61 protein-coding genes (2 of these 61 cut by a window edge) are annotated in these 55,945 nt (G+C 63.7%); 34 read left to right on the top strand and 27 right to left on the bottom strand.

The window, feature by feature from the left end:
- On the bottom strand, positions 1-97 hold the beginning of the coding sequence (locus BCV67_RS06805) for a DNA-deoxyinosine glycosylase (RefSeq protein ID WP_156455778.1). Its footprint begins 467 nt before the window's first position; the window shows 97 of its 564 coding nt (coding positions 1-97); its start codon is at positions 95-97; its stop codon lies off the left edge, out of view.
- 200 nt (positions 98-297) lie between these two features.
- Between BCV67_RS06805 and BCV67_RS06810 the strand changes: the two genes are divergently transcribed.
- Positions 298-936: an OmpW/AlkL family protein gene (locus BCV67_RS06810; protein ID WP_062167014.1), complete on the top strand. Its 639-nt coding sequence runs from the start codon at positions 298-300 to the stop codon at positions 934-936.
- A 317-nt stretch (positions 937-1,253) separates the two neighbouring features.
- Here the strand turns inward: BCV67_RS06810 and BCV67_RS06815 are convergent, their stop codons facing one another.
- The 6 genes from BCV67_RS06815 to BCV67_RS06840 form a co-directional block, all read right to left on the bottom strand.
- The gene (locus BCV67_RS06815; protein WP_062167015.1) at positions 1,254-2,018 is read right to left on the bottom strand and encodes a YiiX/YebB-like N1pC/P60 family cysteine hydrolase; all 765 of its coding nucleotides are present in this window, start codon (positions 2,016-2,018) and stop codon (positions 1,254-1,256) included.
- A gap of 64 nt (positions 2,019-2,082) precedes the next feature.
- A complete protein-coding gene (locus BCV67_RS06820) occupies positions 2,083-2,646 on the bottom strand; it encodes a DUF1453 family protein (protein WP_062167016.1) in 564 nt (187 codons plus the stop codon).
- A gap of 263 nt (positions 2,647-2,909) precedes the next feature.
- On the bottom strand, positions 2,910-3,704 hold the full coding sequence (locus BCV67_RS06825) for a MetQ/NlpA family ABC transporter substrate-binding protein (RefSeq protein ID WP_062167017.1): 795 nt from the start codon (positions 3,702-3,704) through the stop codon (positions 2,910-2,912).
- Between the two features lie 80 nt (positions 3,705-3,784).
- On the bottom strand, positions 3,785-4,477 hold the full coding sequence (locus BCV67_RS06830; RefSeq protein WP_057626852.1) for a methionine ABC transporter permease: 693 nt from the start codon (positions 4,475-4,477) through the stop codon (positions 3,785-3,787).
- Positions 4,474-5,481: a methionine ABC transporter ATP-binding protein gene (locus BCV67_RS06835; protein WP_062167018.1), complete on the bottom strand. Its 1,008-nt coding sequence runs from the start codon at positions 5,479-5,481 to the stop codon at positions 4,474-4,476. The genes BCV67_RS06830 and BCV67_RS06835 overlap by 4 nt, the downstream gene beginning before the upstream one ends.
- A gap of 592 nt (positions 5,482-6,073) precedes the next feature.
- Complete coding sequence (locus BCV67_RS06840; RefSeq protein ID WP_062167019.1) at positions 6,074-6,970, bottom strand: DMT family transporter; 897 nt, start codon at positions 6,968-6,970, stop codon at positions 6,074-6,076.
- Positions 6,971-7,062: 92 nt separating this feature from the next.
- Between BCV67_RS06840 and BCV67_RS06845 the strand changes: the two genes are divergently transcribed.
- The 6 genes from BCV67_RS06845 (at position 7,063) to BCV67_RS06870 (ending at position 11,874) form a co-directional block, all read left to right on the top strand.
- Positions 7,063-8,181: a serine hydrolase domain-containing protein gene (locus BCV67_RS06845; protein WP_062167020.1), complete on the top strand. Its 1,119-nt coding sequence runs from the start codon at positions 7,063-7,065 to the stop codon at positions 8,179-8,181.
- 70 nt (positions 8,182-8,251) lie between these two features.
- Positions 8,252-9,127: a DUF2145 domain-containing protein gene (locus BCV67_RS06850; protein ID WP_231732463.1), complete on the top strand. Its 876-nt coding sequence runs from the start codon at positions 8,252-8,254 to the stop codon at positions 9,125-9,127.
- The gene (locus BCV67_RS06855; RefSeq protein ID WP_062167022.1) at positions 9,124-9,651 is read left to right on the top strand and encodes a hypothetical protein; all 528 of its coding nucleotides are present in this window, start codon (positions 9,124-9,126) and stop codon (positions 9,649-9,651) included. Before BCV67_RS06850 ends, BCV67_RS06855 begins: the two co-directional genes overlap by 4 nt.
- A gap of 31 nt (positions 9,652-9,682) precedes the next feature.
- Positions 9,683-10,192, top strand: coding sequence for a hypothetical protein (locus BCV67_RS06860; RefSeq protein ID WP_062167024.1), 510 nt, complete (start codon positions 9,683-9,685; stop codon positions 10,190-10,192).
- Between the two features lie 593 nt (positions 10,193-10,785).
- Entirely contained in the window at positions 10,786-11,166 is a 381-nt protein-coding gene (locus BCV67_RS19485; protein ID WP_082746518.1) for a hypothetical protein, read from the top strand.
- Positions 11,167-11,307: 141 nt separating this feature from the next.
- On the top strand, positions 11,308-11,874 hold the full coding sequence (locus BCV67_RS06870) for a queuosine precursor transporter (protein WP_062167026.1): 567 nt from the start codon (positions 11,308-11,310) through the stop codon (positions 11,872-11,874).
- Positions 11,875-11,950: 76 nt separating this feature from the next.
- Here BCV67_RS06870 and glnE read toward each other — a convergent pair whose 3' ends face one another.
- Complete coding sequence (gene glnE, locus BCV67_RS06875) at positions 11,951-14,770, bottom strand: bifunctional [glutamate--ammonia ligase]-adenylyl-L-tyrosine phosphorylase/[glutamate--ammonia-ligase] adenylyltransferase (RefSeq protein WP_062167028.1); 2,820 nt, start codon at positions 14,768-14,770, stop codon at positions 11,951-11,953.
- Between the two features lie 281 nt (positions 14,771-15,051).
- Between glnE and BCV67_RS06880 the strand changes: the two genes are divergently transcribed.
- Positions 15,052-16,566, top strand: a complete 1,515-nt coding sequence (locus tag BCV67_RS06880) for an acetyl-CoA hydrolase/transferase family protein (RefSeq protein WP_062167030.1) — start codon at positions 15,052-15,054, stop codon at positions 16,564-16,566.
- A 383-nt stretch (positions 16,567-16,949) separates the two neighbouring features.
- On the opposite strand, the gene BCV67_RS06885 is transcribed toward BCV67_RS06880, so the two are convergent.
- From BCV67_RS06885 to gspE, 13 genes are all read right to left on the bottom strand, one after another.
- Entirely contained in the window at positions 16,950-17,288 is a 339-nt protein-coding gene (locus BCV67_RS06885; RefSeq protein ID WP_062167032.1) for a YegP family protein, read from the bottom strand.
- 129 nt (positions 17,289-17,417) lie between these two features.
- Positions 17,418-17,675: a GIY-YIG nuclease family protein gene (locus tag BCV67_RS06890; RefSeq protein WP_062167034.1), complete on the bottom strand. Its 258-nt coding sequence runs from the start codon at positions 17,673-17,675 to the stop codon at positions 17,418-17,420.
- Between the two features lie 21 nt (positions 17,676-17,696).
- Positions 17,697-18,140: a hypothetical protein gene (locus BCV67_RS06895; RefSeq protein WP_156455779.1), complete on the bottom strand. Its 444-nt coding sequence runs from the start codon at positions 18,138-18,140 to the stop codon at positions 17,697-17,699.
- A gap of 151 nt (positions 18,141-18,291) precedes the next feature.
- Positions 18,292-19,365 carry a 3-deoxy-7-phosphoheptulonate synthase gene (locus BCV67_RS06900; RefSeq protein ID WP_065868065.1) on the bottom strand — a complete coding sequence of 358 codons (1,074 nt, stop codon included), beginning with the start codon at positions 19,363-19,365 and terminating at the stop codon, positions 18,292-18,294.
- Between the two features lie 261 nt (positions 19,366-19,626).
- Entirely contained in the window at positions 19,627-20,142 is a 516-nt protein-coding gene (gene gspM, locus BCV67_RS06905; protein WP_062167040.1) for a type II secretion system protein GspM, read from the bottom strand.
- Positions 20,139-21,296 (bottom strand): type II secretion system protein GspL, encoded by a 1,158-nt coding sequence (gene gspL, locus BCV67_RS06910; RefSeq protein ID WP_062167043.1) that lies wholly within the window; start codon positions 21,294-21,296, stop codon positions 20,139-20,141. The genes gspM and gspL overlap by 4 nt, the downstream gene beginning before the upstream one ends.
- On the bottom strand, positions 21,293-22,237 hold the full coding sequence (gene gspK, locus BCV67_RS06915) for a type II secretion system minor pseudopilin GspK (RefSeq protein ID WP_062167045.1): 945 nt from the start codon (positions 22,235-22,237) through the stop codon (positions 21,293-21,295). The genes gspL and gspK overlap by 4 nt, the downstream gene beginning before the upstream one ends.
- Positions 22,234-22,848 carry a type II secretion system minor pseudopilin GspJ gene (gspJ, locus tag BCV67_RS06920; RefSeq protein ID WP_062167047.1) on the bottom strand — a complete coding sequence of 205 codons (615 nt, stop codon included), beginning with the start codon at positions 22,846-22,848 and terminating at the stop codon, positions 22,234-22,236. The genes gspK and gspJ overlap by 4 nt, the downstream gene beginning before the upstream one ends.
- Entirely contained in the window at positions 22,845-23,207 is a 363-nt protein-coding gene (gspI, locus tag BCV67_RS06925) for a type II secretion system minor pseudopilin GspI (RefSeq protein WP_062167049.1), read from the bottom strand. The genes gspJ and gspI overlap by 4 nt, the downstream gene beginning before the upstream one ends.
- The gene (gspH, locus tag BCV67_RS06930) at positions 23,204-23,710 is read right to left on the bottom strand and encodes a type II secretion system minor pseudopilin GspH (protein ID WP_062167051.1); all 507 of its coding nucleotides are present in this window, start codon (positions 23,708-23,710) and stop codon (positions 23,204-23,206) included. Before gspH ends, gspI begins: the two co-directional genes overlap by 4 nt.
- Before the next feature lie 2 nt (positions 23,711-23,712).
- Positions 23,713-24,141 carry a type II secretion system major pseudopilin GspG gene (gene gspG / locus BCV67_RS06935; RefSeq protein ID WP_062167053.1) on the bottom strand — a complete coding sequence of 143 codons (429 nt, stop codon included), beginning with the start codon at positions 24,139-24,141 and terminating at the stop codon, positions 23,713-23,715.
- Between the two features lie 7 nt (positions 24,142-24,148).
- Entirely contained in the window at positions 24,149-25,354 is a 1,206-nt protein-coding gene (gspF, locus tag BCV67_RS06940) for a type II secretion system inner membrane protein GspF (protein WP_062167055.1), read from the bottom strand.
- Between the two features lie 28 nt (positions 25,355-25,382).
- Entirely contained in the window at positions 25,383-26,891 is a 1,509-nt protein-coding gene (gene gspE / locus BCV67_RS06945; protein ID WP_062167057.1) for a type II secretion system ATPase GspE, read from the bottom strand.
- Positions 26,892-27,211: 320 nt separating this feature from the next.
- Here gspE and BCV67_RS06950 point away from each other — a divergent pair, with 320 nt between their 5' ends.
- The 5 genes from BCV67_RS06950 to trxC all read left to right on the top strand — a co-directional run bounded on the left by BCV67_RS06950 (position 27,212) and on the right by trxC (position 33,723).
- The gene (locus tag BCV67_RS06950) at positions 27,212-27,676 is read left to right on the top strand and encodes a type II secretion system protein N (protein ID WP_062167060.1); all 465 of its coding nucleotides are present in this window, start codon (positions 27,212-27,214) and stop codon (positions 27,674-27,676) included.
- On the top strand, positions 27,673-29,592 hold the full coding sequence (gspD, locus tag BCV67_RS06955; RefSeq protein WP_062167062.1) for a type II secretion system secretin GspD: 1,920 nt from the start codon (positions 27,673-27,675) through the stop codon (positions 29,590-29,592). The genes BCV67_RS06950 and gspD overlap by 4 nt, the downstream gene beginning before the upstream one ends.
- Positions 29,593-29,683: 91 nt before the next feature.
- Positions 29,684-32,590 (top strand): M66 family metalloprotease, encoded by a 2,907-nt coding sequence (locus BCV67_RS06960; protein ID WP_062167064.1) that lies wholly within the window; start codon positions 29,684-29,686, stop codon positions 32,588-32,590.
- A 46-nt stretch (positions 32,591-32,636) separates the two neighbouring features.
- Positions 32,637-33,191 (top strand): type II secretion system protein N, encoded by a 555-nt coding sequence (locus BCV67_RS06965; protein WP_062167066.1) that lies wholly within the window; start codon positions 32,637-32,639, stop codon positions 33,189-33,191.
- 85 nt (positions 33,192-33,276) lie between these two features.
- Positions 33,277-33,723 carry a thioredoxin TrxC gene (trxC, locus tag BCV67_RS06970; RefSeq protein WP_062171494.1) on the top strand — a complete coding sequence of 149 codons (447 nt, stop codon included), beginning with the start codon at positions 33,277-33,279 and terminating at the stop codon, positions 33,721-33,723.
- Between the two features lie 278 nt (positions 33,724-34,001).
- Here trxC and groL read toward each other — a convergent pair whose 3' ends face one another.
- Together groL and BCV67_RS06980 are read right to left on the bottom strand one after the other, a co-directional pair.
- Entirely contained in the window at positions 34,002-35,648 is a 1,647-nt protein-coding gene (gene groL / locus BCV67_RS06975) for a chaperonin GroEL (protein ID WP_062167068.1), read from the bottom strand.
- An 85-nt stretch (positions 35,649-35,733) separates the two neighbouring features.
- A complete protein-coding gene (locus tag BCV67_RS06980) occupies positions 35,734-36,021 on the bottom strand; it encodes a co-chaperone GroES (RefSeq protein ID WP_062167070.1) in 288 nt (95 codons plus the stop codon).
- Positions 36,022-36,510: 489 nt separating this feature from the next.
- Between BCV67_RS06980 and cutA the strand changes: the two genes are divergently transcribed.
- Genes cutA through BCV67_RS06995 form a run of 3 tightly spaced genes read left to right on the top strand, consistent with a single transcriptional unit; the run spans position 36,511 to position 39,788 of the window.
- A complete protein-coding gene (cutA, locus tag BCV67_RS06985; RefSeq protein ID WP_062167072.1) occupies positions 36,511-36,834 on the top strand; it encodes a divalent-cation tolerance protein CutA in 324 nt (107 codons plus the stop codon).
- A 3-nt stretch (positions 36,835-36,837) separates the two neighbouring features.
- Positions 36,838-39,198 (top strand): protein-disulfide reductase DsbD family protein, encoded by a 2,361-nt coding sequence (locus tag BCV67_RS06990; protein ID WP_062167074.1) that lies wholly within the window; start codon positions 36,838-36,840, stop codon positions 39,196-39,198.
- On the top strand, positions 39,198-39,788 hold the full coding sequence (locus BCV67_RS06995; RefSeq protein ID WP_062167076.1) for a TlpA family protein disulfide reductase: 591 nt from the start codon (positions 39,198-39,200) through the stop codon (positions 39,786-39,788). Before BCV67_RS06990 ends, BCV67_RS06995 begins: the two co-directional genes overlap by 1 nt.
- A gap of 389 nt (positions 39,789-40,177) precedes the next feature.
- Here the strand turns inward: BCV67_RS06995 and BCV67_RS19980 are convergent, their stop codons facing one another.
- The 3 genes from BCV67_RS19980 to BCV67_RS07005 form a co-directional block, all read right to left on the bottom strand.
- On the bottom strand, positions 40,178-40,480 hold the full coding sequence (locus BCV67_RS19980) for a hypothetical protein (RefSeq protein ID WP_156455780.1): 303 nt from the start codon (positions 40,478-40,480) through the stop codon (positions 40,178-40,180).
- 173 nt (positions 40,481-40,653) lie between these two features.
- Positions 40,654-40,845, bottom strand: coding sequence for a hypothetical protein (locus BCV67_RS19985; RefSeq protein ID WP_057626798.1), 192 nt, complete (start codon positions 40,843-40,845; stop codon positions 40,654-40,656).
- 2 nt (positions 40,846-40,847) lie between these two features.
- On the bottom strand, positions 40,848-42,359 hold the full coding sequence (locus tag BCV67_RS07005) for an FAD-dependent oxidoreductase (protein ID WP_062167078.1): 1,512 nt from the start codon (positions 42,357-42,359) through the stop codon (positions 40,848-40,850).
- A gap of 109 nt (positions 42,360-42,468) precedes the next feature.
- Here BCV67_RS07005 and BCV67_RS19990 point away from each other — a divergent pair, with 109 nt between their 5' ends.
- A complete protein-coding gene (locus tag BCV67_RS19990) occupies positions 42,469-43,392 on the top strand; it encodes a LysR family transcriptional regulator (RefSeq protein ID WP_057626796.1) in 924 nt (307 codons plus the stop codon).
- Between the two features lie 253 nt (positions 43,393-43,645).
- Positions 43,646-43,930: a hypothetical protein gene (locus BCV67_RS07015; protein ID WP_156455782.1), complete on the top strand. Its 285-nt coding sequence runs from the start codon at positions 43,646-43,648 to the stop codon at positions 43,928-43,930.
- A gap of 73 nt (positions 43,931-44,003) precedes the next feature.
- On the opposite strand, the gene BCV67_RS07020 is transcribed toward BCV67_RS07015, so the two are convergent.
- The gene (locus tag BCV67_RS07020) at positions 44,004-44,528 is read right to left on the bottom strand and encodes a hypothetical protein (RefSeq protein WP_065868067.1); all 525 of its coding nucleotides are present in this window, start codon (positions 44,526-44,528) and stop codon (positions 44,004-44,006) included.
- 582 nt (positions 44,529-45,110) lie between these two features.
- Between BCV67_RS07020 and BCV67_RS20325 the strand changes: the two genes are divergently transcribed.
- From BCV67_RS20325 to BCV67_RS07105, 16 genes are all read left to right on the top strand, one after another.
- On the top strand, positions 45,111-45,335 hold the full coding sequence (locus BCV67_RS20325) for a hypothetical protein (protein ID WP_156455783.1): 225 nt from the start codon (positions 45,111-45,113) through the stop codon (positions 45,333-45,335).
- Between the two features lie 854 nt (positions 45,336-46,189).
- Positions 46,190-46,534, top strand: coding sequence for a GFA family protein (locus BCV67_RS07035; protein WP_062167090.1), 345 nt, complete (start codon positions 46,190-46,192; stop codon positions 46,532-46,534).
- A gap of 299 nt (positions 46,535-46,833) precedes the next feature.
- Positions 46,834-48,006, top strand: coding sequence for a serine hydrolase domain-containing protein (locus BCV67_RS07040; RefSeq protein WP_231732464.1), 1,173 nt, complete (start codon positions 46,834-46,836; stop codon positions 48,004-48,006).
- A 125-nt stretch (positions 48,007-48,131) separates the two neighbouring features.
- Positions 48,132-48,494 carry a DUF1801 domain-containing protein gene (locus BCV67_RS07045; protein ID WP_062167094.1) on the top strand — a complete coding sequence of 121 codons (363 nt, stop codon included), beginning with the start codon at positions 48,132-48,134 and terminating at the stop codon, positions 48,492-48,494.
- A 57-nt stretch (positions 48,495-48,551) separates the two neighbouring features.
- A complete protein-coding gene (locus BCV67_RS07050; protein WP_065868068.1) occupies positions 48,552-48,737 on the top strand; it encodes a hypothetical protein in 186 nt (61 codons plus the stop codon).
- Positions 48,738-48,779: 42 nt separating this feature from the next.
- Positions 48,780-49,133, top strand: a complete 354-nt coding sequence (locus BCV67_RS07055) for a hypothetical protein (protein WP_062167096.1) — start codon at positions 48,780-48,782, stop codon at positions 49,131-49,133.
- A 113-nt stretch (positions 49,134-49,246) separates the two neighbouring features.
- Positions 49,247-49,630, top strand: a complete 384-nt coding sequence (locus tag BCV67_RS07060; protein WP_062167098.1) for a hypothetical protein — start codon at positions 49,247-49,249, stop codon at positions 49,628-49,630.
- 154 nt (positions 49,631-49,784) lie between these two features.
- Complete coding sequence (locus BCV67_RS07065) at positions 49,785-50,162, top strand: DUF4124 domain-containing protein (RefSeq protein WP_062167100.1); 378 nt, start codon at positions 49,785-49,787, stop codon at positions 50,160-50,162.
- A 102-nt stretch (positions 50,163-50,264) separates the two neighbouring features.
- Positions 50,265-50,774: a hypothetical protein gene (locus tag BCV67_RS07070; protein WP_156455784.1), complete on the top strand. Its 510-nt coding sequence runs from the start codon at positions 50,265-50,267 to the stop codon at positions 50,772-50,774.
- A 200-nt stretch (positions 50,775-50,974) separates the two neighbouring features.
- Positions 50,975-51,481, top strand: coding sequence for a GNAT family N-acetyltransferase (locus BCV67_RS07075; protein WP_062167104.1), 507 nt, complete (start codon positions 50,975-50,977; stop codon positions 51,479-51,481).
- Between the two features lie 303 nt (positions 51,482-51,784).
- Positions 51,785-52,093, top strand: coding sequence for a hypothetical protein (locus BCV67_RS07080; RefSeq protein WP_231732465.1), 309 nt, complete (start codon positions 51,785-51,787; stop codon positions 52,091-52,093).
- A 61-nt stretch (positions 52,094-52,154) separates the two neighbouring features.
- Positions 52,155-52,559: a lysozyme inhibitor LprI family protein gene (locus BCV67_RS07085; protein WP_062167107.1), complete on the top strand. Its 405-nt coding sequence runs from the start codon at positions 52,155-52,157 to the stop codon at positions 52,557-52,559.
- Between the two features lie 311 nt (positions 52,560-52,870).
- Positions 52,871-53,257, top strand: a complete 387-nt coding sequence (locus tag BCV67_RS07090) for a YbjQ family protein (protein ID WP_062167109.1) — start codon at positions 52,871-52,873, stop codon at positions 53,255-53,257.
- Positions 53,258-53,399: 142 nt separating this feature from the next.
- The gene (locus tag BCV67_RS07095; RefSeq protein WP_156455785.1) at positions 53,400-53,762 is read left to right on the top strand and encodes a hypothetical protein; all 363 of its coding nucleotides are present in this window, start codon (positions 53,400-53,402) and stop codon (positions 53,760-53,762) included.
- A 29-nt stretch (positions 53,763-53,791) separates the two neighbouring features.
- Positions 53,792-54,124, top strand: a complete 333-nt coding sequence (locus BCV67_RS07100) for a low molecular weight protein tyrosine phosphatase family protein (RefSeq protein ID WP_062167113.1) — start codon at positions 53,792-53,794, stop codon at positions 54,122-54,124.
- A gap of 399 nt (positions 54,125-54,523) precedes the next feature.
- Positions 54,524-55,945, top strand: partial view of a TonB-dependent siderophore receptor gene (locus tag BCV67_RS07105; RefSeq protein ID WP_082746520.1) — the 5' portion only. It continues 771 nt past the right edge of the window; 1,422 of the gene's 2,193 nt are visible here — the first part of the coding sequence; its start codon is at positions 54,524-54,526; its stop codon lies beyond the right edge, outside the window.

Raw genomic sequence — 55,945 nt, forward strand, 5'->3', positions numbered from 1 at the left:
CATGCAGCGACAAAGCGCCCGGCATCGAGCCCAGCACCAGCACACGGCACTGCGCAGTCACCTGCGCGGGCAGGCCCTGCAATACGTTGGCGCTCATCACGCCCAGCACAACATCGTGAACGGAAATTTCTGCAGGAACATCGTGTCCATGGGATCCCTCTGGTTTTCACTGAACGCAACAGCACTGAAAAATCACTGCGTTTAGAGCGATTCATATTGCCATCGTTACCGTGGCCTCGCCCCGTAACGAGGGCCTTGATAACAACGTAGTCCTGATCGCAATACGAGGAGTTAGTCATGCGTTCCATCAAAATTCTCAGCCTTGCCACGCTCGGCGCACTGGCGCTGTCTTCCACCGCATTCGCGCAGGATGGCAGTGGCGATACCGCATCGGGCAAGCATTTTGCCGTGGTTGGCGGCATCAGCCTGCTGCAGCCGAAGAACGACCCGATCAATGGCGTTGGCAAGGTCGATGGCGGCCCGGCACCGACGCTGAGCGCCAGCTACTACTTCAACGACAACTTTGCCGTTGAGCTGTGGGGCGCCGCCGACAAGTTCGACCACCGCGTGCGCACCGACGGTGGCGCCAAGGCCGGTACCGTCGAGCAGCAGCCGATCGCGCTGAGCGCGCAGTACCACTTCGGCCAGGCCGACAACACCTTCCGTCCGTTCGTCGGCCTGGGTTACTACGAGTCGAACTTCAGCAACGAGAAGATCGACGGCCTGAGCGATACCGGCAACCACGTTGGCGTTGAAACCGCCAAGGGCGCGATCGGCACCGTCGGCGTTGACATGAACATCAACTCCACCTGGTTTGCCCGTGCTGACGCGCGTTACATGCACGCCCGCCCGGACCTGCGCGTTGCTGGCCAGAACGCGGGTGAGCTGAAGCTGGATCCGTGGACCGTTGGTTTTGGTATCGGCGCACGCTTCTAAGCGGCGCTGATCCGGATACAACGTAGAAACGAAAACACGGGCCGCTTGCGGCCCGTGTTTTTTTTGCGTGTGCGGTAAAGCCCCCCTCTCCCCAACCCCTCTCCCGCAAGGGGAGAGGGGCTACAGCTGCAATTGCAGTTGCAGTTGCATATGGTTCTTGCTGTGCTTGAAGCCCCTCTCCCCTTGCGGGGTGAGAGGGGCAGATTGCGAACCATAGGTTCGCTGCCCCTCGAACGGCCTTGCGCCAGCGCAAGGATCGGGGCGCGGAGCGGGGGCTGGGGAGAGAGGTTGGGCAGAGCAGAAATCACTCAACCACCCTACGGACTACCGTCATCGCTCCACTGCAGCGCCAGATAATCAAAGTTCTGCTGCAGGCGCGGCTTTACCACGTCGAAGAACGGCGACACGTCGAAGTCGCGCGGGGTGTAAAGGCTGTAATTGCGGATATGCAGGATTTCCCGGCTCTGCTCGGCACCGCCGGCCTGCGCGGACACCGTTTCGATCTCCGGCAGGATCGGGTATCGGATCGACTCGAATGCCTGTGCCAGCAGGGTTGAACAGATCGCCTTGGTCGGCTCGCCACTGCCCAGCGCAATCAGCCGCCGCCGCAGGTGACCGGGCACCGGCGGCTGCCGGATCAGGTAGCGCGCCAGGTCGAAGACGTTCTTCAGGTCATAGCTGTAGCCCAGGCGGGCACGCAGGAAGCCGATCAGCTGATCCACCACCAGCGGCGTGAGTCCTTGTGGGCGGCAGATGCGGGTGTGCTGGTCGGTGAACTCACTCAACGGGATGCGGCGTACCCCCTGCTCCACATCCACATCGATCAGCATCGGCTGCGGCTTTCCACCCTCCAGCAGCGGCTCTTCGCCGATGTACAGCGCCGCATGCGACCAGGTGGACTGGGTCAGGTATTTGATGGCGGTGGAGAAACGACTGTTGCCTTCCACCAGCAGCACATCGCCGCGCCGCAGCGTGCGCAGCAGCAGTGCCGGCGCGCTGGTCGAGGGCCGCATCTGGTGGCGGCGCGGCTGGGCAAGAAAGTGCGCCAGCCTGCGCCCGAAAAACCGCAGCAAACCCATCAACGCTCTCCGCCTGTGCCCGCGTCAGACTAGCCGGGACCGGCCCCTTCCGCCATCGGTTGCAGACTCAGCGCGGGCTGCGGTCGAACCCACGGTAGCGCTGATGATGGCGCACCCTGCGCCGCAGCAGCCAGGCATACATGCCCGCGTACCCAAGCAGCAGCGCCGCCATCGCCAGCAGGCCCGCATGGCTGAGCCAGCCCGACTCCGGCCAGGGCACGCCGTTCACCGAGGCCTGCCATCCCTGCACCATGCCGGCAACTACCCGCACCACGATCATCGCGGTCAGCGCCAGCACCAGCCAGGTATTGGGTTTGTAATGCAGGGTTTCCGGGCCAGGCTCGAAGCGCGTCAGGAAATGGCCCAGTACGCCGACCAGCAGGCCCGCCAGCCAACCCAATGCGGCATAGGCCCAGGCGCCGGTCCACCAGAAGCCGGCTATGCCGACGAACACCGCGAACAGGCCGGTGGACACCAGCGTCGCCCAGAAGTTGAAGCTGATCAGCCAAGGCCGTGCCTGCCGCCGCGCACCGCCGCTGCGGACGCGTTGCCACAGCGATAGCGGCATCAACAGCAACATGATGGCAACGAATACCAGTATTGCCAGTGGCAGTGCGAACAGCAGCGGCATGGAGGGCTGATCCTTGAATGCAGGATCAAAGATTACGCCAGAACCCAGCCCGCAGTGCCGAGCCATGTTCGGCAAGGGGCTTTCCCGGCTATCCATCAGCTTTTGTGGGAGCGGCATAAGCCGCGAAGCTCATAGACCTTCAGGTTGCGGGCGTGCCGGCAATTCCAATAATGCCAGCTTCGCGGCTTATGCCGCTCCCATACGCGCGATGGATTCGTTCGGTGAGCCCCTCTGCCGAGCATGGCTCGGCACTACATTGGGGCTTAGAAGGCTGGCAGCACTGCACCCTTGTACTTCTGCTCGATGAAAGCCTTCACTTCGGGGCTGTTCAGGGCCTTGGCCAGCTTCTGCACGCGGGCGTCGTCCTTGTTGTCCGGGCGCGCCACCAGGAAGTTGACGTAGGGCGAATCGCTGCTTTCAATCGCCAGCGCGTCCTTGGTCGGGTTGAGGCCGGCATCCAACGCGTAATTGGTGTTGATCAGGGCCAGATCGACCTGGTCCAGCACGCGCGGCAGCATCGCCGAATCCAGCTCGCGGAACTTGAGCTGCTTCGGGTTCTCGGTGATGTCACGCTGGGTGGACAGCGCGTTGCTCGGATCCTTGAGCTTGATCACGCCAGCCTTGTCCAACAGGATCAGCGCGCGGCTGTTGTTGCTGGGGTCGTTCGGGATCACCACGTCGGCGCCGGCCGGCAGCTCGGCCAGCGACTTGAAGCGGCGCGAATAGGCACCGAACGGTTCGATATGCACGCCGGTGACGGTAACCAGATCGGTCTTGCGGTCCGCGTTGTAGGCCTTCAGGTAAGGCTCGGTCTGGAAGTAGTTGGCGTCCACCTGCTTCTGCACCAACTGGTCGTTGGGCTGCACGTAGTCATTGAACACGCGCACGTCGAGCGTGACGCCTTCCTTCTCCAGCAGCGGCTTGACCACCTGCAGAATCTCGGCGTGCGGCACGGCGGTGGCGGCAACCACGAGCTTGGATTCGTCGGCGGCAGGCTTGGCGCAGGCCGACAGGGCCAGCACGGCGGCAACCAGGGGAAAGGCAAGCAGCTTGTTCATCGGTAACAGATCCCGTGGGGAAGGATGGTGGTCATACGCTAACAGGCCCGCACGCTGCGTGCTGGCCTGCAGTCATTCCATTACTTGCGGCTGTAATGCGTGACCAGGCGATCGCCCAGCATCTGCAGCAGCTGCACCAGCACCAGCAGCAGCACCACCGTGACCAGCGCCACGTCGGTATGCGAACGCTGGTAGCCGTCGCGGAAGGCCAGGTCGCCCAGGCCGCCGGAACCGATCGCACCACCCATCGCGGTGAAGCCGATCAGCGCGATGGTGGTGACGGTGGCGCCGGCGATCAGGCCCGGCCGCGCTTCCGGCAACAGCACTTTGAAGACCAGCTGTCTGGTGGTCGCGCCCATCGCCTGGCTGGCTTCGATCACGCCGCGATCAACCTCACGCAGTGCGGTTTCAACCAGTCGTGCATAGAACGGCGCCGCGCCCACCACCAGTGGCAGGATCGCGCCGCGCACGCCCAGCGAGGTGCCCATCAGGCCCAGCGTCACCGGGATCAGCACGATCATCAGGATGATGAAGGGCACCGAGCGCAGCAGGTTCACCAGCAGCGCGGTGATGCCGTACACCACCGGCTTGCGATGCAGCTGCGGCGAACCGGTCAGGAACAGCAGCACACCCAGTGGCAAACCAATCGCCAAGGTCAGCGGCAACGAACCGGCCAGCATCAGCAGGGTATCGATGGTGGCTTGGCCGATATCGGCCCACTTGCCGGCATCGAGATGACGGAAGAAGCCTTCCGCAGCAGTTGCAATGATCATCGGCGCAGCTCCTCTACGTGCACACCGGCGGCGACGAAGGCCGCCTGCGCGGCGTTCTGGTCGCCGCCTACAAGGGCAACGGTCAGCTGGCCGTAGGGCGTGTCCTTGATCCGGTCGATACGGCCGGTAAGGATGTTGTAGTCCACCCCGGTGTCGCGGGCGATCTGCCCCAGCAACGGGTCGTAGGTACTGTCACCGAGGAAGGTCAGGCGCACGATGCGGCCGCCGACCGCAGCGTAATCGCGGAGCTGCTCGCCTTCGTCCACATGTTCGGATTCACTGACAAAGCGGCGCGTGGTCGGGTGCTGCGGATGCAGGAACACTTCGGTTACCGGCCCCATTTCGACCATATGGCCGGCATCGAGCACGGCGACACGGTCGCAGACGCGGCGGATCACATCCATTTCGTGGGTGATCAGCACGATGGTCAGGCCCAGGTCGCGGTTGATCTTGCCCAGCAGGGCCAGCACCGAGGCGGTGGTCTGCGGGTCCAGCGCACTGGTGGCTTCGTCGCACAGCAGGATCTGCGGGCGCGTGGCCAGTGCGCGGGCAATGCCGACACGCTGCTTCTGCCCACCGGACAGCTGCGAGGGGTATTTGGCCGCATGCGCTTCCAGCCCGACCATGCGCAGCAGCTCGGCCACGCGTGCATCGATCTCGGCCTTGGGCGTGCCCGCCAGTTCCAGCGGGAACGCCACATTGGCGGCCACGGTACGCGCCGACAACAGGTTGAAGTGCTGGAAGATCATGCCGATGCGCCGGCGCAGCGCGCGCAGGTCGTCGGCTGGCAGCGCGGTGGCGTCCTGGCCATCAATCAACACGCGGCCGCCGCTGGGCTCTTCGAGCCGGTTGATCAGGCGGATCAGGGTCGACTTGCCGGCACCGGAGTGGCCGATGATGCCGAACACTTCGCCGGCCTGGATCTTCAGGTCGAGCGGATGCAGCGCGGTGATCGCGCGGCCGTCGACGGCATAGGACTTCTGCAGGTGCTGGAACTCGATCACTGCCAGGGTAACCGGGGGGCATAAGGAGGGGGCGTGCAGCCTAGCAGCGCCGGGCCGCCGGCGCGCGTGCCGCAAACCGGAATCTTATTCCTTTTGGTTCTAAGTGGACTGGATCGGTGCCGTAAGGTGGCGCTGCCTGCGGTGCTGTTTGTAGGAGCGGCGTCAGCCGCGAAGCAGGTGCACCACCAGATCGCTGCTTGGCTGTTCATCTGGCATCGGCAGCTTTGGGGCTGATGTTGTTTGGGTTTGCCAGGAAAGCCCCTGCCGAGCATGGCTCGGCACTACCCCCTCCCTTCGGCGCAGCCAAGGGGGTGAAGAAGGCCCGTTTGCGCGCCACTGGCGCGCGGCCTGATGAACGACCGAAGGCTGTGCCTTCGGGCCGGACGGGTTGGGGAGAGGTTGGCTTTGAGGCATTTCCGGCAGTGTCAGCTTCGCGGCTGACGCCGCTCCCACAAGCGTTCTGCCCCCTCCCTTGCGCCAAAGGCGGAGGGGAGGGTTGGGGCGGGGTCGGCTCTAAGGCCTTTCCGACAGTGTCAGCTTCGCGGCTGACGCCGCTCCTACAACAACATCGGCCCCTGCCCCGGCCGCTGGCTCAGGGGTGATCGATCTGGTCCGGTCGCTGCGCCCGTTGCACCCGCTCGCGGTGCAGCAGGTACAGGCCGCTGGCGACGATGATGCTGGCGCCTATCCAGGTCCAGCGGTCAGGCAGCTTCTGCCACAGCAGCACGTCCCAGCCGATCACCCAGACCAGGCCGGTGTACTCCAGCGGCGCGATCATCGACGCTTGGCCCAGCTGGAAGGCACGGGTCAGCGCGATCTGGCCCAAGGCGCCGGCCAGGCCCATGCCGGCGATGAGCGCCGCGTGCTTCCATTGCAGCGGCTGCCATTGCGGCCAGGCCAGCAGCCCCGCCCCCACCGCCATGATCAGCAGGAACCAGACCACCATTGATTGCGGGGTATCCGTACGGGTGAGCAGGCTGACCGTTACCGCAGCAATCGCGTAGGCCGTTGCCGCCAGCAGCACCATCAGGCCCGGGAAGGAAATGAAACCGTCCACGCCTGGGCGCAGCACCACCAGCACGCCAACCAGGCCGATGCCGATCGCCACCCAGCGCCGCGGGCCCACGTATTCGCCGAGCAGGGGCACCGACAGCGCGGCCACCAACAAGGGCGCGACAAAGTAGATGGTATAGGCGGTGGACAGTGACAGCGTCCGCAACGCATACACAAAGCAGCCGATCATCACCATGCCGAGCACGCCGCGCAGCAGGTGCAGGCCCCAGCGCACCGGGATGATCGAACGCGGGCCGGCCGTGGCCAGCACCCACACCAGCACGAACGGCAGCGAGGCCGCGCCACGCAGCATGGTGACCTGCAAGGTTGGATAGCTGCTGGACAGCATCTTCATGCCAGCGTCCATGCAGGAGAAGAAAGCAACGGCGGCCAGCATCCAGACAATGGCACGCACAGGGGATTTGGTAGGCGACATGCGCCCATTATCCGCTGCCGGCGCCCGGCTTGCAGACTGTCACCACTAATGGTCGATGCTATGTTCTGGCCATCTCCAGCCAGGTCCGGAACATGCGCAAGTCACTGAACACCCCAGCTGCCACGCCCCGCCTGCTGCGTTTCGCCCCGCTGCTGCTCGCTGTAGTGCCCTGGATTGCCACTGCCGCGCAGGCGCCCAGCGCGGAAGCGCTGGCACAGCTGGATGGTTTTGCGCTGGGGCTGCAGGCCGCCGGGCAGTTCTCGGGCACGGTATTGATCGCCAGCGGCAATGATGTGGTGTTCGAGAAAGCCTATGGCGTGCGCGATGAGCAGCAGGAAACGCCGCTGCAGGTGACCGACCGCTTCAACCTGGCTTCGGCCGGCAAGATGTTCACCAGCGTGGCGATCCTGCAGCAGATCGCTGCCGGCCGCCTCAGCCTGGACAGCAAGGTCGGTGAGGTGCTCAAGGACTACCCCAACCGCCCGTTCGCCAATGAGGTGAGCGTGCGCCAGTTGCTGACACACAGCGCCGGTGCGGGTGATATCGACGAGCTGTTCGGCGCCGAGCACGATGCCGATCGCGCGCGGCTGCGCAGCCTGGAAGAGATGGTTGCACTGCATGCCGGGCGCGCACCGGAGTTCGCGCCCGGCAGCGCGCAGAAGTACGGCAACTTTGGCTATCTGGTATTGGGACGGATGCTGGAAGTGCTCTCCGGGCAGGACTTCGAGAGCTACATTCGCCAGCACGTACTGCAGCCGGCAGGCATGCAACAAACCGGTTTCGTGGATTGCGACGATCCCGCAGCCGATCTCGCCCGGGCCTATGTGGACGTGGATGGCAAGCGCGTGCGCAACTGCGCCACGCAACCCGGCCGCGGCCTGCCCGCCGGCGGCGAAGTGGGCAGCGCGCGCGACATGTTCCGCTTCGTGCAGACCTTGAACGCCGGCAAGCTGCTGCCGCCTGCACTGTTCGAGCAGGCCACCCGCACCCAGCGCGAGTTCATGGGCCTGGGCTTTTTCGCCACCGGCTACGGCAAGGACGTGCCGGCCCGCGACTTCCGCTGGGGTCATGGTGGCAGCACCGACGGTGTCTGCACCGACGTACGCCATTACCCCGCAACCGGCGAAACCGTGATTGTGCTGTCCAACAAGGATGCGCCGGCCTGTTTTGCGGTATCCGGCCTGCTGCATGCGCAATGGAAGCAGCCTTGAGCAAGCATGCCGGCAAAGGCCACCGACGGCTAACGAATATTTGCCAATCACCATGCAAGGATGCGCGCCGATGAAACCTCGCACGACACTATTGCTGGCAGCCTCACTGAGCCTTGCCACCCTCACCGCCCCGGTATTCGCGCAACAGGCCTGCAGCCCGCGTTACCCGCCGCCGACCACCATTGCCGCGATGTTCGACATGGCCGCGGTCACCGCCGATACCCTCGATGCCCTGCCCGGCGTGGATGTGGTCCTGGCCGCGCGCGGTGGCCAGGATCTGAGCAAGTACGGCCTGCGTCACAGCCACCTGGCCTTTCTGGTCCGTAACGACAGCGGCAGCTGGGACGTGGTGCACCTGCTGAACCGCTGCAAGAGCGACAACTCGGACCTGTACCGCGAAGGCCTGGTGAACCTGGTTGGCGAAAGCTCGATCACCACCGACCTGCGCGTGGGCATCCCCACGCCGGAAGTACGCACCGCATTGAAGACGCTGCTCAGCGGTGATGCGCGCAACGCGCGCGCCCTGCATGAGCCGCGCTACAGCATGCTGGCTTACCCGGGCAGCAGCGAGTACCAGAATTCCAACCAGTGGATTCTGGAAGTCACCGCAGCGGCAATGGCCAAGGCGGCAGGCGAACCGACTCTGGACAACCGCGATACCGCCCTGGCCTGGCTCAAGCAGAAAGGCTATACGCCCACGCGCATGCACATCGGCATCGGCAAGCGCCTGGGCGCGCGCTTCTTTGCCGACAACGTGGCAGTCACCGACCATCCGGCCAGTGAGCGCATTTCCGGCAACTACTCGGTGGTGACGGTGGAATCGGTCTTCGACTTCCTGCACCGCAGCGGCGCCCTGGAACGCGAACTCGCCGTTGCCCACCAGACCCCGGTGCCGGCCATGGCCGGCACGTCTTCCCCCTTACAACGACAGGAGTCCACCCCATGAAGCATCTGCTCAAGAGCAGCGCCCTCGCCTTTGCCCTCGCCGCCAGCCTCGGCCTGGCGCCCGGCCAGGCAGGTGCTGAAGGCTTCAACCTCAATGGCTCGCAGGCCTCGATGCTGGTGACCGGCTCCAGCGTGGTGATGGTTGTTTCCGGGCCGATCTTCCTGTCCGCCGCCGGTGTGCGTGGCGCGGCCGACATGTCCAAGGAATCCAGGGAACGTCGCGAGGAAAAGCGCCGCATCAGCGCCGGGCCATTGCCCGACCTGGAAGTGAAGTCGATTGAAACCGCCACCGACGGCGGCCGCCGCGTGACGCTGGAAGATCCGGCCAATGCCGAGAACCGCGCCACCCTGCAATGGCCCAAGCGCGAGGACGACCCGGCCGCGGGTTTCAACGTGGGTGCCAAGATCGCCTTCCAGCCCAGCCCGCAGGGCGCGGGCTGGATGCTGCGCAATCCCGAAGGTGCGGCGCTGGCCTTCGTGCCGACCATCGAGGCGGTGGATGAAAGCCGCACCCGCACACTTTGATCATTGTCCTGACGTCGCTGAGGAGCTCCCCATGAAACCCCTGTTTTCCCTGTTTGCATTCGCCGCCCTCAGTGGCCTGCTGGTGATTGCGCCGGCGCGTGCCGGTGACGGCCTGAACCGTTCGGAAGTCAGCACCCTGGTGACCTCTGCTGGCGCATCGATGCTGGTCTCGGCGCCGTTGCTGCTGGCGGCATCGGCGGCGGACAAGTCGTCCACGGCGTCATCGCAATCCGGCCAAGGCCAGGCCCGGCGTGTCAGTGCCGGCCCGTTGCCGGACATGAAGGTTGAAGCGGTCACCCAGGACGCCGATGGTGGCCGCAGCGTTGCGCTGGCAGACCCACTGGACGCGGCCAACACCGCCACGCTGCATTGGCCACAGCGCGAGGACAACCCGGCATCAAACTTCGTGCTGGGCCAGACCGTAGCATTCACCCCCAGCCCGCAGGGCGCTGGCTGGATGCTGCGGGCCGAGGATGGCGCGGTACTGACCTTCGTGCCGGCGATTGAAGCGGCACAGGTGAGCCATAGCGGGAAGCTCTGAACATCCGGCAATGCAGGCCGGGGCAATCCGCACATGCTTGATTGCTTGCTTCGCCCGCTTGCAGGAGAAGGTGCGTCAGATCGCAAACATGCCGGATTACTCCCTTCTCCCGCTTGCGGGAGAAGGTGCTTCAGATCGCAAACATGCCGGATTACTCCCTTCTCCCGCTTGCGGGAGAAGGTGCCCGAAGGGCGGATGAGGGGGCTTTGGCTTTGGCTTTTTGAAATTGAAACGCCAGCAAGGCCAACGGCACAAGCAAACGCGGCACTCACCACAACCCCTCTCCCGTGAACGGGAGAGGGGCTAGGTCCGCGAGATCGCAAGCAACCTGCAGTACACGCAATGCTTGTCACTTTCAGATTGTAGAAATGCTTGGAGCCTTCCTTCTCCCGCCTGCGGGAGAAGGTGCCCGAAGGGCGGATGAGGGGGCTTTGGCTTTGGCGTTTTGAAACTGAAACGCCAGCAAGGCCAACGGCACAAGCAAAAGCGGCCCTCACCCCAACCCCTCTCCCGTGAACGGGAGAGGGGCTAGGTCCACGAGATCGCAAGCTATCTGCAGTACACGCAATGCTTACCACTTTCAGACTATAGAAATGCTTGGAGCCTTCCTTCTCCCGCTTGCGGGAGAAGGTGCCCGAAGGGCGGATGAGGGGGCTTTGGCTTTGGCTTTGGCTTTGGTTTTGGTTTTGGCTTTGGCTTTGGCTTTGGTTTTGGCTTTGGTTTTGGTTTTGGCTTTGGTTTTGGCTTTGGTTTTGGCTTTGGCTTTGGTTTTGGCTTTGGCTTTGGTTTTGGCTTTGGCTTTGGCTTTGGCTTTGGCTTTGGTTTTGGCTTTGGTTTTGGCTTTGGTTTTGGCTTTGGCTCTGAGCTTTTACTTCTCAAAGCTCAAACGCAAGCGAAGCCGACGGCACAAGCAAAAGCCGCCCTCACCCCAACCCCCCTCTCCCGTGAACGGGAGAGGGGCTAGGTCCGCTTGATCGCAGGCAGCGTGCACTCCTGTGGCCGTTGACATCTCCCCAGACCCACACCCGTTACAATATGCGCCTACCTGCCCTCTTGGGCACGGCCTTCCCCTTCTTTATTGATGCGGTGCCTAACGGCGCTGCCTGTGCCCGTTCATGTCCTCACATCCGTCCATCCGCTTCGCCCCGCTGACCCCCACCTCGCTGCTGCTGGCCGTGCTGGCAATGGGTGCCGTGGTGCTGGGTTCGAATGTGCTGGTGCAATACCCGATCAATGACTGGCTTACCTGGGGGGCGTTCAGCTATCCGATCGCGTTCCTGGTCAGCAACCTGATCAATCGCCGCTTTGGCCCGCAGGCGGCACGCCGCGTGGCCTGGGCCGGCTTTGCGGTAGCGGTGGTGCTGTCGGTGTGGATCGCCACCCCGCGTATCGCGGTGGCTTCCTGTTCGGCCTTCATCGTCGCGCAGCTGCTGGACATCACCGTGTTCGATCGCCTGCGCGCCGGCAACTGGTGGCGTGCACCGATGGTCGCGACCACCTGCAGCGCCACGGTCGATACGGCCATCTTCTGGTCGATTGCTTTCGCCGGCTCGCAGCTGCCGTGGATCAGCTGGGCAGCTGGCGATCTGGCCGTGAAGCTGGCCATCGGCATCTGCCTGCTGGCGCCGTTCCGTGCGCTGCTGTGGAAGATGGCGCCTTTGAAGCCAGGAACCAGAGGCTAGAAACGAGGAACCATTGAGCAGCGACTGCGCTCTCTACGTTGCTGGTTCCTGATCTCCAGTTCCTGGCAGTCAACTTCTAGCCTTTCGACGCTGGAAAAGGCAGCCCCTGGGCAAGTGCCGCCGCTGTGATCGCCGCGCAGGCGGCCTCGATTTCCTGCGTGGGCACCACAATGCGTGGGCGCCTGTCGAGGGTGCAGCTCAGGCCCGCGTCCAGCAACGTCGCATGTGCGTCGTGCAGAGCCGCTGCGGTCTGCGCCGGCAGCCAACCTGCCTTGGCCAGCGCCGTAATCAGGAACGGGGTTTCCCTCGGTTCGCACAGCGCCGGGGCGTGCTGCGCCTGCGACAGCACGCCGGTCTGCAGCACGAACTCCAGGTCCACCAGGCCACCGGCACCCTGCTTCAGATCCAGCCGTGCCGCATCGCTGCGGTCCAGCTCGGCGCGCATGCGCCCGCGCATTTTCAGGACATCGCCAAACAAGGTCTCCGGGTCGCGCGCGCGGCTCAAGGTGGCGGTGCGTACCTGTTCGAAATCCGCCAGCAACGTTGCATCACCGGCAATGCCGCGCGCGCGCACCAGCGCCTGGTGCTCCCAGGTCCAGGCACGTTCGCGCTGGTACTCGGTATAGCTGGCCAGCGAAGACACCAAGGCACCCTTGCCCCCGTCAGGGCGCAGCCGCACATCGATGTCGTACAGGCGGCCAGCGGCGGTCACCGCGCCGAGCAGGGCCATCACCTTCTGCGCCAGGCGTGCGAACCAGCGGCCGCTGTCCAAGGGGCGCCGGCCATCACTGCCGTCCACGCCCGCCGGGCTGTCGTACAGGAACACCAGGTCCAGGTCCGAGCCGAACCCCAGTTCGACCCCGCCCAGGCTGCCATAGCCGATGATCGCGAACCGCCCGCCCGGCACTTCACCATGCGCCTGCAGCATGTCTGCATGCGCCATCTGCAACACCGTCACCACCACCGCATCGGCCAGCAGCGCCAGCTGATGGGTGCAGTCCACCGCCCGCTGGCGGCCATCGTGGAAGGCCAGCGCCATGCGGAAGCTCAGCGCAAGGCGCACTTCATTGAGCTCGCGCAGCGCCGCTTCCGGGTCGTCGATGGACAGTGCGCTGGCACAGGCGGCGCGCATCTCCTGGGCGTCGGGCATCGGCCCGGCGACGCGGGTGTCGAGCAACTCGTCCAGCAGCAGCGGGAACGCCACCAGCCGCTCCGACAACAACGCGCTGCGCGCCAGCACGTTGACCAGCCGGTTCAGTGCGCTGGGCTGCTCATCGAGCAGCGCCAGGTAACTGGTACGGCGCAGGATCGCCTGCAGCAGGCCGAGCACGCGGCGCAACGCGGCATCCGGCTGCGGCGAGCGGGTAGCGGCATGCAGCAGCGCCGGCAGTACCCGGTCCAGGCGCGCACGGGCGCTGTCGGAAAGGGATTTCACGCCCAGCGACTGGGCGAATTCGCGCAGCGATTGATCGGCGCCATTGGCATCGGTGAAACCGGCGTCAGCCAGCACCTCCGCACTGCCGCCACCGGGCAGCACCCGCCAATAGCTGGACAGCGCATCCGGCGCGGCCTGGCCACGCCGCGGTGCCAGCAGGGCGTCGAACTCGACGCCGACGCGCGCACGCTGCTGGTCCAACGCCGCCAGCAGCGCGTCCCAGCTGGCATGGCCCAGGCCCAGCGCGATCCGCGTGCGGTCCAGCGCGTCGTTGGGCAGGCAATGGGTCTGCGCGTCACGCAGCATCTGCAGGCGATTCTCTACCCGGCGCAGGAAACGGTAGGCCTGGATCAGGTCCTCACCATCGCTGGCCGCCATCTGCGCGCCTTCGACCAAGGCGCGCAATGCCGGCAGCAGCCTACGTTCGCGCAGCGCCGGTTCGCGACCGCCACGGATCAGCTGCAGCGCCTGGGCAAGGAATTCGATTTCGCGGATGCCGCCGGGGCCACGCTTGATGTCGTCCAGGCGGTCCTTGCGTGCAACCTCGGCGGTGATCGCCGCCTTCATCTCGCGCAGGCCATCGAGCGCGGTGAAATCCAGATATCGGCGGTAGACGAAGGGACGCAGCGTCTCCAGCCAGGCTTCGCCGGCGGCGATGTCGCCGGCTACCGCGCGCGCCTTGATCCAGGCATAGCGCTCCCAGTCGCGGCCTTCGCGCTGGAAATACTGGTCCATGCCGGCGAACGACAGCGCCACCCGACCGGCACTGCCGAAAGGGCGCAGGCGCAGGTCAACGCGATGGCAGAAACCTTCGGCCGTGGTTTCATCCAGCAAGCGCGCCAGGCGCTGGCCGAGCCGGGCGAAATATTCCTCGGCCGCCAGCGGGCGGGCGCCATCGGACTCGCCGTTCTGCGGGTAGGCGTAGACCAGATCGATGTCGGAAGAGAAATTCAGCTCGCCACCGCCCAGCTTGCCCAGCCCGAACACCACCAGCTGCTGCGCACTGCCATCGGCTGCACGCACTTCGCCATGGCGGCTGGCGAACTCCTGCGCCAAGGCCGACAGGCCCAGCGACAGGCACTCCTCGGCCAAGCGGGTGGCGCCGGCCAGGGTGGCATCCACGTCGTCCAGTTCCAGCAGGTCCCGCCAGATCAGCCGCGTCGAGGCGGCCGCGCGATAGCGACGCAACTGGGTCGGCCAGGCGCTGGGCTGCAGCGGGTCCAGTACCGGCAACGGCAGCGGCGCGGGATCGGCCTGCGCCAGCAACGGCAGCAGCTCCGGCTGCCGGCACAGGGTATCGATGGCGAAATCGCTGGCAATCGCCAGCTGCCGCAGGCCCGCATCAAACGCCGCCGAGGGCGGCCATAGCGCCGGGTCGGGCGCGGCCAGCTTGAGCCGGGCCAGGGCACGCTCGATTACAGGCTGAACAGATTCAGGTGTTGCGGGGGCAGATTGATTCATCCACCGATTCTGGCATCTGCGGGTCGGCGGTCGCCATCTCCGCCGATAAGGCAATAAAAAAGCCCGCTGACAGCGAACTGTCAGCGGGCCTTGCTCCCTCCCCCACGTCGGGATGCAGGGCGATCGTGCGGGCTGTGCGGACAACTTGCACGCTGCAGTGCAAAACAATACTGGGCAGTACAAGAGCAAGGGGCCCGCGAAAACCATCCCACCAAGGTAGAACCCCCCTGTACCCGCCGAACGGCGATAATCAGCAATCCCCCCAACAAACCGTAGTGGTCATGTCTGTCGAACGTATTTTGGACCCGCGCCTGCGCGACCGCGTCGTTTCCGCCGAACAAGCCGCCGCTTTCATCCAGCCGGGCGAAACCGTGGCGATGAGCGGTTTCACCGGCTCCGGCTACCCCAAGGCGGTGCCGCTGGCGCTGGCGCAGCGCATCGAAGAGGTGCACGCCGCCGGCCAGCCGTTCCAGATCAAGCTGATGACGGGCGCGTCGACCGCGCCGGAACTCGACGGCGCGCTGGCCAAGGTGGATGCCATCGCGATGCGCATGCCGTTCCAGACCGACCCGGATGCACGCAAGCGCATCAACGAAGGCAAGCTGGACTACATCGACATCCACCTTTCCCACGTTGCCCAGCACGTGTGGTTCGGCTTCTACGGTGATATCGACACGGCGGTGATCGAAGTCTCGGCCATCCGCGAAGACGGCTCGCTGGTGCCTTCCACCTCGGTCGGCAACAACAAGACCTGGCTGGACCTGGCCAAGAAAGTGATCATCGAGGTCAATGAGTGGCAGCCCGAAGGCATGGAGGGCATGCATGACATCTACTATGGCACCGCGCTGCCGCCGCACCGCAAGCCGATCCCGCTGATCCACGCCAATGACCGCATCGGCCAGACCACGCTCAACGTGGATCCGGACAAGATCGTGGCGGTGGTGCGCACCAATGGCCCGGACCGCAACAGCCCGTTCAAGCCCATCGACGAAGACAGCCGGCTGATTGCCGGCCATCTGATCGAGTTCCTCAAGCACGAAGTGGCCAAGGGCCGCCTGCCCGCCAACCTGCTGCCGCTGCAGTCGGGCGTGGGCAATATTCCCAATGCAGTGCTTGCCGGCCTGGCCGAAAGCGGCCTGCGCGGCTTGACCTCGTTCACCGAGGTAATCCAGGACGGCATGCTGGATCTGCTCAAGTCCGGCGTGCTCGACTACGCCTCGTGCACCGGTTTTGCGCTGAGCCCGGAGGCCAACGAAGAGTTCAAGCGCAACATCGCGTTCTACCGCGAGCGCATCATCATGCGCACGCAGGAGATCTCCAACCATCCGGAACTGGTGCGTCGCCTCGGCTGCATCGGCATGAACGGCATGATCGAGGTGGACCTGTACGGTAACGTCAATTCCACCCACGTGATGGGCAGCCGCATCATGAACGGCATCGGCGGCTCGGGTGACTTCACCCGCAATGGTTTCCTGTCCACCTTCCTGAGCCCATCGATGGCCAAGGGTGGTTCGATCTCTGCAATCGTGCCGATGGTCAGCCACGTCGACCACACCGAGCACGATGTTTCCATCATCGTCACCGAGCAGGGCCTGGCCGATCTGCGCGGGCTGCCGCCGCGTGCACGTGCGCGCCAGGTGATCGACAACTGTGCGCATCCGGACTACCGCGACCAGCTCAACGATTACTTCGACCGCGCCTGCCGCGACAGCTACGGCAAGCACACCCCGCACCTGCTGCCGGAAGCCTTGTCCTGGCACCAGCGCTATATCGATACCGGCACGATGAAGGCCTGATTGGTCGTTCTTGAATGCATGAAAAAGCCCGGCAATGCCGGGCTTTTTCTTTCTTCGGGGAGGTTTGGAAATCCGAAGGTATAGGTCTTCGACTCACCCTCTCCCCAACCCCTCTCCCGTAAAGGGAGAGGGGCTACGAGATCACGCGTACTGTGAAGTGCAGGCGCTGCGGTTTTTGCTTTGAAGTCCCTCTCCCGTAAAGGGAGAGGGGCCATGAGATCACGCGTACTGTGAAATGCCGGCGCTGCGGCTTTTGCTTTGAAGCCCCTCTCCCGTAAAGGGAGAGGGGCCATGAGATCACGCGTACCGTGAAGTGCAGGCGCTGCGGCTTTGGCTTTGAAGCCCCTCTCCCTTTACGGGAGAGGGGTTGGGGAGAGGGCGCTCTACCCCGCCGTTTTGTCCTTGATCATGGTGCTGGGGCCATTGCCCTTGACGCTGGTGATGCCGGCTTCCCGCGCGGCCTGCGAGGCATACATCTGGCTGCTGCCGATCACCTGGTGATTGGCCGCTTTCAGATTGAAATGGTAGCGCCCGTCGCTGGCGGTCTTGCGCTCGTAGTGCGCTTCATCAGGGCTGTTCTTCTGTACCGAGGCGATGCCGTTCTCGGCCGCTGCGCGGGTGGTGTAACGCTCGCTGGTCAGGATGACCTCGGCGTTGCCTGCCTTGAGCACGAAATAGAACTGGCCGTCGCTGCTCTTGTCCAACTCATACCAACCTGCCATTGCAATACCCCGCTTGAGGATGATGCCGGCACGCTGCCGCCCTGCTACCGCCGCCGCATGCGTGGCTGTTGCCCGGGTAACCGGACGTTGGAAGCCGCTAGCTGCCGCGGCTACAGGTGCGACTCTACCTCAATCTTCTGTCCGTTCCAGCCACGCCAATTTGCGCTCGCGCGGCAGCTGCTTGATCTGCCATTCCGCGCGGGACGCGGCCGAGCGGTCCGCGTAGGAACGGCTGGCCAGCACCCGCAGCGGCGGGTGCGCGCGGGTGTAGCGCGCACCCTTGCCGGCAGCATGGGCCAGGAAACGGGCGTCCACATCGGTGGTGATACCCGCGTAGTAACTGCCATCACGGCATTCCAGCAGATACAGAAACCACAGACCCTTCACCTGCTCCTGCTCCCTGCCGGCTTACAGACTGGCCGCGTCAGCAATCTTGCACAGGCCTTCGCCGACAGCCTTGTTGGAAGTCATCTGACCGCCCTTGATGCTGAAACGCACTTCCACACGGACGCTGCCGTCAGGCTGACGACGCACGGTGGTGCGCAGCGGCACGGTCGAACCGCCGCCACCGCGGACCGGATTCTCGGCAGCGATATAACCGGTGGTCTCGTTCGGGTAGACACCCACCATGCCTTCGGCCTCGATCGCGGCAACGGTCTTGGCAAACGCAACCGGGTAGCTGACGCCTTCATGGTCGGTCGATGCCAGGAACTGCTTGCCGGTAGTGAAACCACCCGCCACCGACAGGTTCTGCAGGCAGCCGCTGCCCGAGTCCACAACTTCCTTCTTGGCCAAGGCCAGGGTCGGCACCAGTGTCAGGGCCAGCGCCAGGGTGCACATACGTGTACGCATTACTTCCTTCTCCTTGGAGCGGTGTTCAGTAGGCTTCCTGCCCCGAGACGGTGCTCCCCCTGTCCCAACAGCAGGCGGGAGGCCTACCGCCTCCCGCCGCGTAAACTACTTGGACTGCACTCCGCGCGCCAGTGAAACCCTCACTTGAGGCTCAGGCCGCGGCTTCCAGCTGGGCCCGGCGACGGCTGCGAACCGCATCGGCCAGGCGCTCCAGCACCTGCACGGTGCTGTCCCAGTCGATGCAGCCGTCGGTGATGCTCTGGCCGTAGACCAGTGGCTGGCCTTCGACCAGGTCCTGGCGGCCGGCCACCAGGTGGCTCTCCACCATCACCCCGACAATGCGCTGCTCGCCGGCTTCCAGCTGGGCGGCGATGTCGTCGATCACCTTGGGCTGGTTTTCCGGCTTCTTGCTGCTGTTGGCATGGCTGGCGTCGATCATCAGCCGCGCCGGCAGCTGCGACTTGGCCAGCACCTCGCTGGCGGCCTGCACGCTGGCCGCGTCGAAATTCGGGGTCTTGCCGCCGCGCAGGATCACATGGCAGTCCGGGTTGCCCTGGGTGGCCACGATGGCGGTGCCGCCTTCCTTGGTCACCGACAGGAAATGGTGCGGATGCGAGGCCGCGCCAACCGCATCGGTGGCGATCTTCACATCGCCGGTGGTGCCGTTCTTGAAGCCGACCGGGCACGACAGCCCGGAGGCCAGCTCGCGGTGCACCTGGCTTTCGGTGGTGCGCGCGCCGATTGCGCCCCAGGCCACCAGGTCGGCGATGTACTGCGGCGAGATCACATCGAGGAATTCCACGCCGGCCGGCAGGCCAAGGCGGTTGATGTCACGCAACAGGCCACGAGCAACGCGCAGGCCCTTGTTGATGTTGAAGCTGCCGTCCAGGTCCGGATCGTTGATCAGGCCCTTCCAGCCCACCGTGGTGCGCGGCTTTTCGAAGTACACGCGCATCACGATTTCGAGTTCACCACTGAGCGCATCACGCAGCGGACGCAGGCGCTGCGCATATTCCATCGCCGCCACCGGATCGTGGATGGAACACGGGCCCACCACCACCGCAAGCCGGTCATCCTGGCCGTGCAGGATGCGGTGCAGCGAGGCGCGGGCATCGGCCACGGTCTGCGAGGCCTGCTCGTCACAGGGCAACAGCGACAGCAGCTGCGCCGGTGAGGTGAGTGGTTCAAGTTTGCGGATGCGAAGATCGTCGGTGTGGGGGGGCATGGGGGGTCTCCAGTTCAAAACAGTGAATGGTTCTGCCCCAGCGTGGCGGCATGAAAAAAGCCGCCAGGTTCGCTGGCGGCTTTTCGGGAATGCATCTGAAAGTTTCTTCAGGGTAAGCGCAGTCCTTCCTCCGCCAGCGGCTTGGGAAAGTAATACCAAAAATAAAAGCTGGCGCGGGCTGCGTTCATGGGAAGCATTGATAACACGGTTTTTTGTGCGATGCGACAGTTTCAGCGGCAACAGAGCGTGCCGTCGTCAGGTTCAGCTTGTAGGTGCGAGCAGCAGCACCTCGCCATTCCAGCTGGCATCCGGTTGCTGGGTGAGGCTCATCTCGGCCAGGCCCACACCCTTGCCCTGCAACGCCTGCAGCCATGCCAGCAAGGCAGCGGGCGGGCCTTCCACGGCCACCGCGATCCGCTGATCCGGACGTTGCTGCACCTGGCGCAGCGTCAGCCCCTGTTCGGCGGCCAACGCGGACAGCACGGCTGGCACCTGTGCGGCTTTCAACATCCCGCGCAGCTGCGCGCCGGCCACCAGGCGTGGTGCATTGGCGCGCAGATAGGCCTGCAGCTGTTGTTCGGCGGCGACATTTGCCCGGGCCTGCTGCAAGGCGGCGCGGCTTGGCTGCCACGCGCCGAACCACACCGCCAGCAGCACGGCGAAGGCCAGCAACGCCTGCAATGCGATGCGGTCACGGGGCGCAAGCGCCGCCCAGCGCGTGTCGATCAGATGACGCACGGCATTGCCCGCGCCGCTGCGTGAAGAGGTCATGTTCATTGTGTGGTGCTCAGGTTGAGTTGCATGCCGCCGTCATCCAGCAGCGAGGCTTTCAGTTGCAGCGGCTTGGCCCGCAGGCGCTGTTGCAGTGCTTCAAACGCGGCGGCGTCACCGCCCTGCAACTGCAATGACAACTCACCCGTGCCGGCCTGGAACTGCAAGCGCCGCACCTGCATGCCGGACTCGCCCGGCATCGCTTCGGCAACACTGGCCAGCAACGCATCCAGGCGCGCGCTGGATGCGCCCTGCTGCAGGCGCTGGTCGAACTGGGCCTTCAGATTGACGATGCGGTGTTCTTCCGGGAACAAGCCCTTGAAGATGGATTCATTGACTTGCCGGTAACCGGCCGCTTGTTGCTGCAGCAGCCAGATATGCGCGCCATCAAAGGCCAGCTGCGCCACCAGCACCGCCGCCAGCGCCCACGCTGCCGGCTTCCAGTGCCGCAGCTGCAGGCGCGATGCCGGTGCAAGGCTGCCCTGCGCAAGATTCAGCGCGTGTGGACTCTGCGCCACCATCCAGGCCGGCAGCGCGCCATCCAGCGGCTGCAGGCTGACATCGGCGGCAAGCGGCAATTGTGGCGTGACATCGCTGGCATGCACTACCCGGCAAGGTAGCGACAACCGTTCCAGTACCGCCGGCAGCTGCGCCGGCGTCAGCGCCAGGCGCAGCTCATCGGTTCCGGCCAACAGGCAACGCTGATTGTGCCAGCACAGCGTGGGGACATCGTTGGGTAGCAGGTCCGCATCCACATGGATCGCGCTGACCTGTGCGCCCTTGCCGCGCAGGCACTGCAACCAACCCTCCAGCAGGCTGCGGTTGATCGCAACCACGCGTTGGCGGCCATCGCTCAAGGTTTCACCCAGCGCCAGATGCAGGTCTTCCACATCCTCGGCCAACAAGGGCTCCACCGCATACGGCAATGCCTTGCGCTGCCAGTGCGCATTGCCTGCCGGCAGGTTCACCGCGCAGCTGGCCACATGTTCAACTGGCACGATCAAGGCAATGGCGCGGCCCTTGAGTCTTGCCAGGGCATCGACCAAGGGCAGCCGTGCGGTCTGCTGGCCATCGCTCCAGGTCACCTGCAGGTCGTCATCCAGGTGCGCGCTGCACCAGGCGGGCAGGAACAGGCATGGCAATGCCGACGGCGACTTCATCGATCTTTCTCCGGAAAAACAGGGGGGACCAGCTGGCGTGCGACCACCTGGGCGGTGCCTGCATCGCGATACAGCACGCTGAGCAGCCGCAGCCGCCGCTCACCGATGGCGACTTCGCTGCTGGCCTGGAACCAGTTGCTGCGCACCGCCAAACCATTCCTGGCGACTTGCCGGCGTTGCAGCAATGGCTGCGCGAGCAGGCCATCAACGCTGGCAAAGCCCGAACCCCCACGCGCTTCGGCTAGCCGCCGGCCATCGGCCAGTGCCAGCCCATCGGCAAGGCTGGCCAGCACCCAGGGGTCGGCGGTATTGAGATTGAGCGTGGCGTTGGCAGGCAATGCAGTGACATGCGGCAACAGCCGCTGATAGGCGGCCTCATCGAACCCTGCAAGCAGGCGCAGCTCGCTGACATCGGTGAGTGCGCGCCGCGCGGCGCAGTAGTTCGGTTCGCGGCGCTGGTAGCTGCGCTCGGCCTGCAGGCGGAGCGCATCCGGGGCCAGCGCCGGGGCGATCCACGCCACCGGTTGCCACGCCAGTTGCGGATCCAGCCGCAACAACACCAACAGCCGTTGCAGGCGGGCGAAGGCATCGGCATCCACCTGCCCGCCCTGGACCACGCTGTTGAGATTGAAACGCCCACTCAGGTCCTCGATGGACAGGCTCAGGCCGCCGCCGTCCAGCGGATACAGCGGCAACGGCTGCGCCCAGGTTTCGGCGAGATGATCACTGGCCGTGCCCTGGCGCAGATCGGCTGCCAGCAGTGCGATCGCCAGCTGTTCACCGCCGCGTGCGTACTGCCAGGCCTGCCGCGCATGCAGCTGGTTGGCGGTGCCGCGGATCGACAACTGCTGGCGGGTGACCAGTGCCGCGCAGACGGTGGCGGCCAGCGCCACCACCAGCAGCACGGTGATCAACGCAACCCCGTGTTGGAAGCGTTTCATGATGACCGCCCTGCCGGCAGCCCATCGGGCAGCAACAGCACGCGCCGCAGCACGCCAAAGCGGGTGTGTTCGATGCGCAGTTCCAGCGCGCGCGGCAGCGGCTGCGCGCCGTCGCCCTGCCACTGCGCACGCCACACGCCTTGCCGGTCGAGGTAACGCCACTGCACGGCGCTGACATCCTGCAGTGCCACCTGGTGCTGCGCGGCGGCGGCGTCGGCACGGTCCAGCACTGGCCAGTATTCGCGGGCCAGCACGGTGCCCTCGTGGCGCCAACGCACGCGTTGCAGCTGCGCGCGCGGTGCGGCCAGCGGATTGCTCCAGCCGGCACGTGTCCATTGCAGGCCCTGCCCGTCCGGATCGCTCCAGAACGCGGGTTCCTCGTTGCCATCGGCATCCAGTACCGGGCGTTCCAGCGCCTGTTCGACATCCCGCTCAAGGCTGCTCATGGCGCGTACCAGTTGGCGCAGCTGCAGCTCCTGCTGACGGGCCTGCGCATCCACGCGCACTGCGCTGAGCAGCAGGCGATGGCTGGCAATACCAACCAGGGCGAAGATCGCCACGGCGACCAGCAGTTCCAGCAAGGTGAAACCGGCAATGGCGCTGCGCTTCACCGGCTGACTCCAACGAAACCGCTCAGGCTGACCCCGCCATCCTCGCCGGCGGCATCGCTTACCCGTATCCGCACCAGTCGCAGTTGCGGCTCGGCGGTGGCCTGGATATCGCGTTCCACCTTCCAGCGACGTGCGCCCTGCTCGACGGTGTCCTCGCTGATGCCCGGGGCTGCGACGCCCTGCAACTGCAGCTCGGCCAGCGTGGTATCAGCCAACCACCCGGCCAACGCACGGTTCTCCAGCGCGCGCGCATTACGAACGTGTCGCTGCAGGGTGGCATGCACCATGGCGGCGACCACCGCCAGTATCGCCAGCGCCACCATCACTTCGAGCAGGGTGAACCCGCGCGTCTGCTTCATGGTGCTGACACCTGCTGCACCTGCAGCTCGCTCATGCCATCGCTGTCGATCCGGTAAACCAGGCCATGCCGGCTCGTATCCTTGATGCTGGCGCTGAACGGCGTCCACTGCGCCGAAGACGACAGCACGATCTGCGGCGCCGCGTCGGCATCCGGGCGTGCGCTCAGCGCGACCGGTGCGCCTTCCAGCAGCAGCGTCACCTCCAGGTTCTGCGGCAGCTGGCGTGGTGCCCAGCCTGGCTGCACAATCCAGCGTCCTGCGCGGTTATCGTAGGCGCGCATCTCATACCCGTGCATGCCGAGGCGGATGCCGTACTCACGGTTGTCCAGCACCGCTTCATCGGCAAGCAGGCGCACTACCGCCGCCATCCGCTCGGTCTCTTCGCGCAGCGCATAGCCATCGCCACGCGCGGTGGCGACCAGCTCCACCGCCGCTGCCAGCACGCCGACGATCACCACGACCACCAGCACTTCAACCAGGGTGAAGCCGCGCGCCCGCACCACCGTCAAAGGTCCCGGCTGTCCAGGTCCGCGTCCAGTCCCTGCCCGCCTTCGCGGCCATCGGCGCCATGGCTCCACAGGTCGTAGGCGCCCTTGCTGCCCGGCGCCAGGTACAGATACGGGTTGCCCCAAGGATCAACCGGCATGCGCGCCAGATAGCCTTCCGGGTTCCAGTTGTCGGCGCCGGTTGGCGGCCGCTGCACCAGCGCTTCCAGGCCCTGTTGAGTGTCCGGATAGCTGCGGTTGTCGAGCCGGTACATCTCCAATGCAGAAGCAATCGCCTTCAGGTCGCCACGCGCGACGGTGACCTTGGCCTGGTCCGGCCGGCCCATCACCTTGGGCACCACCAGCGCGGCGAGAATGCCGATGATCACCACCACCACCATGATCTCGATCAGGGTGAAGCCGCCCTGGCGTCTTGCAATTGCACTCATAACCGTTTCAACCCACTAGTTGGTTCAAGGACATGATCGGCAGCAGGATGGCCAGCACGATCAACAACACCACCACGCCCATCAGCACCAGCATGAAGGGCTCGAACAAGCCGACCAGCAGGGCGATGCGCGCGGCCAGATCGGTTTCCTGGTTGCGCGCGGCACGGGCCAGCATCGCGTCCAGCTCGCCGGATTTCTCGCCTGCCGCAACCATGTGCAGCAGCATCGGCGGCAGCGGCGTGTGCTGTTCCAGCGCACGGGTCAGGCTGCCGCCTTCGCGCACCACCAGCTCGGACTGCAGCAGGCCGGCCTTGATGCATTGGTTGCCCACTACCTGGGCGGCGATGCGCAGTGCTTCCACCAAGGGCACGCCGCTGCGCGCCAGAATGGCCAGGGTGGACGCGAAGCGGGCACTGTCCAGATCCCGCAGCAGCAGGCCGAACAGGGGCAGTTTCAGCAACGCGGTATCCCAGCGCAGGCGGTTGGCGGGTTGCTGCAGCGCGCGCCACAGCAGCACTGCGGAGATGACCAGCAGCGGCAGCAGCCACGGCCCCCACTGGGTGACCGCGTTGCTGGTAGCCACCAGCGCGCGGGTAAGCCAGGGCAGCGCCTGGCCGGAGTCGACGAAGACGTCGATCACATCCGGCACCACATAGCCGAGCAGAAAGCCGACGATCAGGCTCGCAACCACCAGCAAGATCAGCGGGTAGAGCAAGGCCAGCTGGATCCGCTGACGCGATTGCTGGCGTTGTTCGGTGTAGTCGGCCAGCTGCTCCAGCACTACGCCCAGATGGCCGCGCTCACCGGCAGCAACCATGCTGCGGTAGATCGTGGGAAACGCACGCGGATACGCGGCGAGCGCTGCAGCCAGCCCATGTCCTTCCAGAATCCTGCCGCGCACCGCCAGCAAAGTCGCGCGTATGCGCGGTTTGCTGGTCTGTGCGGCCACCGCGCGCAAAGCTTCTTCCACCGGCAAGGCAGCCTGCACCAGCGTGGCCAGCTGCCGGGTCAGCAGGGCCAGCTCGCTGCTGCCGATACGGCCACCGCCGGTGGCCGTGGTGCCGCCATCACGCGCAGCGGCCGCATCCACCTGCACCGGCGCAAGATTGCGCTCACGCAGCTGTTGCCGCGCCTGGCGGGCACTGTCTGCCTCCAGCACGCCTTTGTGCCTGCGGCCGTCAGCCGACAGTGCCAGGTATTCGAACGCCGCCATCAGCGCCCCCTCTGTTGCGGGTGCAGGCTCACAGGTCGCGCCCAACCCGCAGTACTTCTTCCAGCGTGGTCACGCCGTCGAGCACCTTGGCGCGGCCATCGTCCAGCATCGATGGCCCCTGCCGGCGCGCCTGCGCCAGCAGCTCGGCTTCGCCGGCACCGGCATGCACAAGCGCACGCAGCTCGGGGCCGAACTCGACCAGCTCGTAGATGCCGGTACGGCCGCGATAGCCCTGGCCGTTGCAGTGCTCACAGCCGACCGGGCGGAACAGCAGCGGCCGCTGCCAGGGCTCCATTTCCAACTGCGCACATTCGGCGGTGGAGGCCGGCGTCACCACCCGGCACTTGGGGCACAGCCGGCGTACCAGCCGCTGTGCCAGCACGCCAAGCAGCGAGGAGGACAGCAGGAACGACTCCACGCCCATGTCCAGCAGGCGGGTGACCGCACCCACCGCGCTGTTGGTATGCAGCGTGGACAGCAGCAGATGGCCAGTAAGCGAGGCCTGCACGGCGATGCGTGCGGTTTCGTTGTCACGGATCTCGCCGACCATCAATACATCCGGATCCTGCCGCAGGATGGCGCGCAGGCCACGCGCGAAGGTCATCTCGATGCGGCTGTTGACCTGGGTCTGGCCGACGCCATCGAGGTGGTACTCAATGGGATCTTCGACGGTGAGGATGTTGCGCTGGCGGTTGTTGATCGCACGCAGCCCCGCATACAACGTGGTGCTCTTGCCGGCACCGGTGGGGCCGGTGACCAGCACGATGCCGTGCGGGCGGCACAGCATGGCCTGCATTACACCGACATCGCGCACGCGCATGCCCAGGTGCTGCAACGACAATTTGCCGGACTGCTTGTCCAGCAGTCGCAGCACCACGCGCTCGCCATTGGCCGCCGGCAAGGTAGAGACACGGATGTCCACCTCGCGCCCGCCCACGCGCACCGAAATGCGGCCATCCTGCGGCAATCTTTTTTCGGCGATATCCAGCCGCGCCATCACCTTGATGCGCGATACCAGCAAGGCCGCCAGCTCGCGGCGTGGCTCCACCACGTCGCGCAGGATGCCATCCACGCGGAAGCGCACCACCAGCCTGCGTTCAAAGGTTTCGATATGGATATCGGATGCGCTTTCGGCCAATGCCTCGCCAAGCAGGGCGTTGATCAGGCGGATGATGGGGGCATCGTCCTGCTGGTCCAGCAGGTCTTCGACCTGTTCCAGGCCTTCCACCAGGCTGGCCAGATCCATGCTCTCGCCAAGCTCGTCGGCCATGCTCATGGCACTGCCGGAATCCTGCTGGTAGGCCTGCTGCAGCAGCTGCTCGAACATCTCGTCCGCCACCGTGTGCTGCACCAATGGCCGCCCGGCGATGCGTTGCGCTTCGGCCAACGCGCTCATCGTGGCATCGGCGCGGCACACCATCCGTGCATCGGCATCATCAAGCAGCACACCGTGCCGGCGTGCAAACGCGAACGGCAGGCGCGCCACAGGCACGCCGCCAGCAGCAGCCAGCGTTGCCGGGAGCTCCGTTTCAACCATCGATCACTGAAGGTGACATCGCTGCACGGAGCGATGTCACACTTTCCCCCTGAAGATTTGTGCCGGAAAAATGCCACGTTCTAGTCAGAAAGGCGTGATTGCACGGTCGCTTTCCAGATGTCTGTCACAAATTTGCAGCTGTTTGCATCGCGCTGTCTTACGTACGCCGCTAGAGTACCGGCTTCGCAAAATCTGACATTGCGAATACAGGGGAAAACCAGAAACCTTGGCGCTACGTTGCCTGAAAAGTGCAGCGAGCTTCCCCCTGTGCGCGCAGATTTTGCCAAGGCGGCTATGCCAGGGGAGATGCCGTAACACCGATGTTCCAGTTCGATACTTCCAACCTGCTGCCCAGAACCATCACGATCCTCGTCACGCTTTGCGGCGTTGCCGCCCTGTCATGGCAGGCGCGCCAGCTCTATCTGCAGATGAGCCAGCTGCCGGCCAGCGCCAGTGCGGCCCCCGTGCGCATGCCCAGCCTGTCGCCGCAGATGCTGCAACGGCTGTTCGGCAGCGCCCCCGTTGCCAGCGCCGCCGACCTGCAGGGCGCGCAGCTGCAGGGCTGCATCGTCGCGGCCGATCCACTGCAATCGCAGGCATTGATCCACATCGAAGGCCAGGGTGCGGTCAACGTGTACACCGGCGAGGAATTCCTGCCCGGCGTGGTGCTGCAGCAGGTTGCGCATGACCATGTGCTGTTCAGCCGCAATGGCGGCAGCGGCAGGCTCGATTTCCCCAGCGCGCCCAGCGGCACCGGCGAGTTGGCTGCAGGCGTCGCCGAATGATCACCTTCCCTGCGCGCATTGCGCTGCACCGCTTCGTGTTGCTGGCCACGCTGCTGCTTGCGCCATTGGCTATCAGGGCCGCGCCGGCCAGCGATGCCCCACAGCAATGGAGCATCAACATGAAGGACACGGACATCCGCGACTTCATTGGTGCGGTGGCCAACATCACCGGCGACACCTTGATCATCGACCCGCGTGTCACCGGTGAAGTCAGCGTCACCACCCAGGAGCCGATGAGTCTTCCGGAAGTGCGGCGCCTGTTCCTTTCGGTGATGACGATCCACGGCTTTGCGGTGATCGAGGAAGACACCCAGACCCGCGTGGTTCCCAATGACGAGGCGCACGTGTTTGCCGATGGCCGCGGCCGTGGCCCGGATGCGATCGAAACCCGCGTGCTCACGGTGCAGCACAACGTCGCCACCGAGCTGCTGCCGATGCTGCGCCCGCTGGTGCCGGCCAATGCGCACCTGGCCGCGGTGCCCACCTCCAATTCGCTGATCATCAGCGACCGGCGCGGCAACATCGCCCGCATCGAGGCACTGCTGCGGCAGCTGGATGCGCCCAAGCTGCATGGCCATGCCGACTACGAAGTGCGGTTCGCCAGCGTGGAGAACCTGCAGAAGCTGCTGCAGGCCAGCCTTGGCGCGACCAGCGCAGGCGCGGCCACCAAGGTACTGGCCGACACCCGCACCAACCGCCTGCTGATCTTCGGCCCGGAACAGGCCCGCCAGCGATTGCTGGAGCTGGCGCGCTCGCTGGACGTGGATGCACCACGTTCCACCACCACTCAGGTGATCCGCCTGCAGCACGGTGATGCCAAACAGATGGCGCAGACCCTGGGCGCGATCGGCGATTCGATCAAGCAGGAGGGCGATGACAAGCAGACCCAGACCGGCACCCTCATCCGCGCCGATGAAAGCCTCAATGCAGTCGTCATCCACGCCAAGCCCGAAATGCTGCAGGTACTGACCGACATCGTCCGGCAGCTGGACATCCCGCGCTCGCAGGTATTGGTGGAAGCGGCCATCGTCGAGATCTCCGGCGACATCGAAGACGCACTCGGCGTGCAGTGGGCGCTGGATGGCGGCTCGCGCAGCAATGGCGTGGGTGGGGTCAACTACAACAACACCGGGCTGTCGATCGGCACCCTGCTCAGCTCGCTGGCCGCCGGCACACCGCCGACATCGCTGCCGTCCGGCGCCATTCTCGGCATCGGCAACAGTAACTTCGGTGCGCTGGTGACGGCGCTGTCGACCAACTCCAAGAACAACCTGCTGTCCACGCCGACCCTGCTGACCCTGGACCACGAACCGGCGGAGATTCTGGTCGGCCAGAACGTGCCATTCCAGACCGGTTCGTATACCACCACCGGCGATGGCACCAGCAATCCGTTCACCACCATCCAGCGCCAGGACATCGGCGTGACCTTGAAGGTGACGCCACACATCAACCAGGGCGGCACGCTGCGGCTGGAGATCGAACAGGAGATCTCTTCGCTGGCGGCAACGCCCAGCGGCATCACCCTGTCAGATGTGATCACCAACAAGCGCTCGATCAAGAGCACCATCCTGGCCAACGATGGGCAGGTGATCGTGCTCGGCGGCCTGATCCAGGATGACGTCACCCATACCCGCGCCAGCGTGCCCTTGCTCGGCAGCATCCCCGGCCTGGGCAGGTTGTTCAGCTCCACCAGCGACACCCGGGTCAAACGCAACCTGATGGTGTTCCTGCGCCCGACCGTGATCCTGGGCCAGAGCGCGGCCAGCGACATGAGCGAACGCAAATATCTGGATCTTCGCGAAGCGCCCAGCGCGCGCGGCAAGTACGCCAATCCTTTACCTCCCTCGCCCGCACAGCTGTTCGATCGCAGCCAGGGAGCTTCTGAACGCGGCAGCGCGCGGACACCCGACCGCTGACACGTTCATCCATGGGCAGCACCGCAACCGGTTGGGGCCGGGGCGTGCTGTCCAGTTTCACCGCAATGGTTCAAAACAAGGGGAAAACTACTTGAACAACGCAATCAACCTGCGTGCGCTCGCGCTGGCATTGAGCATGGTAATGCTCGCATCCTGCGACAAAAGTGACGCACCAACCGACAAGAACAATGGCGGCAGCACCGGTGGCGATACGTCCACGCCGGTGGTGCCAGGCCCGCCCACCGGGGGCGGCGACAGCGACGGCAACGGCGACACCGGCTTCGGCGACGACATCGACGTCGGCGGCTCGGGCGGCGATGGTGATGGCACCGAAAACGGCGGCCAGGAAGGTGGCGGCGGAAGTGGCGAAGGTGGCAATGTCGACCCACCGGTGCCGCCGGTTCCGACAACGCCCGAACCCACCCCCACGCCGACCGATCCGTACCCGGAGCCGACCTCGGCGCGCTACGACGAAGTGGACCTCAAGGGCTTCTACGACATCGATGCCAGCGGCGCGGTGCGCGCGGTACGCAATGATCTGGTCGGCTCGCTGCCGGCGATGATCCAGTTCGGCCAGAGCCACACGGTCGACCCCAGCGGCAATGAAGCCAAGAACATGCCGCGCCTGACCACCGAGCGCGAAGCGCTGCTGCTGGTCACCCCGGATCCCTCGCTGAAGGATATCGACGCACTCAATGTGACGGTCTCGGTGGATGGCACGGTGATGGGCACCGCGACACTGCTGCATCCCAATTCCATGTACCGCTCGGACTACAACAACACCGACGGTCGCCCCGACTACAACTATTCCCGCCGCGCCTGGACCATGCGCCTGCCGTGGGATTGGGTGAAGCCGGGCATGAGCCTGGACATCACCGACGACAAGGCACGCAGTGGCAGCCTTGCCGCCGACAAGATTGATTTCGGTGCGCCGGCCGAATTGGTGGTGCACAACATCCGACTGGGCATGCTCACCGACCCGCCGGCCGAGAGCGATGCGTTCTGGCTGCTGAAAAACCCCGAACAGGGCGCCGCGGATTACTTCCAGACCATCCCGGCTGCACGCATGACCGTGGCCTATTACGAGCCGATGAAGCTGGGCAAGGTGATGGTCGCCAACGGCACCATCTACGACACCGCCAGTACCGGTGAAGGTGGCGTCTATGCCGGTGACATGCGCGAGAACACCGGCAAGTCCACGGTCAGCGTCGGCATCAACCTGGCCAACTTCGGCGCTACCGCGTCCGGCATGGCCGGGCAGTCACAGCCGCAGTGGTTCCAGAACGTGGTGGCGCACCACGCCGTCGGCATGTACAGCAACGGCAAGCAGAGCCATGGCCTGAGCGGCGGCAACGGCATGCTGACGCTGTACTCCACCAGCGGCAATGAATTCAGCCACGAGATCGGCCATCACTACGGGCTGGGCCACTATCCGGGCCAATCCGGCGACAACTACTTCCTGTCCGGCCACCACCACGACAGCGGCTGGGGCTATATCGCCTACCGCAAGCGCATGCGTGCCAACTTCCATTGGCGGCAGGCCAAGAACGGCGCCCTGAACGGCATGCCGATCTATGACGACACCTACAGCTTTGCCGCCGACGCCATGGCCGGCGGTGGTTTCTCCAGCGCACTGTCGCGCTACACCCACTACACCGGCTACAGCACCAAGATCGCGATCCAGCCGCGCCTGAACAAGCCGGTGCCCTCGCAGAGCTCGGTCACCGGCTACCTCGGCTGGAATGCCACTACCCGCAGAATGGAACCGGTGACCGGCAAGGTGCCGACCAACAAGGAGTTGTTCTTCAATTCGCCGGACGGCAATTACCTCAAGCCACGGCTGGTGGGGGCACCGGTGTTCACCGTTCTCGGCGGTTACGACCCCAGCACCGGCAAGGCCCTGCTGTACCCGGCGTTCCGTGGCAACTGGGGCAATGTGTTCGACCTGCCGACGCCGATCGACAACGCCAGCACCCGCCAATGCTGGTTGCAGGTGAGCTTTGCCGGTGGCAGCAGCAAGCGTATTGCAGTAGCCCCCACCGTGCTGCAGACCAACTCGGTCAACAAGCTGCATATCAACCTGGCCCAGGCCGACAACCCGCAGCAGGCCAGCCTGCAATGCCAGGAACCCGGGGCTGCCGCCAGTACGCTGGCAACGATGAGCTTCCCGCAGAACCTGGCACCGATGAAGGCGCCGGTGGTGGTCGGCAAGGAGGCCGGTTACAGCGCCCTACGTGCGGTGGAAATGCCGGAGCTGGACCAGTTGTTGGTCGCAGCCGGTGGCAAGCCGCTGGTCAACCTCGGTGGCCGCGGCAACCTGTTGTATGCCAGCTGGGGCAACAACCCCACCGGCCTGTCCGCCGAGGCCAAGCAGGTGCGTGATGCCTACATCGCCCAGGAGAACAAGGCCACCCGCCTCAACCGCTGGATGAACCGCTACCGCAGTGATCTGCAGGGCAGCAACAACACCGCCGCGGTGAATGCACTCAAGGCCTTGCTGGACACGTTGGGCCTGCGCCAGACGCCACTGCTGCCGGCCGCGCAGCCGATGCTGGTCACCAACAGCAAGCATTGCCTGAAGACCGAGCAGGTGGATGGCAAGCCTGCGGTCTACATCGCCGATGCCAGCACCTGCACCGGTGCCGACAACGAGCTGTGGATGGCCGACCTGCGCGGCGCCATCCACAGTGCGGCCAACCCTGCGCTGTGCCTGGCCGGCAACGGTGGCAACAACGGCGCGGTGACCTTGACCACCTGTGATCGCACCCTGGATGCGCAGATGTTCGACCTGAGCGCGCTGCCGAAGATCGGCCGCAACAACAGCTGCCTCGATCTGTCCGGCGGCTTCCTCACCAACGGCCGCGGCAAGCTGATCACCTACTCGTGCACCAACGGCGTCAACCAGCGCTGGAACGGGCTCAGCGCCAACGACAACGCGCTGCTGACGCTGCTCAGCCCCAACAACCTGGTTGTGCTGCGCGGCTTGAACATCCCGTAATCCGCAACTGCCCGGGGCCTCGTGCCCCGGGCTATCCATCCGCCAAATGAAGCCACCCATTCCTGCCCTGCCGCTGCTCACCTGGTTCGCCATCGTGGCGTGCTGCAGCCAAGGCAATACCGCCATCGCGCAACAGCCTGATGCCGCGGGGCAACGCCCGCCGCTGTACGCCGCCAGCGCCAGCCCGCCACTGCGCCTGCTGGCCACCTTCGTGCACCCACAGGCCGAGCGCTCGCTGGCGGTGGTGCAACCGACCGGCTCGGCATCGCAAACACTGCATATCGGCCAGGACATAGCCACTGGACTGCGCGTACACGCCATCGCCCGCGACCATATCGTGCTCGCCCGTGGCACCCAGTTGTCGACTCTGCGCCTGCTCGGCCAGGGCGCGGCCCGCAGGCAACCAGCGCGCGTACCCACCGCAACCGCCACAGCTGCAGCCAAGGCAGAACCCTCACCCACATCCTCCGGCGCTGCGCTGCTGCGTGCCGACTCGATCGAAACCGTACGCGCGGCCTGCGGCAACCCCGCGATGATGGCCGCCCTGCCCGACGCGCAGAAGGCTGAGCTGGGCGCATTGGGATTGTGTAATCCATCCTGATCCACAGTGGCCAACGCCCATGCGATGGAAGATTCAGCACCGCAGCGCATACTGTTGGCTGGTCCCGCGTCCGATGATCATCCCGATGAGCGACACCACCGCCGAACTGCTGCAGATTGCCTGCCCGCATTGCAATGCGATCAACCGTGTCCCGGCCGATCGTCTGTCCCAGGGGCCGTCCTGCGGCCGCTGTCACCAGGCCTTGTTCAACGCCACGCCAATTGCATTGAACGCCGCCGGCTTCGACGCGCATTCCAGCCGCTCACAGATTCCTTTGCTGGTGGATTTCTGGGCCAGCTGGTGCCGGCCCTGTCTGCAGATGGCACCGGAGTTCGCCAAGGCCGCCGTGCAACTGGAACCACAGCTGCGCCTGGGCAAACTGGACACCGAGGCAGAGCCGGCCATCGCCACCCGCTATGACATCCGCAGCATTCCCACGATGGTGCTGATCAAGGGTGGCCGCGAGATAGCCCGGCAGTCCGGCGCAATGCCCGCCAGCAGCATCGTGCAGTGGGCGCGCACCCACCTGTAGTGCCGAGCCATGCTCGGCAGCGGCCTCCCCAGCAATGCATCAGCCTGTAGGAACGGCACTGTAGTGCCGAGCCATGCTCGGCAGAAGCCTTCCCAGCAATACATCCGCCTGGGTAGGAGCCGCGCAAGGCGCGAAACCGACACCGTTTGACAGGCCCCAAAAGCACCCCTCCCCAACCCTCCCCTTGCCTGCGGCAAAGGGAGGGAGCAAGGCAAAACAAAACCCCGCCTTGCGGCGGGGTTTTGTGTACTACAAGCAGCGGTGAGGCTGCGGCGGACTTAGAAGTCCATGCCGCCCATGCCACCCATACCGCCCATTCCGCCGGCGCCCATGGCCGGCTCGTCCTTCTTCGGAGCTTCGGCAACCATGGCTTCGGTGGTGATCATCAGGCCAGCGATCGAGGCTGCATTCTGCAGCGCCGAACGGGTCACCTTGGTCGGGTCCAGGATGCCGAATTCGAGCATGTCGCCGAACTCGCCGGAAGCGGCGTTGTAGCCGAAGCTGCCGGTGCCTTCCTTGACGCGGTTGACGATGACCGACGGCTCTTCACCGGCGTTGGCAACGATTTCGCGCAGCGGCGCTTCCATCGCGCGCAGGGCGATCTGGATGCCGTGGTTCTGGTCTTCGTTGTTGCCCTTCAGGCCTGCCAGTGCGGTGACAGCGCGCACCAGGGCGACGCCGCCGCCCGGGACCACGCCTTCTTCGACGGCTGCGCGGGTAGCGTGCAGGGCGTCGTCAACGCGGTCCTTCTTTTCCTTCATTTCGATTTCGGTCGATGCACCGACCTTGATCACGGCAACGCCGCCGGCCAGCTTGGCAACGCGTTCCTGCAGCTTCTCGCGATCGTAGTCCGAAGAGGTCTCTTCGATCTGGGTCTTGATCTGCTTGACGCGCGATTCGATGGCAGCGGTATCGCCGGCGCCGTCGATGACGGTGGTGTTTTCCTTGGAAACCTGCACCTTCTTGGCGCGGCCCAGGTCCTTGATGGTGGCCTTTTCCAGCGACAGGCCAACTTCTTCGGAGATCACGGTGCCGCCGGTCAGCACAGCCATGTCTTCCAGCATCGCCTTGCGACGGTCGCCGAAGCCCGGTGCCTTGACGGCCACGACCTTGACGATGCCACGGATGGTGTTGACCACCAGGGTAGCCAGCGCTTCGCCTTCGATGTCTTCGGCGATGATCAGCAGCGGCTTGCCTGCCTTGGCGACGCCTTCCAGCACCGGCAGCAGATCACGCACGTTGGAGATCTTCTTGTCGTGCAGCAGGATGAACGGGTCGTCCAGGTCAGCGGTCTGCGACTGCTGGTTGTTGATAAAGTACGGCGACAGGTAGCCACGGTCGAACTGCATGCCTTCGACGACATCCAGCTCGTTTTCCAGGCCCGAACCTTCCTCAACGGTGATCACGCCTTCCTTGCCGACCTTCTTCATCGCTTCGGCGATGATGTTGCCGATCGACTCGTCCGAGTTGGCCGAGATGGTGCCGACCTGGGCGATGGCCTTGTCGTCAGCGGTGGGCTTGGAGATGTTCTTCAGCTCGGCGACGGCGGCGATGACGGCCTTGTCGATACCGCGCTTGAGGTCCATCGGGTTCATGCCAGCAGCAACAGCCTTGGCGCCTTCGCGGATCAGGGCCTGGGCCAGCACGGTGGCGGTGGTGGTGCCGTCGCCAGCGTCGTCATTGGTGCGCGAAGCAACTTCCTTCACCATCTGCGCACCCATGTTCTCGAACTTGTCAGCCAGTTCGATTTCCTTGGCAACGGACACGCCGTCCTTGGTGATGGTCGGGGCGCCGAAGCTCTTCTCGAGCACGACGTTGCGGCCCTTCGGGCCCAGGGTTGCCTTGACGGCATTGGCGAGAACGTTGACGCCGCGCACCATGCGCGAACGAGCGTCTTCACCGAAACGAATATCCTTGGCAGCCATTGCGATTACCTCTGAAGTAGAGCCGAGCGATGCCCGGCTGCTTTTATCGGGAAAGGGGATTTACAGGAACAGGCAGCGCGGCAGCTCAGCCGATGACGGCAAGCACGTCGTCTTCGCGCAGCACCTTGTACTCGACGCCTTCGGCCTTGTAGGACGAACCGGCGTACTGGCCGTAGATGACCTTGTCGCCAACCTTCAGCGACGGGGCGCGCACCGAACCGTTGTCCAGCGGCTTGCCCGGGCCCACGGCCACGACTTCACCCTTGGTGGACTTTTCCTTGGCCGAATCCGGGATCAGGATGCCGCCGGCGGAAACTTCGTCGGCTTCGATCGGCTTGACCACAACGCGGTCGTGAAGCGGCTTGATGCTCATGAAAGACCTCTTAAGTAATTGATTGGCCTGAAATTCCGGCGACACCAGCGGTAAAACCCAGGGGATGCCGGCATCACGCGTAAAAAGACCCGTCACAACGGGCTTGTCTGGGAGATGGGGCTGGCTGGGGGCCTTTCAAGGGCCGGCCGGCAAATTGATTGGCGCAGTTGCCGCGGGCCCAGCCGCACGCAGAGAGCCTTTGCAACCACACACCTTCCGTCCTGTGGTCACCACCGCCGGCGATGGAGGCGTATGCGAACGGAACGGCCTTGGCGCCCACATTTCTGCTGCTTGCCCGATGCAGCCGTGCACGGCTGAGCCAATTTGCAACGGGGGCATCGTCGACAACAACCTGGTCGTACAAACGTCAGCATCTCTTCTCGGATGAGCGAACGCCGAAAACGTGACTGATCGCAAGTTACAATTGATGACAACGATGTCAACACTTCCAACTGAAAGTGCCACAAGCGCTTCTGCGACAATGGCCGGATGGACGTAAGACTGGTCTTCTGCACCTGCCCTGACAGCAAAAGCGCGCAGGCGCTGGCTCACCATCTGGTGGGGCAGCGTCTGGCTGCCTGTGTGAACTTGTTGCCCGCCATGCGGTCTGTGTACCGCTGGCAGGGGCAGATTGAACAAGCTGAAGAGATTCAGCTCGTTATCAAGACCTGCGTTGATCGGTTGGATGCCTTGAGCGCCGCGATCAGGCTGCACCACCCCTATGAATTGCCGGAGATCGTGGCGATCTCCCCCAGCGCCGGCTTGCCGGCGTATCTGGACTGGATCCGGGCACAGACCCGGGAGGAAACATAATTAATGATGCTGTTGCGACAAATTGCCGCCTTCTGCCTGCTTTCACTCGCCGCCCTGCCGGCGCTGGCCATCAGTGAAAAAGATCTGCTTCCGGTTGACCAGGCTTTCGCCCTGCGCGTCGAAGCCTCCAGCCGTGATCGCATCGAACTGCGCTGGGACATCGCCCCGGGTTATTACCTTTACCACCACCGCACCAGCGCCAAGGCTGGCCCCGGCTTCACCGCCGGCGCGCTGCAGATGCCGCAGGGCGAGAAAAAGCACGACGAATTCTTCGGCGACGTGGAGACCTACCACCGCCAGCTGCGTTCGGTGTTGCCGGGCACCGCCGATGCCGGCGCCACCAGCGTCACCCTCGAAGTCCGCTACCAGGGCTGTGCCGATGCAGGCGTGTGCTATCCGCCGCAGAAACGCACCATTGAAGTGAAGCTGCCCGCCGCTGGCGGAAGCGCGCCAGCCACCGTGGCGGCGGCTCCGGCGGCGGCACCACTGTTCAACCCGCTGGCCGGCAATGCCGGTGGCGGCCTCAACCTGCCCGGCACCGCCGCCGTGCAGGGCTTGCCGCTGCCGTCGGAAAAGGCGTTCGGCTTCGAGGCCATTGTCGACAATGGCAACCGCCTGCTGCTGCGGTTCTCGCCGGCACCGGGCTATTACCTGTACCGCGATCGCACTTCGCTGGCGCTGGAAGGCGCCGATGGCGTGCGCGCTGGCCGCCCGCAATGGCCGGCCGGCAAGCCCTACCGCGACGAACACTTCGGCAACGTGGTGGTCTACTTCGACCAGGTCGACGTGCCGCTGCCGCTGCGCCGCGACAAGCCCGATGCCACGCCGGCCACCCTGGTGGTCACCTTCCAGGGCTGCCAGACCGACGGTATCTGCTATCCGCCGATGACTCGCCGGGTGCGGCTGTCGTTGCCGGCCGGCAAGGTTTCGCAGAAGGACAAGGAAGAACTGGCGGTCGCCCCGCTGGTGATCCCACCGCTGGCTGCCGGCAAGAAGGGCGAGATGACGCCGATGCCGCTGATCGACCCGGCCAACCCACCGGCACCGCAGCCGTTGGTGGTGCGCCCGGCAGCCGAAGCCGCCAGCCTGGCCGAAGCCGCACCCGATGCCTCTGCCGACAATACCCGTCGCAGCCAGCCACCGGCAGAGACTGCAGGTAACGGCTCGCTGCTGTGGGTACTGCTGCTGGCCCTGGCCGGCGGCCTGATCCTGAACCTGATGCCCTGCGTGTTGCCGGTGCTGTCGCTGAAGGTGCTGGGCGTGGCGCAGAGCGGCGAAAGCCGCCAGCACGCACGCAACCATGCACTCTGGTACACGGCCGGCGTACTGGTTGCATTCACCGTGATCGGCGCCCTGGTGCTCGCACTGCGCGCTGCCGGCCAGGCAGCCGGCTGGGGCTTCCAGCTGCAGCATCCGTGGTTCATCGCCGCGCTGGTGTATCTGATGTTCGTGGTGGGCCTGAGCCTGTCCGGGGTGTTCACCCTGGGCGGCAACGGTGGCCAGCTTGGCCAGAAACTCGCCAGCCGCAGCGGCCCCAGCGGAGATTTCTTCACCGGCGTGCTGGCCTGCGTGGTTGCCAGCCCCTGCATTGCCCCGTTCATGGGCCCGGCCCTGGCCTATGCCTTCACTGCACCGCCTGCGCTGGCGATGCTGGTGTTCCTGGCACTTGGCCTGGGCCTGGCGCTGCCGTTCCTGCTTATCGGTTTCGTGCCGGCATTGGCCAAGCGTCTGCCCAAGCCGGGTGCATGGATGGAAACCTTCAAGCATGTGATGGCCTTCCCGATGTACCTCACCGCCATCTGGCTGTTGTGGGTGCTGGGCAAACAGCGTGGCATCGACGCCATGGGATTGATGCTGGCCGGCATGGCACTGCTGGCATTGGGCCTGTGGTGGTTCGAGCGCAGCCGCTGGCACAGCCGCACGCTGGGCATGGTGATCGGTGCGGTGATCGCGTTGCTGGCACTGGTACCGGTGTGGGGCGTGACCCGCCTGCCGCCCCCGGCAGCCGCCGTCGCCAGCGAAGGCACGGTGGCGTACTCGCCGCAGATGCTCGACCGCCTGCGTGCCGACAACCGCGTGGTGTTCGTCAACATGACCGCCGACTGGTGCGTCACCTGCAAGGCCAACGAACGCAACGTGCTGGACCGCGACAAGTTCCGCGACACGCTCAAGCGGGTCAACGCGGTCTACATGCGCGGTGACTGGACCAATGTCGATCCGCAGATCAGCGCTTTCCTGGACCAGCACAAGGCCGTGGGCGTTCCGCTGTACGTGGTTTACGGCCCGGGTACGCCGCCGCGTGTGTTGCCAACCGTGCTGACCCAGTCCATCGCTGAAGAAGCGCTGCTGCGCGCGGCGCGCTGATGCGGCGCGCCGTGTGGTGGGTGGCAGGCATTGCCGCAGCGGCCGGGTTATCGGCGGGCGCATGGCTGAGCCGCCCAACCCCACCGCCACTGGCTTCAATGAGCGCACCAGCCAAGCCGCTGAAATCAGCGACGCCGGTGCGGGGCGTGCAGATAGGCGAGCTGATGCCCGCCTTCACCCTGCCCGACCTCGATGGCATGCCGGTGCAGTTCCCGGATCGCTTCAAAGGCAAGCCGCTGCTGATCAATGTTTGGGCCAGCTGGTGTGCGCCCTGCATCGAGGAAATGCCGGAGCTGGCGCGCTTTGCCGCGCGTCATGCCGACGCTGGCCCGCAGGTGGTTGGCCTGGCGCTGGATACGCCCGAGGCGGTGCTGGATTTTCTCGGCAACGTGCCGGTGTATTACCCGATCGTGATCGAGACACCGGGGCCGAATGACGCCAGCGTCAAACTCGGCAATTCGCAGGGCTTGCTGCCTTACAGCGTGCTGGTTGATGCGCAGGGGCGCGTGCTCAAGCAGAAGCTGGGGCCGTTCAAGGCCGGCGAGATTGATGCCTGGGTGGCGGATGTGGATTCACCTGCGGCGGAGTGAATGCCTGGACTCTGGATGCACCGTCAAGGCAAGGCGCTTCGCAGGTGGGGTTTGAATTCGCGCGAAAGGCCAAGTGCTCCCCTCGTCCATCCCTTCGCTCCAGCTCGCTCCGCACCCAGCCCGGCGTAGCACGCGGGGCGTACGGACAGGCATGAGCCTAGGGCTAGCAAATGCCTGTTCTTGACCCCGTCTGCAGGAGGGAGGAACGCACTCCACTTACGCTCAGCTGCAACTGACGCTTTGCTTGCTTTGCGCGGCTTTGCACTTCACGGCTCGGCTTGGCTTTGCTTCGCTTGACTCTGTTCTGCTTCGCTTGGCTCTGCTCTGCTTCGTTTGGCTCGGCCCTGCTTCGCTTTGCTTTGCTCGGTTTTGCTCGGTTTTACTCGGTTTTACTCGGTTTTACTCGGTTTTGCTCGGTTTTGCTTGGCTTTGCTTGGCTTTGCTTGGCTTTGCTTGGCTTTGCTTGGCTTTGCTTTGCTTTGCTTTGCTTTGCTTGGCTTTGCTTGGCTTTGCTTGGCTTTGCTTGGCTTTGCTTGGCTTTGCTTGGCTTGGCTTGGCTTGGCTTTGCTTTGCTTTGCTTTGCTTTGCTTGGCAATACCTTCTCCCGCCTGCGGGAGAAGGTGCCCCGAAGGGGCGGATGAGGGGGCTCTTGCTCCTGGCTCCTGCAATGCCGCCTGCAGGAAAAACTGCACGGCGCTTCGCACCGCCCCCTCACCCCAACCCCTCTCCCGCGAGCGGGAGAGGGGCTTCAAGCAAACTGCGCGGCGCTTCGCACCTCACCCTCTCCCCAACCCCTCTCCCGGTGGGAGAAGGGCTTCAAGCAGCAGCTCGACTCGGCTCGGCTCGACGCTGCACAGCGCTTGGCTTACTTCTTGAACAACAACGCCAACACGCTCGGGCGCAGTGCCAGCTTCATCATCTGCCGGAACTCGGCCGGCGTCAGGCTGGTCTTGCACGGCAACATGCCGGCGACACCGTCCATCACCAGCAAGCCGTCCTCGGCCTTCACATCATTGATGCGCACGTCCAGCTTCATCGCAGGGGTTGCAACCTTCATGCTCAGCCCTCCCAGTTGCCAAGACCAACGATTTCACGGCCTGCAGCGCGGCCGGAAATCATCGCTTCGGTCAGGTACGAACCGTTCTGGTACAGGTCGGAGAACATCGAGCCCATCTCACCGGCTTCGTACAGGCGCGGGATGTGCTTGCCATCGTGGTCCAGCACTTCGGACTTGATGTTGCGGCGCGCACCACCGCCGGTGCAGACGATCACCGGGTCCACGCGCATGCCATAGAACGGTGCCTGCGCGATCGGGAACAAGGTGTCCGGGTTGCGACCGAAGTCCGCATCATTCTTCGCCGCACATGCCGCGTTGTAATGTTCCACTTCGGCGCGCAGCTTGGCCGGGTCGCGGTTGATCTTCACTGCGAGTTCTTCCAGCGTGTCGGCCTTCTGGATCCAGCCCTTCTCCACTTCCACCGAGTTGTCGTCGGACCACTTGTAGCCACGCACCACCGGGTTCCAGCTCATCACCTCCACCACCAGCTTGTTGTACTGGCAGGTGATGGCATCAAAGATCATGTGCACCGGCTGCGCACGGTAATGCGGGGTGTCCACCCAATGGCCGTGCTTCTTTTCCTTGTAATGGGTGAGCTGCAACTCGGCAGTTTCGTTGTAGAAGCGCTCGGTGTTCGCATCCACTTCAATCCAGCTGAAGCTCTGCCAGAAGAAGTTGCGCAGGAAGCCGTTGACGAAACCTTCCGGCTTGAAGCCCGGCCAGATACCACCGGACTGGCCCTGGTTGCGCATATGCCACAAATCGGCACCGGCCTTCTGCAGGATCTTGATGCCGTCGCCGGTGTTGTGCGGCGTACCCAGCGGCGCCGGATTGGCCAGGCCGAAATAATTGCGCTGCATGTCCAGGTTGGCTTCAAAGCCACCGGTGGCCATCACCACGCCCTTGTTGGCACGGATGGCCACGCGCTGGCCGTTCTGCTCGGCGATGACGCCGAACACTTCCAGCGTGTCCGGGTCCTGCACCAGATCCTTGAGCGGCGACTCATAGGCGATCTGGATGCGCGGGCGCAGGCGGATGTTCTCGCGGAAGGCCAGGTACACGCCAGACGGAATCGGCAGGATGGTGGCGGTGCAATGCACCGCTTCGCGCGCGCCGAACTCCGGGAACTCCAGCACCGCATCGCGCTCGGAGAAACCGGTGCCATGGATGAACTGCGCCCCGGCCTGGGCCGCACGTTCCTGGATCCACGGTTCCAGCGCTTCCATCGCCTCGGACCACGGCACCAGCATGTCTTCCGGGATCGGGTTGGCCACGCTCATCTTGCGCTGGTACTCGGCCAGCACCTTGGCGTTCTTGGTGATCAGCAGCGACTGACCGGCCACGCGGCTATTACCGCCGGTCTCGGCCTCGTTGGCCTTCTCCAGGATGAGGATGGACAGGTTCGGGTCCAGGTCGTGCGCCTCGATGGCGGCACACATGGCCGCCAGGCCAAAGCCGGCGATGACGAGGTCGTACTGCTGGTCCCACTGTTTGACGGCGTTGCGACTGGCCATGGTTCCCCTCCCGGGAGATTGCGATCAGCCGACTATCAGCGCCCCGCCCCGGCAACCGCCAACCAATTCGCGTACGATCCACAACCATCGGTTGTTACCGCGTGCCGCCATGGATCTCCGCCAGCTCCGCTACTTCCTGTCCGTGGTCGAACACGGCAGCTTCACCCGCGCCGCCGCGGCCACCGGCCGCACCCAGCAGGCCCTCAGCAAGGGCATCCAGGCGCTGGAGCAGCAGCTGGGCGCGCGCCTGTTCGAGCGCGGCAGCCGCGAAGCCCGGCTTACCGATGTCGGCCGCCTGCTGATGGAGCATGCCCAGCCCGCCCACGACGCCGTGCGCCGCTTCGAGGACCGCCTGCAGGAACTGCAGACCGGTGCCGAGGGCCAGGTCCGCATCGGCACCGGCCCGAGCACGGCCGGCTCGCTGGTGGCGCCGGCGGTACTGGCGCTGCGCCGGCACTGGCCGAAGATCGGCATCCACGTCAGCGGCGGCATCCTGCCCGAACTGCTGCCCAACCTGCTGGCCCGCGAACTGGATGCGGTGGTCACCCTGCACACCTTCGGCGACGGCGACCCGGACCCGCGCATCAAGAGCGAAGTGCTGATGCACGACGAGTACCGCGTACTCGCCAGCGTGCGCCACCCGCTGGCGCGGCAACGCGATATCAGCCCGGCGCAACTGCTGGAACAGGCCTGGATCTTCGGCCGGCGCCTGGGTGCGGTGGAAGCCGCGTTCCGCCAACGCTTCCATGAGGCCGGCCTGGAACCACCGCTCAACACCATGGAAAGCGGCTCACCGGAATTCATGCGCGCGATGATCCGCGACGGCGGCTACCTCACCTTGTTGCCCAGCCGTTTGGCGCAGGCCGAGTTGCTCGCCGGACATTGGGTGAAGCTGGATGCACCCGGGTTTGCCTGGCAACGGCCGGTGATGGTCTACACCCGTGATGGCGAACCGCAGAGCGCGCCGCTCGCGCGTTTTCTGCAGGCGTTGAGGAATGCGGCGGAGTTGGCGCGGACTCGGGAAGTGGAGTGAATGCCTCGCGATAGTCCCCCCAACTGCTGAAATCTTGTTACATAGCAAGAATGCAGGTCCAAATCCATATCGCTGTTTATACGCGATCTTTTGCTCGAGACGCCCGGCGCGTTGAGTGCATGCGCGCCCGCTTGCAACTCATTGATATTTGCAGCCAACACATTTATTCCAACCGCAGCTGAAAACCGACATACTCGCCGCTACGCCGCTATTGGGCGGTCGAATAGGCGATAGCGCCCATAAGGAGATACCAGTGGAACAAGACGTAGAAGCGGATCGGATAACCAACGAAGTCTTCCGAAAGTATAGGATCCTCGGGAGAGGAAGACCCCCGGTCATCAGTGTAGCGTTGCTTATGGCGGCATATCCTATCTCACTTATGCTCGGCTTCAACAGCTTCGTCGCGTACTTAGGCGTTGCAATAACGCTCATTGCAGCTTTTATAGTCATCTACGTGTACTTCGGCCATCGCGCACAGCGTGAGATTTCCGAGATACTGGTAAAGCGTGCCATGGATCGACTCAAAGGTGGGCGCTAACAATTCATTCAAGCCGACGCTGCTTTACCGCGCGGCTTAATCCAGGCGTTAGGCGGCGGAGAAAGAAGCCGCATCAGACCCATGCGTCCGGTCGCTCTCTCTTGATCAGTACAGCCACCAAGTCGATCGTTTCAGAGCAATGGCGCAAAAACGCACCATCTACTTGTACAAGTGGCGCAAGTTCTGACACATTCCCCTCATTAAAGAATTCATCTTCCGCCCGAACACGAAAGGGCAGTTCATTCCTGCGGGCCAAGAGATCCTTGTGGCTGCGACCCTTACCATGCTTCAGAACGTTTACTGCAAGCTGCACGTCCCTAAACCTTGTGAAGAGATCTGGATCTTTTGCTTCTTCTATTATCTTCAAGGCTTCTTGAAAGCCGTCCCTGCATTCCAATGTATCCTGGAGCGCAGCATCAAACATGGAGACCATTCCAACTGTCACTATGGCCCCTTGCAACTCTACCGCCTGTAATGACTTAAGTAGGGCGGTAGTACCGCGTTCTTGCAACTCTGCAAGCGCGCATGCTCGATTACCCTCAAGTAGGCCGTCAGTGAGCGCAGCGCAGCGTGTAGCCAGTTCGGAAAATGGGTGCATGGTTGCAATCCTAGCCGCCACCTAACAATTCGTTCAAGCCGAACCCGCATCGTAGCGGCGCCAGCGCGCCTAGGTTAGGCTAGTACGCAGTCGCCGCCCCGCTACGGGTTGGCCTAACTCAGGCGTTAGCACTCAAGAGCGAGGAAACTATGCCAGTTGTGCTATGTAAAGCGCCCACCTCAAAGGGGCAGCCCTGTAGCGGCTATCAAGGCGTTGGCTTAGGCGGTTATTGCCTCAGCCACTACAATAAACTTGATGAGAAGTCGCGCGCCCGCCTAGATGCAAGCACTTCGCTTACCAATATTGGTAAAGCGGCCATTATTATTGCGACGGGCGAAGGTGTTATAGGCGCAATTGAACGAATTATCTCCGTTGTTGGGCCATTCCTTTCTTACTCGGAGGCCCGGAATTTTCATGTATTGCTTCATGAGTCAGATATCTATCGCAGAGAACGTTCATACCGCTCGCTAAAGTCATCGTTCAATCGCACGCCACTAGCCCTTTTAGATTGAGTGCTAGCAATTCATTCAAGCCGAACTCGCTATGCGAGTCGGCTTCATTCCAGAGCTCGGCGCAGTACGAATGCTTAGCCAAATCTCTGATATCTGGCAGTTCAATTTCTGGCTAGGTCTCGCCAGTCTTTGCGCTGGTTTAGTGGTCATTTCGCCCTGCCTGTTGCTCCCTACTTTGCGTCGCCGGATACTGCTGGCCGAGCTGGAGATCGAGTGCGTGGGATTGATCGCACTGGCAGTCGCTATCGTTGCCACCGGGTGCTACAACTACTTCAGCGGCACTGGTGGCGCCTAACAGTTCATTCTGCCGAGCCTGCTTCGCGGAGCGGCTTAAATATCCAGGATTAGATGCCATGTCAAAATTAATCCTGATAATTGGACTAGTTATTTTGACGGCATGTAGTGAATCGCCAAGTTCGGTGAGTCACAGAAATTCGCGCGGCGAGGCGCTCCCAGCGGCTTCTCCAGGCCCAGACTTCCGGGACTTGCTGGACGGAAAATGCCTTGCCAATAACATCAATCCTGTCGCGCTCAATGACTATGAGAGCTGCTTTGTCACCGAGCTATCCAAACAATGCAGCCCAGCGAACGATTGCCTCATAAGCTGCCTGGTTTCGGGTCAAGCGCGTCAGATCGGCGGCGGCTGTTGGCATGCGTGTTTCCAGGGAATCGTCAGCTACAACGCATATCATGAGCCGGCTAAGGCTGCCCGGTGCAGATCGCTCGATCCATATCAAACACCTCATAATTCATTCAAGCCGAGACCGTTGCTCGGCTCTCCCTAATGCGGGCGTCAGGCATCAAAGGACAAATCTGTGCGCGTTGATCTAGCCCTCTTTGACGGTGACGAACTGCTGACCCGAGGCACCTTCCGCATCGGCGCCGCCGAACTCGCAGATTCGTTCCCTGTGTTCAAAATCACTCACAGGCTCGGGCCCGAGGTAACGGACATTGTTCTTTCGGAGTTTCCTCCACATGTTGACCTCAAAACAATCATCCTTAAGATGCCAATCCATGAGTCCTCTGATTGGGAGTCAATCGACATGGGCAGGTACTCACTGGCGTTTTGGTGTCGACTTGATGCCTGATGGTTCATTCAAGCCAACACCGCGCCGCAGCAAGGCTCAACTCACGCCTTAGGAGGCACCCATGCAATCTGGAAGTTGTCATTGCGGAGCAGTGAAGTTCACCGCTCAAGGTGAAATTGACCAAGCCATTGAATGCAACTGCTCACACTGCAGCATCAAGGGACTCTTGTTCTGGTTCGTGCCACGCGAAGCATTTGCGGTCACATCAGGAGCAGACAAACTCACGACCTATACCTTCAACACGCACAACATCCTGCACCAGTTCTGCTCGGTCTGTGGCTGTCAGGCCTTCGGCCTAGGGACCAAGCCTGATGGAACCAAGATGGCGGCAATCAATGTTCGCTGCGTGGATGGAATAGACCTGGCCGAACTCAAGCGTGTTCCGGTAAATGGCAAGGAGTTCTAGCGGGCAATAGCGGGCAGTGTATTCAAGCCAAAGCCGTTGTACGGGCGGGCTGGACGATGCATCAGGCAGCACAGCAAACAGCCTGCAATCTTCCGATTCCAACCGGACCTGAGCAGCGATTCGACGGCGGCGGGCCCGCTTCCGCCTTCCGGCATTCAGCAGCCCAGAGATGGCGATTATTCCAACAGAGCCATCAGACACAGCCGCAGGAAGCTCACAGGCGTGAGCCCCGGCAATCCGCTATGTTACGAACCCTTTCCCTGCTTTCGTTCAAGCGCCGACGCATGCAAGCAACTTCGATGATTGTTCGAAACCGGCGATGGTTCAACTGCTTCGCATTGTCCGCGGTGCTATTGAGCGCGGGATGCACGGGTAATAATGCCCCGGCGAAAGATCTCGGCGCCGACATCGATGAAGTGGCCGCAACGCTGATCGAACAGCCATTGCTCCACTCAGCCTCGATCGCAGTGGTATACCGGGACGAGGAATTCATCCGCCATCGCGGCGACATGGAAACCGGAAAGCCATCTCCTCCGACCGATGCGACGCTCTACGAAATCGGCTCCTTGAGCAAGACGCTGACGGGGACCTTGATTGCCAATGCCGTGCTGGAGCACAAGCTGGATCTGGACGACGACGTCCGCCGGTACCTGACAGGGGACTATCCGAACCTGCAGTACAAAGGCGAACCCATCCGTATCCGTCACCTGTTGTCGCATACCAGTGGCTTGCCAAACATGCTGCCGGAACGCGCGAACACGGTACTCGCCGACTTCACCGATCACCGTACGCCCGCCGAGCTCAATGCTCTCTACGAGAACTATGGAAAGACGGACTTCTTCAGTGACCTGCACACTGTCGAGATAGGCCGCGTACCAGGAAAGGAGTACGCCTATTCCAGTGCGGGAACGCAACTGGCAGCGCACATCCTGGAAGTGGTTTACAAGCGCGACTACGAGTCACTGCTGCGCGGGTTCTTTCGCGATGCGGCGGGAATGAGCGATATCCGGATCAAACTGAGCGATGACGAAGCGGCCCGGCTTGCGGTCGGCTATCACAGCGACAATGCGGTGCCGACCACCCCAATGCCGGAGTTACCCTGGGGCGCATCCGGAAACGTGAAAGCCACAACCCCGGACATGCTGAGCTACCTCAAGTTCCAACTGGCCGGTGGGCAGGTGGTGACGGAATCGCATCGACCTTTGATCAAATTCGATTCCGAGTTCAGCATTGGCTACTTCTGGAACATTGTCAGCGGCGACCGCCTGAAGGGCCTCTACTACGCGCATCATGGCGGCGTTCCCCGCTCGCAGTGCTACATCTACATCATGCCGAAATATGATCTTGGCATCTTCGTCATCACCAACCAGAGTGGCGACCAGACTGCACATGCCATGGAGGCCGCTATCGATACGCTGGTAGAGAGAATCGCCGCGCGGGAGAAGCTTTCTGCTCATGGGCTGCCCCGGTAGCGTCTACCAGCGTTGGCCTGCTCGCCGTTCGGCGCTGGCCGTCATGCGCAAGCGCGCCGCCCAACAATCACTCAAACCAGCCTGCCTCATCGGCAGGCCCAGTTCTGGAGCTGACCCCCAACGTCATGGCTAAAAAATCCATTCAAGAGCTCCTGGATGACGTCCGCCTGCTTGGCGACGAGCAATTCTCTTTGCTCGAACCTGTCCGCGCGCTTGTAAAGCAAACCATCCCGGCAGTGACCGAGGAGGTCAAATACGGCGGCATTATGTTCAGCTCAGGGCAGCCGTTCTGCGGGGTCTTTGCCTATAAGCACCACGTCTCGGTCGAGTTCAGCAACGGCGCCAGGATCCCGGACTCGTTGGGCCACCTTGAAGGCGCAGGCAAAGGGCGCCGACATATCAAGCTACACTCGGCAGAGGACATCAACACCAAGAAGCTGGCGCACTACCTTCCCTTGGCCCTGGAGGCAGCAAGAGGTGCGGCCTGACCGTGCTCAAGCAATCCACAGATTGCGATCTGGTCCAGCGCCGACCTTGAAGCGCGCATGGCAAGCACTCGTCATCTGAAAGGCATCTCCCGCTCGCTCGGCGAAACCTTCATCAGCCGCAATAATGGGCTTGCCGGCTACTGCGTGCCGCATGACCCCAGCATCGAGAGCCGTAGCACTCGCGCCAACGCTCTCCCACTCCGCGGCGTCTTGGCAGATGAGATCAACACACCGGGGCAGTAAACTCGCTAAACCCACATCAAACCCTCAACAGAAGAGTCATCCATGAAAGGAATCATCATCACCACCCTCGTCGTAGCGTCTCTGCTTGCAGTGCCCGGCATGGCTGCGCAGAGCAAACTGATTGAGCGCGGCTGGGTGAAGGTCGACGAGAACCATGCCGAGTTGGAGCATGCCGGTCGCAGCTATGCGTTGGATACCTATATCGTGATGTTCCAACAGCCGTACTACATCCATGTCCGCAGCAAGGACAAGCAGCCGCTTGAGGCCGCCGAATTGGTGGAGATGGCCAGCGAGTACATCAAGCCGCGCGGTTGCACGCAGCCGTTGGAGCGGCGCAGTGATCTGGACCGCAGCAGCGCCGATAACTCCGAGCTGGTGCTTGGCTTCCAGTGCTGAGCAGGGTTCACAGCCCGCCACTCAATCATCAGATACAAGCTTGCTGCTGACCTCGGTCAGCGGCACTCCGTTGGCGATGCACGTCGCCCAGCCTCGACGCTTCGGTACCTTGCATGTTTGAACTCCTCGCCGTCCCCCTCCTGATGACATTGCTGGTGCTGCTCGCAGCCATTGCGCTGTTCAAATTTCGGGCGCGCTTTGTCGACTGGCCGATCCTGTATCGCGTGCTGCTTTCGACACTGATCGCGTCGTTTGCTCCCACCTTGTTTTTGGCCGGCCACGGCGGGATTCCGCTTCCCACCATCACCGGGCTCGTTCTCACGATCATGCAGATGGAGTGGCGGGACGATCTTCATCTGTCGATCATGGGGGTGGGATCGACCGGCATGGGACTCTACCTGCCTCCTTTCCTCGTCTGCTTCGCGCTGATCCTGCTCCTGGCCTGCAGCAAATTCCGCAAGCGCGTGCCCGCCATGAAGCCGTCGCAGCCCTGGTGAGCCTTCGCCCGCTTCCTTGAGCTCATCGCAGACACCTTGATCTGGCCGGGTGCCACTTTTGCCCTGAAACGCTGCGCCCGTTCCGGATTCGCGCCGCCGAAGCCGCCATAATCAGCCCCCTTTTCGCCTATTCATATTTATTCAGGGAGCTTCGATGACAAAGGCCTGTCTGCTCGCCCTCGCACCCATCCTTGCCTGCGTTGCGCTGCCCTCGGCGCAGGCCCAAGCGGTGTACAAATGCACCGGCCCACAGGGTGAGACCAGCTACCAGTCCATCCCCTGCAGCGAAGGCGAAACTTCGCTGCGTCGGTATGCCACGCCCTCGTCTTCCAACCCAACCCAGGCCATCTCCGCTGCACCGGCCGGTCCGGGCCAGCAGCGTGTGCAGGTCCGCTACACGACCACAGCGGCCAACGAGAAATGCGATAGCGCCAGGGCCCAGCGCACTGCAGCGCTGGGCGCCGCCGGCGCGCAGGCAAGCGCTGATATGCGCGGCAACCTGGACCAGCAGGTCAACGCCGCCTGCCGTTGATGTACGCTGGCGCGGCGTGGTTCGCGGCCTGACCTAAGCCGTCGAGAGTCAGCACCCGCTCCCGATGTCGCCGCTGCCTTGCCTACCCGTGCAGGAGAGTCCGTGAGCCGCTTCCTCAACAGAACATTGATCCTCGCGCTCGCGCTTGCCCTGTCCTTCGCGGCCCTCGCCCAAGGCAAGCCGGCACTGAAGGTCGACAGCGCCCAGGTAGTCGGCCTGACCGCTCTGCTGGAAGCACAGCCAAGGCATCCGGAGGCAACCAGCATCCGCGCCTTGCTGCTTGAGTGGGAGGACAGCACCACCGACGCGGTGGATTACGTCTGCCCGGATGTGTTGGCACCGATACCCGGCAAGGGCATAGCAAATGGCCCCGAGCTGTTGGCACAGTTCATTTTTGGCAGTGCGGCCTTCCAGGTGGCCAATCCCTCGCAGAAGGGCGCGCTGCAGCCCTCCCAGCTCGCCGGCATGCGCAGCATGCTCAAGGCCTACAAGGTCTTGCTCGCAGCCGACGCCAATGCGCGCATTCCCCGCTTTGATGCGCTCGCGACAATGGATGCGCAAGGCACGCTGCCGGCGTACCTTGAGCCGATAGTGACGTTGAGTTGCAGATGATGTTTCCGCTGCGTTCAAGCGCGCAGCGTTGCTCCCGATCAAACCTGCTGACACAACATCAAACCTTTCCGCACGGCATTCCTTCATCGTCGTGCACGCTTTCAGGATTCGTTCGCACATCGATCTTGATTGCCCGTCACTTTCGAGCCGTCATCTGTTTGCGTGCATCATTCGTCCACAGCCATCCAAACCAGACAAGCATGAACCTGCAGATCCGCCCTGAAACCGCCGATGACGGCGCTGCCATTGAAGCAGTGACCATCGCCGCGTTTGCAGACGCCGCACACAGCAGCCACACCGAGCAGTTCATCGTGGCCGCGCTGCGTCGCGAAGGACAGCTCAGCGTTTCCCTGGTTGCCGAACGCGCCGGTGTCATTGTTGGCCATGTCGCTGCATCGCCGGTCACCATCAACGATGCCCACGTTGGCTGGTATGGCTTGGGCCCGGTGTCGGTAATTCCGTTACTGCATGGCCAAGGCATTGGCACGCAGCTGGTGAAGTCTGCGCTTGATCTGCTTCGCCGGCACGGCGCGACAGGCTGCGTGGTATTGGGTGATCCGGCTTATTACCGACGGTTTGGGTTCGAAGCGACGCCTTCGCTGGTGCTGCCGGGCGTGCCAGCCGAGTATTTCCAGGCCCTTTCGTTTGACGGCGCTCTGCCCGAGGGGACGGTCGCCTATCACGCCGCGTTCTCCGCGGTGGAATAGGTTGGGTATCGTACCGGCTTGCGCAAGGCCGCCGTACGCGTTCCAAGCAAGCCGTTGATGACCGCAGCTCGCCATGGGCCCACAGATTGGCCGCTATTTCCGGACGGCGCCGGCTTGCCGGCGGCAGCATTCGTTGGCAGAGTGATACCGCTTCAATCATCCAATCAGCGTCGGCCTGTCGTCCCCGCTGGCCACGCCCACAGAAAGGATTTCGGGATGCGCACCAATCATTCAATACTCACCGCATGCGCGAACACGCAACGGCCTTCGAAACTTCGGCTAAGCGCACGCATCGCGTTGGGTGTGTTGCTCGCCTGTCTGCTGGCGGCCTGCGGCAAGGCGGTGCCAGCGGACAAGCAGGCCTATATCGGCACCTGGGAGTCGGAGACTACATCGCTGCTCATCGATGCCAGCGGCCGGGTTGTCTACAAGCACCAGCCAAGCCCTTCGAAAAGCACGTCCCTGGATGCGCCGATCAAGGCCTATGAAGGCAATGACTTCATCGCTGGGGTTGGGCCGTTGACCACCCGCTTCGTGGTATCGGTGCCGCCGCACCAGGTAGATGGCAGCTGGAAAATGACCGTCGATGGGCAGGAGCTCACCCGTCGTTGAGCCTGCAGGCTGGCGATCACCAAGGCGGACGCCGCTGCAACTTCCTGACACCAAGGTTTACATGATCCGCGCGTTGACTATCGCCCTGCTGCTGTCACCAACCCTCGCTTGGGCCGAGTCGCCGGCGCGGCCGGATCATCAGCAGGTCTACAACGACTGCCTTGCAGAAGCCGGCGGCATCAACAACGGTACGGTCGATGCGTGCTCCAGCGCAGCTTCTGCAAGCGCCAAGGCCGAGATGACCCGCCTGTACCGCGCGCTTTACAGCCGGCTGCTGGCCGAGAACGCGGAGGATGCCGAACAACTGGAGCGCGCCCAGAAGGCCTGGCTGGTCTACCGCGACCTGCACTGCCAGCTTGCCGGCTCCTACGTGGGTTCACCGATGTATTCGTTCTGCCCGATGCAGTTGAACATCAGTAGGGTAGGCGAGCTGCGTGAACTGGTTGGGGAGTCTTCATCTCCGTAGTTGCGGGGTAGAGACGGTTAATAGCCCTGCCTAGCATGGCTCGGCACTACATGTTGGTTCTTTGGGCTCAGCAGGCCGCGTCACCGTAGCCCGGGTAAGTGCAGCGCACCCGGGAAGCAGCTGGCCGATGATGTTGCCGAATGCATGCCAACACCCCCGGGTGCGCTGCGCTTACCCGGGCTGCCTTTTGTTCGGCTTTTCACTCAGCCCTTTCAGGGCAGGTCTGGACGCAGAACGCTGCCGTGGCACCTGCGTAAAAGCATTGCGCCATACTCCGCCTTCATCACTCCATCATCTGCCCAGGCCCATCCATGACCGACCCGTACAACTCGTCCTCACCGCGCTCGTCAACGGCCGCTGTTCTCAACGATTCGATGATCACCACCGCGCTGGAACTGCCGGGTTATCACGCCGTGCGCAACCTCGGCCTGGTACGCGGCATCACCGTGCGTTCGCGCTCCATCGTGGGCAACTTCCTGGGTGGGCTGCAGACCATTTTCGGCGGCAACATCACCATCTACACCGAGCTGTGCGAGCAGGCCCGCGATGAAACCTACCGCGACATGGTGGCCCATGCACGGCAGCTGGGCGCCAACGCAATCATCGGCGTGCGCTACGACGCCACCGAGTTGATGACCGGGCTCACCGAGGTGCTGTGCTACGGCACCGCCGTGGTCGTCGAGCCGCAGCCGCGCTGAGCACGATGCCTGAGCGTGCTGGTGCACCGCCGATGATGCCCACAGAAACGTCGCCAACAGCAGAGGCTGCCCGCGCATGAGCACTCAGATGCGAACCCGCGTGCTGGCCCAACTCGTTGGCATCGGGGTCATTGTGCCGACCATGCTGGTGGCGCTGTTCTATAGCGTGCCCGGTGTGATGTTCGCACTGGAGTCGTTCCAGGCTGGCGAGCATGTGGCTGACGCCGTCCAGGTCTTGCTGTGCATTGCCGGCGGCTGGCTGGGCATCATCGCGCTATGGCACGCCCATGCTGCGTTGAGCAGCAACCCATTGGCCTTCAACAAGACCTTGGTCTGGATCGGCTTCAGTTGCGGCTGCGTGGTGTCACTGCTGCTGATCGGGACAACAAACGGATCGCTGCTTTTCCGGGTTCTTTTTTTCGGCTGGCCGTTGCTTGGTGTCGCCGTGTTCACTCCGCCGCTGATGCATCCCCGGCAAGGCGAACGCTCAGCGCCGCATGCCTGATCAATCGCCAAACCTGAGCCAGAGCCACCATGCCGCGCAACGTCCTTTTCATCTGCAGCCAGAATCGCCTGCGCAGCCCGACCGGCGAGCAGGTATTCGCCGACTGGCCCGGCATCGAGACCCAATCGGCCGGGCTGGGCAACGATGCCAGCACGCCGGTATCACCCGAACTGCTGCGCTGGGCAGACCTGATCTTCGTGATGGAAAAAGCGCATCGCAACAAGTTGTCGAAGAAGTTCCGCGCGCACCTGGATGGCAAGCGGGTGATCTGCCTGGATATCCCGGATGACTACGACTATATGGACCCGGTGTTGGTGCAGCTGCTCAAGCACAAGGTGACGCGCTTCCTGCCCGTGGCTTGAGCTGGGCACGCGCTGTGGGGGTCTCGGGCCGGGCGGAATACCTGCGGCAGCCGGCAGCGCTGATCTCGTCGCCCTCTCCCCAACCCCTCTCCCGTGAAGGGAGAGGGGCTTTGGTGCTGCGGGCGCTGACAATGCGCTGCAGACGCCTTGATCGCCCCAGCGACGGATCCGGGTCGACCTACCCCTGAGCAAACCACGCCAGCCGCAGCCCGCCTGAACCGAGCGAAACGCCCCATGCGGCGCTGGCTGACTCAGGGAACAGTTGCAAAATGCAAATCATTCGCATTTAATTTCGCACTAACATTGCCGCCCGCCCCAGCGCATTCATGCCCCGCACCGGAAGCGGGCAACGCCTCGCACGTGGCTAGTCCTCCTGCTTTCTTCCGTTCAGGCCCACTCATGCACCACAACCGCACCTCCCCTCGCCCGGCCATTGCCGCAGGTGTCTCCTTCCCGTCCCGGCTCACCGGCCGCCGCCTGCAAGCCGCCATCTGCCTGGTGCTGGCCGGCAGCTGTGGCACCGCACTGGCAGCGCCACAGGCTGCTACTGCCGGGGCTTCCGACGTGGAAAATGACACCGCTACCCAACTGGATACGGTGCGGGTGGTGTCCCAACGTGCCAACCGGGTCAGCAATGGCGCTACCAACCTGGACCTGGACATCAAGGAAACCCCGCAGTCGATCAGCGTGGTCAGTGGCGAACAGATGCAGCAGTTCGGCATCGACAACCTCAACGATGCGCTGCGCCTAGCCACCGGCATCCAGGTGGAGGAATGGGAAACCAATCGCACCAACTACGTGGCGCGCGGCTTTGACATCAAGAACACCCAGATCGACGGCGTCGGCCTGCCCAACGACTGGGGCATCGTCACCGGTGCGATGGACGCCTATGGCTACGAGAAGCTGGAAATGATCCGCGGCGCCAATGGCCTGCTCACCGGCGTTGGCAATGCCTCGGGCACCATCAACTACGTGCGCAAGCGCCCCACCAACGAGGCCAAGGGTCAGCTGGGGGTGAGCGTGGGTTCCTGGGGCAAGCGCCGCGTTGAGGTGGACTACGCCACCCCGTTCACCGACGACGGCCGCTGGGCCGGGCGGGTGGTGGCCGCGCACGAAGACGGCGACTCCTATCTGCGCGGCTTCAACACTGATCGCAACTTCCTGTACGGCGTGGTCGATGGCCAGATAGGTGACAAAGGCACCTTGACCCTAGGCTATTCGTGGCAGAAGGCCAACAGCGACCAGAACATGTGGGGCGCACTGACCTTCGTCAATGCCGACGGCAGCCAGGCCTCATGGCGGCGCAGCGCGTCCACTACCCAGGATTGGACGTACTGGGATACCAAAACCGAAACCGCGTTCGCCGAATACACCCACCAGCTCGGCGCGGATTGGCAGGTCAAGGCGTCGTACAACTACCGCAAGCTCGGCAGCGATGACCAGCTGTTCTTCGCCTACACCACTACCGGCCTGGATCCGCTTACCGGCGAAGGCCTGGTGGGTTGGGCGTACAAGGGCATCGACGAAGGCAGCTCGCATCTGGGCGACATCACCGTAAACGGCCGCTTCCAGTTGTTCGGACGCGAGCAGGAAGCCATGTTCGGCTTCAGCATCGCCAAGAGCGCGGAGACCACCTGGGACCACCCGGTGGATGGCAACGATCCCTCGTTCGGTGCATTGCCGGCATTCCCGTATGCAGGCAATGTCGTCACCGAACCGCAATGGGGCGCGCGCACCAGGGCCAGCTGGACCAACCAGCGCCTGAAGCGCGGTTACGGCGCCACCCGCTTGAGCTTTACCGATCGGCTCAAGGCCGTGGTC

This window comes from Stenotrophomonas nitritireducens (genome assembly GCF_001700965.1).
Classification (GTDB): domain Bacteria; phylum Pseudomonadota; class Gammaproteobacteria; order Xanthomonadales; family Xanthomonadaceae; genus Stenotrophomonas; species Stenotrophomonas nitritireducens_A.

Coding starts and splice junctions, on each gene's coding strand:
- BCV67_RS07075 (WP_062167104.1), top strand. CDS start 50,975: ATGAACCTGCAGATCCGCCCTGAAACCGCCGATGACGGCGCTGCCATT.
- BCV67_RS19485 (WP_082746518.1), top strand. CDS start 10,786: ATGCTTGGAGCCTTCCTTCTCCCGCTTGCGGGAGAAGGTGCCCGAAGG.
- BCV67_RS06820 (WP_062167016.1), bottom strand. CDS start 2,646: ATGCCGCTGCTGTTCGCACTGCCACTGGCAATACTGGTATTCGTTGCC.
- gspK (WP_062167045.1), bottom strand. CDS start 22,237: ATGAAACGCTTCCAACACGGGGTTGCGTTGATCACCGTGCTGCTGGTG.
- BCV67_RS06990 (WP_062167074.1), top strand. CDS start 36,838: ATGATGCTGTTGCGACAAATTGCCGCCTTCTGCCTGCTTTCACTCGCC.
- BCV67_RS07045 (WP_062167094.1), top strand. CDS start 48,132: ATGGCTAAAAAATCCATTCAAGAGCTCCTGGATGACGTCCGCCTGCTT.
- cutA (WP_062167072.1), top strand. CDS start 36,511: ATGGACGTAAGACTGGTCTTCTGCACCTGCCCTGACAGCAAAAGCGCG.
- BCV67_RS19990 (WP_057626796.1), top strand. CDS start 42,469: ATGGATCTCCGCCAGCTCCGCTACTTCCTGTCCGTGGTCGAACACGGC.
- gspD (WP_062167062.1), top strand. CDS start 27,673: ATGATCACCTTCCCTGCGCGCATTGCGCTGCACCGCTTCGTGTTGCTG.
- BCV67_RS07055 (WP_062167096.1), top strand. CDS start 48,780: ATGAAAGGAATCATCATCACCACCCTCGTCGTAGCGTCTCTGCTTGCA.
- BCV67_RS20325 (WP_156455783.1), top strand. CDS start 45,111: ATGCTTAGCCAAATCTCTGATATCTGGCAGTTCAATTTCTGGCTAGGT.
- BCV67_RS06885 (WP_062167032.1), bottom strand. CDS start 17,288: ATGGCAGGTTGGTATGAGTTGGACAAGAGCAGCGACGGCCAGTTCTAT.
- gspG (WP_062167053.1), bottom strand. CDS start 24,141: ATGAGTGCAATTGCAAGACGCCAGGGCGGCTTCACCCTGATCGAGATC.
- BCV67_RS06895 (WP_156455779.1), bottom strand. CDS start 18,140: ATGCGTACACGTATGTGCACCCTGGCGCTGGCCCTGACACTGGTGCCG.
- BCV67_RS06855 (WP_062167022.1), top strand. CDS start 9,124: ATGAAGCATCTGCTCAAGAGCAGCGCCCTCGCCTTTGCCCTCGCCGCC.
- BCV67_RS06845 (WP_062167020.1), top strand. CDS start 7,063: ATGCGCAAGTCACTGAACACCCCAGCTGCCACGCCCCGCCTGCTGCGT.
- BCV67_RS07040 (WP_231732464.1), top strand. CDS start 46,834: ATGATTGTTCGAAACCGGCGATGGTTCAACTGCTTCGCATTGTCCGCG.
- gspF (WP_062167055.1), bottom strand. CDS start 25,354: ATGGCGGCGTTCGAATACCTGGCACTGTCGGCTGACGGCCGCAGGCAC.
- BCV67_RS06980 (WP_062167070.1), bottom strand. CDS start 36,021: ATGAGCATCAAGCCGCTTCACGACCGCGTTGTGGTCAAGCCGATCGAA.
- BCV67_RS06840 (WP_062167019.1), bottom strand. CDS start 6,970: ATGTCGCCTACCAAATCCCCTGTGCGTGCCATTGTCTGGATGCTGGCC.
- BCV67_RS06965 (WP_062167066.1), top strand. CDS start 32,637: ATGAAGCCACCCATTCCTGCCCTGCCGCTGCTCACCTGGTTCGCCATC.
- BCV67_RS07095 (WP_156455785.1), top strand. CDS start 53,400: ATGCTGGTGGCGCTGTTCTATAGCGTGCCCGGTGTGATGTTCGCACTG.
- BCV67_RS06825 (WP_062167017.1), bottom strand. CDS start 3,704: ATGAACAAGCTGCTTGCCTTTCCCCTGGTTGCCGCCGTGCTGGCCCTG.
- BCV67_RS06860 (WP_062167024.1), top strand. CDS start 9,683: ATGAAACCCCTGTTTTCCCTGTTTGCATTCGCCGCCCTCAGTGGCCTG.
- BCV67_RS06950 (WP_062167060.1), top strand. CDS start 27,212: ATGTTCCAGTTCGATACTTCCAACCTGCTGCCCAGAACCATCACGATC.
- BCV67_RS19985 (WP_057626798.1), bottom strand. CDS start 40,845: ATGAAGGTTGCAACCCCTGCGATGAAGCTGGACGTGCGCATCAATGAT.
- BCV67_RS06900 (WP_065868065.1), bottom strand. CDS start 19,365: ATGCCCCCCCACACCGACGATCTTCGCATCCGCAAACTTGAACCACTC.
- BCV67_RS07020 (WP_065868067.1), bottom strand. CDS start 44,528: ATGCACCCATTTTCCGAACTGGCTACACGCTGCGCTGCGCTCACTGAC.
- BCV67_RS07005 (WP_062167078.1), bottom strand. CDS start 42,359: ATGGCCAGTCGCAACGCCGTCAAACAGTGGGACCAGCAGTACGACCTC.
- BCV67_RS06880 (WP_062167030.1), top strand. CDS start 15,052: ATGTCTGTCGAACGTATTTTGGACCCGCGCCTGCGCGACCGCGTCGTT.
- BCV67_RS07035 (WP_062167090.1), top strand. CDS start 46,190: ATGCAATCTGGAAGTTGTCATTGCGGAGCAGTGAAGTTCACCGCTCAA.
- BCV67_RS07090 (WP_062167109.1), top strand. CDS start 52,871: ATGACCGACCCGTACAACTCGTCCTCACCGCGCTCGTCAACGGCCGCT.
- BCV67_RS07050 (WP_065868068.1), top strand. CDS start 48,552: ATGGCAAGCACTCGTCATCTGAAAGGCATCTCCCGCTCGCTCGGCGAA.
- gspM (WP_062167040.1), bottom strand. CDS start 20,142: ATGAACATGACCTCTTCACGCAGCGGCGCGGGCAATGCCGTGCGTCAT.
- BCV67_RS06995 (WP_062167076.1), top strand. CDS start 39,198: ATGCGGCGCGCCGTGTGGTGGGTGGCAGGCATTGCCGCAGCGGCCGGG.
- BCV67_RS07060 (WP_062167098.1), top strand. CDS start 49,247: ATGTTTGAACTCCTCGCCGTCCCCCTCCTGATGACATTGCTGGTGCTG.
- BCV67_RS06870 (WP_062167026.1), top strand. CDS start 11,308: ATGTCCTCACATCCGTCCATCCGCTTCGCCCCGCTGACCCCCACCTCG.
- gspL (WP_062167043.1), bottom strand. CDS start 21,296: ATGAAGTCGCCGTCGGCATTGCCATGCCTGTTCCTGCCCGCCTGGTGC.
- gspI (WP_062167049.1), bottom strand. CDS start 23,207: ATGAAGCAGACGCGCGGGTTCACCCTGCTCGAAGTGATGGTGGCGCTG.
- groL (WP_062167068.1), bottom strand. CDS start 35,648: ATGGCTGCCAAGGATATTCGTTTCGGTGAAGACGCTCGTTCGCGCATG.
- glnE (WP_062167028.1), bottom strand. CDS start 14,770: ATGAATCAATCTGCCCCCGCAACACCTGAATCTGTTCAGCCTGTAATC.
- trxC (WP_062171494.1), top strand. CDS start 33,277: ATGAGCGACACCACCGCCGAACTGCTGCAGATTGCCTGCCCGCATTGC.
- BCV67_RS06850 (WP_231732463.1), top strand. CDS start 8,252: ATGAAACCTCGCACGACACTATTGCTGGCAGCCTCACTGAGCCTTGCC.
- BCV67_RS06830 (WP_057626852.1), bottom strand. CDS start 4,477: ATGATCATTGCAACTGCTGCGGAAGGCTTCTTCCGTCATCTCGATGCC.
- gspE (WP_062167057.1), bottom strand. CDS start 26,891: ATGGTTGAAACGGAGCTCCCGGCAACGCTGGCTGCTGCTGGCGGCGTG.
- BCV67_RS07085 (WP_062167107.1), top strand. CDS start 52,155: ATGATCCGCGCGTTGACTATCGCCCTGCTGCTGTCACCAACCCTCGCT.
- BCV67_RS07100 (WP_062167113.1), top strand. CDS start 53,792: ATGCCGCGCAACGTCCTTTTCATCTGCAGCCAGAATCGCCTGCGCAGC.
- BCV67_RS07065 (WP_062167100.1), top strand. CDS start 49,785: ATGACAAAGGCCTGTCTGCTCGCCCTCGCACCCATCCTTGCCTGCGTT.
- BCV67_RS06810 (WP_062167014.1), top strand. CDS start 298: ATGCGTTCCATCAAAATTCTCAGCCTTGCCACGCTCGGCGCACTGGCG.